We start from the raw sequence: 57,671 nt of genomic DNA, 5'->3' as shown, positions 1-57,671 counted from the left end.
CCCGGCCTCCTTCCCGTCGCCGCTCAGCGTACTCAACCTGTCCCGGCGGTTCGCCGCACAGCACGTGTACGCCCTGCAGGCGCTGTCCCCCGCGCCCGCAGCCGCGCCGGTATTCCCGGCATGGGGCTGGGCCGTCCTGTCCGGCGGGATCATACTCGCGCTGTACCTGGCCATCGCCTACCTGCGGGCAATCCGCACTTTCCGCATGTCCCTGCCCGCGGCGCACGCCGATATCGCCCCTGTATTAAAGGAGTACCCGCTGCGCCGCACGGTCTCCGTGCGCATGAGCGACCGCATCGCCTCCCCGGTGACCTATGGCGTGCTGCGCCCGGTCATCCTGCTGCCCAGTGCGCTCCGGAACGCGGACGCCGGGGCGCTGCGCCTTGTGCTGGCGCACGAAATGACCCATATCCGCCGCTTCGACTGCCTCTGGAAGCTCGTCGCCGCCGCCGCCCTGTGCGCGCACTGGTTTAACCCGGCCGTCTGGCTGCTGCTGCACCTGTTCAGCCGCGACCTCGAGCTTTCCTGCGACCGCGCCGTCGTGCGCCGCGGCGGCCCCGAATCCCGCAAGGCCTACGCCATGACGTTATTGTGCTTTGCCGAATCCAAAAGCGCCGCTTCCCCGCTCTTTAGCCATCTTAGTAAACACCCGCTTGAAGAAAGGATAAAATGTATTATGACATCCCGTAAATATTCGGTCGCCGGCCTGACGCTGGCCAGCGTGATGCTCCTCGGCACCACTTCCGCCTTTGCCGCCCCCGCGCCGGAGACCCCTGCAGAGCCAGTTTCCGCCAGCTATATGTCCATGAAGCTCGCCGACACCGACCAGGCGCCCCCCGCAGACGGCGTAGAAAGCGACAAGGCCATGGCCGCCACCTTCACCTTTACCGGCAAGGAGGGCGAGAACCCCAATATCGAGTACTCGGCCGATTACGATTTCCAAAAGAAAGTGCTGGACGACGGTACGGTACAGTTTCTGCTGAAGGACGGCTCGGTCGTCAACGTGAAGCGCGCCGATGATGCCAAGTAACGGCGGCGGCGCCATCCCGTAGCCCTATCCCTCCCGACACGCTTGTTTCCCTGTTACAGCAGCCCGGCTCCGGCCGGGCTGCTGCTTTTTGCCCTTTTTGCCGCATTTCTGTACATTCACAAAATATTCACAGCCTCCCCCTTGACTTCTTTCACACATGGTGGTAAATTATCTTTAGCACTCAGGGATGATGAGTGCTAAAAGCAATGAAGGGGGTCCTTCAACATGGAGCTTTCCGATCGCAAGAAACAGATCCTGAAAGCCATTATCGGCGACTATATCCGAACCGCCGAGCCGGTTGGCTCCAAAACCATTGCGCAGCGTCCGGGCATCACCTTTTCCCCCGCGACCATCCGCAACGAGATGAGCGAGCTGGAGGAACTGGGGTATCTGGAAAAGCCGCACACGTCTGCCGGCCGCATCCCTTCCCCGCTGGGCTACCGCCTGTACGTCGACGAGCTGATGGCGCCGACCAGCGAGCCGGAACCCGGGGACGACGCGGGGCTGCGCCAGATGATGCAGCTCAAGGTGCGGGAGCTGGATAAACTGATCCAGGAAGCCGGCAAGCTGATCGCAAACCTGACCGAATATACCGCGGTCGCGGCCACGCCGGTCATGCAGCGCACCTCGCTCAAGCAATTTGAAATCATCGCGGTCAACCAGAACATGTTCGTCATCGTTGTGGTTACCGAGTCCGGCGCGGTCAAAAATAAAATGGTACACACCGCCGCCCCCGTTAGCAAAGACGAGGCCGAGCTGCTGACCTATGTGCTCAACCAGACCCTGACCGGCATCCCGCTGTCCAGCATCACCACCGAGCGGTTTGATATCGTGCGCCGCGCCGCCGGGCTGACCGCCCTGCTCGCGCCGGTCGCCGAATATATCGCGGAGCTGATCGAGGAAACAGGGCGCCAGGAGGTCTACCTCGAGGGCGCGGGCAAGCTGCTGCGCTATCCCGAATACCGCGACACGCAAAAGGCGCAGGCGGTGCTGGATTATCTCGGCAGCGACCGCAGCCACCTGATCCCCGTCGGCGGAGAGACCGACGGCGTGCAGATCATGATTGGGCCGGAAAACGGTGAAAACCCGCTGTCCGACGCATCCATGATCTACGCAAGGTACAGCATCGGCGATTTTGGGCAGGGCGTTATCGGCATTGTCGGGCCGACCCGTATGGATTATGCCCGCCTGTCGGCGCGGCTGTCCCGTTTTGCCAAGGGGCTGAACAAATTGATTGCAGAGACCTTTTTAGAGGAACATCCATAATAAACTTGGAAAGGCTGAATACAGAATGTCCAAAAAGAAGACGGAAGACGCAATTCCGGAAACCGAGCAGGCCGCCTGCGAAGCCGAAATGAAAGATATGGAAGCTGCAGAGGCCGCAAGCGGCGAACCGGCTGCCGCCGAGCCCGCTGCGGACAGCGCGCTCGACGCGCTGCAAAAGCAGTATGACGACCTGAACGACCGTTTCATGCGCATGGCCGCGGAATATGATAACTTCCGCAAGCGTTCCCAGCGCGAACGCGAGGGCGTACACGCGGACGCGGTATCCCACGCCGTCAAGGCGCTGCTGCCGACCTTCGACAACCTGGAGCGCGCGCTTGCGGTGGAAACCGAGGATGCGGAATACAAGAAGGGCGTCGAACTCACCCATAAGCAGCTGCTCGACGCGCTGCGCAGCCTGAACGTCACGAAGATCGAGGACGATCCGGGCACGGCTTTCGACCCCAACCTCCATAACGCCGTGATGCACGTCGAGGACGAGGGCTTTGGCGAAAACGAGATCGCCGAGGTGTTCCAGCACGGCTTTATGATCGACGACAGGGTTATCCGGCACAGCATGGTCAAGGTGGCAAACTGAGGCCGCCGGTATTCATTTTAATATTTTGAAAGCAAATATCTGATATAAAGGAGCGTACTATCATGGGCAAGATCATTGGTATTGACTTAGGTACTACAAATAGCTGCGTCGCGGTTATGGAAGGCGGCGAAGCCGTCGTCATCCCGAACGCGGAAGGCGCACGCACCACCCCGTCCGTCCTGGCGTTTTCCAAGACCGGCGAGCGCATGGTCGGCCAGGTCGCAAAGCGCCAGGCCGTCACAAACGCCGACCGTACGGTCATTTCGATCAAGCGCCACATGGGCAGCGATTACCGCGTGACCATCGACGACAAGAAGTTCTCCCCGCAGGAGATCTCCGCGATGATCCTGCAGAAGCTCAAGGCCGACGCGGAGGCCTATCTCGGCTCCGCGGTCACCCAGGCGGTCATCACCGTCCCGGCGTACTTCACCGACTCCCAGCGCCAGGCCACCAAGGACGCGGGCAAGATCGCAGGCCTCGACGTGCTGCGCATCATCAACGAGCCGACCGCGGCGGCGCTGGCATACGGCGTCGACAAGGAGACCGAGCAGAAGGTCATGGTCTATGACCTCGGCGGCGGCACGTTCGACGTTTCCATCCTCGACATCGGCGACGGCGTGCTCGAAGTCCTCGCGACCGCGGGCAACAACCACCTGGGCGGCGACGACTTTGACCAGCGCATCATGGACTGGATCGTCGCGGAGTTCAAGAAAACCGAGGGCATCGACCTGTCCGGCGACAAGATGGCGATGCAGCGCCTGAAGGAAGCCGCGGAGAAGGCCAAGATCGAGCTTTCCGGCATGGCTTCCACCTCGATCAACCAGCCGTACATCACGGCGGACGCGACCGGCCCGAAGCACCTTGAGCTGACGCTGACCCGCGCGAAGTTCAACGAGCTGACCGCCGACCTCGTCGAGGCGACCATGGGGCCGGTACGCCAGGCGCTGTCCGACGCGGGCCTGCAGCCGGGCGACCTGGCCAAGATCCTGCTGGTCGGCGGCTCCACCCGTATCCCGGCGGTACAGGACGCGGTCAAGTCCATCACCGGCAAGGACGCGTTCAAGGGCATCAACCCGGACGAGTGCGTCGCGGTCGGCGCGGCAATCCAGGGCGGCGTCCTGGGCGGCGAGGTCAAGGACGTCCTGCTGCTTGACGTTACCCCGCTGTCCCTCGGCATCGAGACCCTGGGCGGCGTATGCACCCGCCTGATCGAGCGCAACACCACCATCCCGACCAAGAAGAGCCAGGTATTCTCGACCGCGGCCGACAACCAGCCGTCCGTTGAAATCCACGTGCTGCAGGGCGAGCGCGAAATGGCGGCCGGCAACAAGACGCTCGGCAAGTTCACGCTTGACGGCATCGCCCCGGCGCCGCGCGGCGTCCCGCAGATCGAGGTTACCTTTGATATCGACGCAAACGGCATCGTAAACGTCTCCGCAAAGGACCTCGGCACCGGCAAGGAGCAGAAGATCACCATCACCGCGTCCTCCAACCTGTCCCAGGCCGACATCGACAAGGCGATGCACGAGGCCGAGCAGTTCGCTGCCGAGGACAAGAAGCACAAGGAAGAGGTCGAGACCCGCAACAACGCCGAGCAGCTCGTATTCCAGAGCGAAAAGGCGCTGGGCGACCTGGGCGACAAGCTGTCCGCCGAGGAAAAGTCCGCCGTGCAGGCCGAGATCGAAAAGGTGAAAGAAGCCCTCAAGGGAACCGACACGGAAATGATCAAGATGGCGTCGGACAGCCTGTCCAAGAAGTTCGGCGAGCTTGCCAGCAAGATCTACCAGCAGCAGGCGCCGCAGGGCGACCCGAACATGGGCGGCCAGGCAGGCGGCGACCCGTCCGGCCCGCAGGGCGACTTCGTTGACGCAGACTTCACCGAAGTCAAGGACGACGACAAGAAATAATCCAAGACATGATTTGTAGGGCGGGACGAACCCGGCCCGCCGTATAACGGGCTTTCCCGGCTGCGGCGCGCCGGGGACGTCACGCCCTACGGTACTGTCCATTCCTTTTTTGAGGTGTATTCCAATGGCAGACAAGAGAGACTATTACGAGGTGCTGGGCATTTCCAAGGGCGCGTCGGACGACGAAATCAAGAAGGCGTACCGCAAGCTCGCCAAGAAATACCACCCCGATGTGAATAAAGACAACCCGGAGGCGGCGGAGAAATTCAAGGAGGCCTCCGAGGCTTACGAGGTGCTGTCGGACGGCACCAAGCGGCAGAAGTACGACCAGTTCGGCTTTGCGGGCGTCGACCCGAATTACGGCGCCGGCCAGGGCGCGGGCGGCTTCGGCGGCTTCGATATGGGCGGCTTCGGCGACCTGGGCGATATCCTGAATGGCATGTTCGGCGGCGCGTTCGGCGGCGGCAGCCGCCAAAGCCGGCAAAACGCGCCGCGCCGCGGCGAAAGCATCCGCAAGAGCATCATGCTGTCCTTCGAGGAGGCCGCGTTCGGCTGTGACAAGGAAATCACGATCGACCGCGTTGAAAACTGCGAGGAGTGCGGCGGCTCGGGCGCGGCCAAGGGCACGTCCGCGGAGACCTGCCCCACCTGCCACGGCTCCGGCTCGGTCACGCAGACCCAGCGCACGCCGCTCGGCATGTTCCAGACGCAGTCCGCCTGCCCGAACTGCCGCGGCACCGGCAAGGTCATCAAAACGCCGTGTAAGAAATGCGGCGGCAATGGCAAGCTGCGCCGCAGCCGCACGCTGTCCGTCCACATCCCGGCGGGTATCGACGACGGGCAGTCCATCCAGCTCCGCGGCCAGGGTGGCGCGGGCGCGAACGGCGGCCCCGCGGGCGATGTGATCGTGACGGTCGGCATCCGGCCGCACCCGATCTTCACGCGCGAAGGCTCGGACGTCATTTGCGAAATCCCGATTTCCTTCACCCAGGCGGCGCTGGGCGACACCCTGCAGGTGCCAACCATCGACGGCAAGATCGAATACCAGGTGCCCGAGGGCACGCAGACCGGCACGGTATTCCGCATGCGCGGCAAGGGCATCCAGAATGTCAACGGGCGCGGCCGCGGCGACCAGTACGTGCGCGTCAACATCGAGGTGCCGAAGAACCTGACCGACAAGCAGAAGGATTTGCTACGCGAGTTTGAAGCCAATGCAACGGACGAAAACCACAGCGCGCGCAAAGGTTTTTGGGATAAGGTCAAGGACGCATTTAAGGGCGAATAACAAAACGGAGGGTATGCAAAATGCATATCCTCCGTTTTTTATGTTCCCAGGGGCGCGTCCCCGGCCTTGCGCTTAAGGTATTCGGTCTCGTACTCCTCGATCGGGATGGGCCTGCTGAACAGGAAGCCCTGCGCCAGCTCCACTCCGCTCTCGCGCAGCGCGACAAGCTGCTGTTTGCTCTCGATGCCCTTGGCCACGAGCTTAATGCCCATCTTCCGGCAGATCCCGGCAATGGACTCGATGACCGCACGTGTCCGCAGATTGCTGTCGACGTCGTCGATCATGCTCTTGTCCAGCTTGAGCACGTCAAATTCCACCGCCGACAGCAGCGTCATGTTCGAGGTCTCGATCCCAAACCCGTCGATCGACACGACAAAGCCCGCCGCGCGCAGCTGCCCGATGACGCCCCTGAAATCCACATCGTCCTTATTACGGCCGCGTTCGGTGATCTCAATTTCAAGCTGCTGCTTGGAAATCCCGTATTTGCCGCAGATCGCTTCAAGCTTCTTGACAAAGCCGGGCTGCGCGAGCGAGCAACAGGAAAAATTGACGGATACCGGGCAAGCCTGCTTGCCTTCCTCCGCCCACTCCCGCATCTTGGAGCAGACGAACTCGAATACATAAAAATCAAGCTGGCTGACGACGCGCCGCTCCTCGAGCATCGGCAGGAAGTTGCCCGGCAGCACCAGCGTATCCGGCCGCGGCCGGTAGCGGATCAGCGCTTCCGCGCCCTGCGTGCTCTCGTCGGAGGACGAGACCTTGGGCTGTAAGTACACCACAAACTGCTTGTTCAGGATCTCCTGCCGCAGCACCTTGGGGTCTGCCAGGCGCAGCAGTTCGTCGTTGGCGTGGCGGTACCGGTTCGACATGGGGTTCTGCCGGTAGAAGGACTTTTTGTCCTCGTACATTTCCGCATCCGCCTCGGCGATTACCTGCTGGAGGTTCGCGGTGCTCTCCTCCCAGCGCGCGCCGATCGCCGCATTGCACTGCTCGTCCATCTGCAAGCGGTGCCGCAGTTCCCGCGCCCGGGCGTCAAACTCCGCCTTGCCGGTGCCCGTCGAAATAATGACGAATTCATCCCCCCCAATGCGGTAAAAGGCGGCGCCTTCGAAAACCTCGCGCATCATATCCGCGCACCGGACCAAAACCTTGTCGCCGAACGCGTGCCCCTGCAGGTCGTTGATGTCCTTAAGCCCGTTGACGTCCAGGTAGATCACGCCCACCGGCCCATCGGCGCACCGCAGCGCCTCTGTGTCCTGCGTGTAGCGGTTCCGGTTATAAAACTTTGTCAGCGTATCATAATAACTGAGCATGGAAAGTTCCTGCTCGCTCTCCGACCGCTGCCATGCCAGGATAATGAAGTAGCACAAGGTCTGGAACAGCGGTGCGATATGCTCCAGCCGGTCCAGCGGGGGATTGTCGACCCCGAGGAAGCCGACCAGCTTGCCGTCCATCTCCAGCGGCGCGGCCACCAGGCGCGAGACGTTCTGGCGGCGCAGCAGTTCAAATTCCTCCGGCGATTCTTCCTGCAGCCGCGCCACGTCGCCGATCACCATGCACTCATCCTTTTGGAAGTGCGGGAGCCAGCGCTCGACCACGACATGCGGGGTCACCTGCGAGGTATGCATCCCGCTTTCGACGCCATCCGCGCACCACTCGAATTGCCGGTGCAGGTACCCGTCTTCCTCCAGCACCATGATATAGGTGCGGCCGGCGGACAGGAACGCGCCGAGCTGTTTCAGCATATGGGAAACGGCGATGGGGAACTCTGTATTCTGGTAGAGCGTACGGACGCAGTCCACCAGCATCTTTTCCACGTCCAGCGCCCTTTGCAGGGACTGTTTGCGCCGCTCCGCTTCCGACATATCAAACGCCAACTCCATCCGGGCGATCCGCCCGTCCCATTCCACCAGGCGGTCCTTCAGCAGGTAATGCGCACCTGTCAGCGTATTTGTGTGCTCCCAGGTATAGTTTTCGCCCATTTTCAGCTTGCTGTTGTTGCAAAATGCGCAGGGCTCGTCCATGCCCTGCACGACCTTATAACACTTTTGCCCGGAAAAATCGCCGGTCACGCCGAAAGTCCGCTTGCCCGCCTCATTGAGGAAAAGCAGCTCATAGTTCTCCACATCGGAAATATACAGCAGCTCGGAAATATCATTCATGGGTGCGCGGAGCGATTCCGACATGCGGTCGAGATACTCCTTTTTACGCAGGTATTCGTCCTCCTCGGCCTGCAGCTTTTCACGCCGCCGGGACTGCACCGTGCCGTACCACATCAGCAAAACCGCCGCTGCCACAATCAGGAGGATCAGCAGCAACAGCCCCTGCTCGGTTTGCTGTACCTTTTCCGCGGTATACTCCTCCGCCGCGTGCACCGCCCGGTTGGCAAGGTTAAAGTAATCCTCGCTGTCCGCGAACAGGGCGTCCCCGCCGCCGCCGGCGCGCACTTGCCGGATTTCCCGCTTCATCCCTGCCCATGCGGCCTGCATCTCTTCCAGCAGCGCCTGGAATTCCCCGCTGTCCATCCGGGACAAATCGTACTCGTTTTCCCCGCCCTGCAGCCCGGCCAGGATTGCGTCCAGCTTGCCGATCAACGCGTCGTTCGGCTGCCCGTTCAGTTCTTCCTTAGCCAGTTGCTGGGTCGCGCCGCGGACGATGCCCGCATAGTTGATGACCCGCGCGTAACCCTGCATCCTATCGATCGAAAAAACCGATACGACGCCGCAGATCAGCAGCGCCACCATTAAAAAAGCCGGTATTATCCGCTTTTGCATCCAAACACCCCGTCCCAAAAAATACTGAAACCTGCCGGCAGCGTGCGCCGGCAGGGCGGGAAAGCACTGTCGGCATCCCCGCCAAATATGGCCAGGAGCCGCCAATTTTTTAAATATTCCTGCGCTAAAGAAAGAAATAACCTTTACTGCGACAGCAAGCCGCAATACCTTATTCCATAGCATACCAGTTTTCTGTAAGTTTCACAAGGGGATACGTTGTTTCTGTCTACGCTTTTTTGCAGAATTTTTTAGCAGTTTGTAACGGTTTTCCCTTCCCTTCCAGATTCCGGCCCAAACCGGCTGCCGCCATGCCGCGGTAACCGGCCACGCGGCATAGCCGGTCAGCAGCCTTGTGCGTTCCCATTTTCCTTCCACGCTTCCCGTTCCCGCTTTTTCCGTGTACGCAGGTCGCGGAAAAAGCGGCGCAGCAGCTCGGCGCACTCCTCCCCCATCAGGCCGCGCACGACCTCGGGCTTGTGGTTATACCCGACCGAAAACAGGTCGACCAGCGTGCCGCACGAACCGGCTTTGGGGTCGGGCGCGCCGTAATACAGCGTGCGGATGCGCGCGTTGATGATCGCGCCCGTGCACATCGGGCAAGGCTCCAGCGTCACATAGAGGTCGCAGCGATGTAGCCGCCAGCCCCCGAGCTTTTTGCAGGCCTTGCCGATCGCCTCGATCTCGGCGTGGTGCAGCGCGTTCTTTTTGGTTTCGCGCCGGTTGCGCCCGCGGCCGACAATCTGCCCGTCGCACACCACCACGCAGCCGACCGGCACCTCGCCCTCGTCCGCCGCCTTCTGCGCCAGGCGCAGCGCCGCTTTCATGAATTTTTCCTGTTCACCCTGCATCTTATCCCCCTCGTCCCATCCGTTCCCGTTTGTATACCTAGTATACCATATTTAAGGGGATGCAGACAATCATGTTCCCTATCCGCGCGGCATAGGTTTAATGCGGAGGGGTTGTCTATGGAATTACTGATACGGATCCGGTACGCGCTATGGGGGCCGTTCACCGTGCTTTTCATCCTGCTGACCGGTATTTATATGTCGTGGCGCTCCGGCTTCGTGCAGTTTTGGTGCGTCAAAAGCCTGCTCCGCCAGATTCGCGCCGGGCGCAAAACGCAGGATGCGGGCGCGCCCGCAATCACGCCGCTACAGGCGCTCTTCACCTCGCTCGGCGGCACGCTCGGGGTGGGCAACCTGGCGGGCGTCGCGGCGGCCATCACGCTGGGCGGCCCGGGCGCGGTGTTCTATATGCTGCTGGCCGCCTTCTTCGGCATGGCGACCAAATTCGCGGAAATCGTGCTCTCCGTCCGCTTCCGCATCCGGCAGGACGGCGTGCCGCTCGGCGGCCCGATGGTCTACCTGGAGCGCGGCGCCTACCGCCCTGGGCTTGCAAAGCTGTTTTGCGTATGCTGCCTGCTCGCATCCCTCGGCACCGGCGCCATGACGCAGGCGGGCGCGATCACGGCGGCGGTGACGGCCATCGTGCCGCTCTCCCCTGTGCTGGTCGGTGTAATCGTGGCTTTCGCCGCCTGGCCGGTGCTCAATGGCGGCAGCAAGCTGATCGCGCGCACCGCGTCCGTGCTCGTGCCGCTCATGACGCTGTTTTATCTCGCAGGCGGCGCCGCCGTACTGGTGCTTGGCCGCGACCGCATCCTGCCTTCGCTCGCGCTCATCCTGACGGACGCCATGCGGCCGGCCGCGGCCGGCGGCGGCCTGCTGGGCATCCTGACGGCGCGGTGCGTTTCGGACGGTTTTGCCAAGGGCGTGTTCTCCAACGAGGCCGGCATGGGTTCCGCGCCGCTTGCGCACGGCTGCGCGGACAGCAAAAGCCCCTGTGAAGAAGGCGTGCTGGGCGCGGTCGAGGTCTTTGTCGACACCTGCGTCGTCTGCCTACTGACGGCGCTCGTCATCCTGGTATCCGGCGTGCTGGACAGCGGCGCGCAGGGGCTAGCCCTGACGACATTGGCCTTCCGCGGCGCGCTCGGCAGCTTTGCAGGCCTGTTCATCTGCGTTACGGTCTGTTTCCTGGCCTTCTCGACCATCATCGGCTGGAGCTTTTACGGCCTTACGTGCCTACGCTATCTCACCGGGCACGAGCGCGGCGCAAAGCTGTACCTCGCGCTGATCACGGCCTCGGTCGCGCTGAGCGCCTTCCTGCCGCTGGATACGCTGCTGCTTGCCGCGGACGTGGCGGCCGCGCTCATGGCCTTCCCCAACCTCATCGGCCTGTGGACGCTCGCGCCGGTCGTACAGTTTGAAACCCAGAAGTACCTGCACGCCAAACGCTAAAAAAGCAGCAATCCCCCTGCGCCAATACCGCGCAGGGGGATTCTGTTTGCTTGAGCCGGATGAGCCCCTTCCGGCCTTATAGTTTCGCCAGCAGCTTTTTCTTCGCTTCCTCAAATTCCTCACGGGTCAGATAGCCGCGCTCGCAGACGTTTGCCAGGATCTCGATCTGTTCCGCCGCCGTCGGTTCGCGGGAAGGCATGCGCTCTTCAAACGATTTTTCCGGGATCATCTGCTGGAAGGCCGCCAGCGCCCCGTAGCCGAACTGTATTTCCGCCTTTGCCCCGGCCTGCCGCACCGCAAGCGCCACATAGCGGTTATCGTGCTCGATGCGTTCGGTGCGGATCGGTTCGCTGACCACGGCGCTTTCCAGCATGCCTGCGTTCGCGTTCATGCTGAACATGCCGCCCCACATCGCCCCGCTGCGGTCGATCGAAACGCCGCCGCCGGAAACTTTGGTCTCGTAATCGATTTGCCCCTTCTCCTGGAAATATACGATGTCCGCAACGGGTAGCGTACCGTACCAGAACTCGTTTGCCTGGCTGTAGTAATCCACCCGGCGGCGCAGCAGCACCAAGTTTTCCCCCTCGCGCCAGATTTCAAGCGCCGTGCCGTCCGGCAGCAGGCCGCCGCCCTTCTTGCAGCTTGCCTCATATGCCTTTTCCGGCCTGTCAAACCGGTCGAACAGCGGCAGCAGCGCGCAGCCCGGCAGGTTATCCTGCAAAAAGCGTTCGGTCGTCTTGTTGTTCGCCGCGGTAAACCGGGCCTCGCCGAACCGCCCGTTGGCAAATACCAGCGTCACCGGCTGCACGGCATAGCGGCGCAGCAGCCCATCCTGCGCCGTAGGCCCTGTTTCCACGCGCGGCTTGCTGGCCGCCGTCTCCTCCCGGGGAAACCGCTTGATACGGCAGGCACGGTAACGCTCGGCGGAAGCTTCGTTCTCCGCCACCTTCGCTAAGAAGAGGAACTCCCTGTCCGTGCACGCAAAATAGTATTGCCCCTTGGGGAACGCCTTGTTCTCCCCCGCGGCTGCCAGCACCAGGGCGTCCGGCAGCGACTGCCGCAGCGCCCCATAATCCGCCCGCGCGGACTGGAGCGCGGAGGGCATTTCCCGCTCCGGTTCCGCGTCCCTGCCAAATCCGAACAAGCCCATAAAAACCTCCTTTACGCAAAAACGGCTGGAAACCGATTGGTTCCAGCCGTTTGTTGTTATCAAGCAACAGGATGTGAAATTAAGCCATCATCTGGCGGCGGCGCGACAGGTTCATCGTGCCGTCCTGCATGGACTGCAGGTTGTCCAGGCAATTGCCGGTGCCGTAGGCGACGCAGGAGACCGCGTCGTCCGCCACGCGGGTCGGGATGCCGGTCTTGGCCGCGACGAGCTTGTCGAAGCCCCAGACCATGGAGCCGCCGCCCGTCATCACGATGCCGTTCGTCGAAATATCGCCGACCAGCTCCGGGGGCGTGCGCTCCAGCACGGAGTGGATCGCCTCCACAATGCGCGCGGTGACCTCCTCGAAGGCCTCGAGCACCTCGGTCGAGGTGACCGTGAACACGCGCGGCAGGCCGGTCATCAGGCAGCGGCCCTTGATCTCCATGGAGACCTCCTCCGGGCGCGGGTAGACGCAGCCGACTTCCTTCTTGATTTCCTCCGCCGTACGCTCGCCGATCAGGACGTTGTGCTTGCGGCGGATATACTTGACGATCGCCTCGTCGAACTTGTCGCCCGCAAGCTTGATGGAATTGGACTCGACGATGCCGCCGAGCGAAATGACGGCGATATCCGTGGTGCCGCCGCCGATATCGACGATCATGTTGCCGTTCGGCTTGGCAATATCAATGCCCGCGCCGATCGCCGCCGCGACCGGCTCCTCCACCAGGAATACGCGCTTTGCGCCGGCCTGCGTGCCCGCGTCGATCACCGCGCGCTCCTCCACCTCGGTGATGACCGAGGGGACGCACATGACGACGTTGGGCTTGAACAGGCGGAAGCCAAGCACCTTGCGGATGAACTCCTTGATCATGCGCTCGGTCATTTCATAGTCGGAAATCACGCCCTCGCGCAGCGGGCGGATCGCAACGATATTGCCCGGCGTCCTGCCCAGCATTTTCTGCGCATCCGCGCCCACGGACAGGATCTTGCCCGACTGCTTGTCCACGGCAACAACCGCAGGCTCATTCAGGACAATGCCCTTGCCTTTTACATATACAAGCACCGAGGCCGTGCCAAGGTCGATCCCAATATCGCTCGAAAAAAACATTCAGACACCTCAATCAATCTATCTACAAATTTATCCTTCTCAAATGCAAAAAACCGCCACTGCGGCATACTACACATTATTATATCGGATATAAATTATTTTGCAAGTAGCCTGGGCATCTTTTTAAGATTTCCCTGTTTTGCACCTTATTTGCAGCGTTTAACCGGGTGTTTTTGTCATTGCGACAACGAAAACCCGTTCGGCGCCGCCCTCCCGCAGCACATGCGCGCAGGCGGACAGCGTCGCGCCGGTGGTCAGCACGTCGTCGACCAGCAGGATGCGCTTCCCCGCTGTTTGCGCGTTTCTGCGCAAATGGAAGGCATGCTGCACGTTTTTGCTGCGCTGTGCATGGTTTTTGGCGGATTGACGGCCAATAAATGCGGACTTCCGCAGCAGCGGCACGCACGGCAGGCCGAACTGTTTGGCGATGCGGCGCGCGACCAGCGCGCTTTGGTTGTACCCGCGCCCCCAATATCGCGCGGCGCCGACCGGCACATAGGTCACGCAGTCCGGCCGCCAGTCGTCGAGCCATACGCCGACCACCGGGGCGAGCTGTGCAGCGAACCACCGCGCATAGCCCTTGGCGCGGCTGAATTTGTAGCGGTGCATCGCCTCGCGCACGCGCCCGCGGTAGAGCAGCGCGGCGGCTGCGCCGTCCGTCCCGTCCACCAGCACCTGACCCTGCGTGCGGTACTCCGTGCGCACCTGCGCGGCGCAGGACGGGCACAGCACCGCGTCCCCCTTGGCTGCAAGGCGGCAGCGGCACAGCACGCACCGCTGCGGGAACAGGGCGCGTATCAGCTTCACCGGCCTTCCTCCCCCTCGGCTGCAAGGCGGGCGCGCAGCGCGCTGTAGCGCCTGCCCTTGGTGTTGTTCTGTACCATGTAGGCGATCACGTCGCTGCTGCCCACGAGCACGAGCAGCCGCCGCGCGCGGGTGATCGCCGTGTAAAGGATGTTGCGCGTGAGCAGGCGGCGGGACACGCCGGACGACAGCGCGACGATGACCGCGTCAAACTCGCTGCCCTGCGCCTTGTGCACGGTCATCGCGTAAGCCAGTTCCAGTTCGCCGAGCATATCGAAGGTATACGTGGCCATTTTGTCGTCAAAGCGGATGAGCAGGCACTCCTGCGCCGGGAAAATCTGCAGGATCTCCCCAACGTCGCCGTTGAACATGCCGCTGCCGGCTTCCTTGCCGTCCTCGCGCTCCCACAGGATATCATAATTATTGCGCACCTGCATGACGCGGTCGCCCTGGCGGAAGACCGTGTCGCCGAAGCGCTTTTCTGCCTTGCCCTCGGCGGGCGGGTTCAGCGCCTCCTGCAGCATCCGGTTGAGCGCATACGTCCCCGCGCCCTGGCGTTTGGCGGGGGCAAGCACCTGGATTTGCGACGGGTTGAAGCCGTAATAGCGCGGCAGGCGCTCGCGGCACAGCTCGGCGACGGTCTGGATGACCGCGGCTGGGTCTGCCTTCTTCATTATGAAGAAGTCGCCGTCCTTCGCCGAGGCGTGCGGCTCGTGCCCCTCGTTGATCGCATGCGCGTTCATGACGATATCGCTCTGCTGCGCCTGCCGGAAGATTTCGGTCAGGTGCGTGGTCGGCACCTTGCCGGACGCGATCAGGTCGCGCAGGAAGTTGCCCGGGCCGACCGGCGGGAGCTGGTCGGCGTCGCCCACCAGCACCAGGCGCGCGCCGTGCGGCAGCGCTTCCACGAGCGCCTGCATCAGCGCGATATCGACCATGGAGACCTCGTCCAGGATCACAACGTCGCAGTCCAGCGGGTTTGTTGCGCTGCGCTGGAACGCCAGCCGCCCGCCCGCGCCGTAGCCGGCCTCCAGCAGGCGGTGGATCGTGCGCGCCTCCATACCGCACAGCTCGGAAAGGCGCTTGGCCGCGCGCCCGGTCGGGGCGGCAAGCTGGATCGTCAGCCCGAGCGCCTCGAATACGTGCAGCATGCCGCGCACCGTCGTGGTCTTGCCGGTGCCGGGGCCGCCCGTCAGGATGACAAGGCCGTTCTTCGCCGCCGTCGCGATCGCCTCGCGCTGCAGCGGCGCGTATTCCAGCTCGGAACCGGCTTCGAGCGCGGCAAGCAGCTCGTCCACGTCGAAGTCATACGTATAGCTGTGCGCCGCCATACGCCCAAGCGTTTCCGCAAGGTAGCTTTCGGCCTCATGCATCTGCCGCAGGTAGACCGCGTCGCGGCCGCAGATATGCTCGCGCACCAGCTGCCCGGCCTCCTCGAGCCGGATTAGCCCCTGCTCGACGCCCTCCTGGTCAAATCCCTCCTCGTCCGCCAGCAGGCCGCACGTCGCCGCGACGAGCTTTTCGACCGGGATAAACGTGTGCCCGTTGCCGAGGTTGAAGGTCAGCGTGTACAGCAGCCCTGCGTCAACGCGTTCCGGGCTGGTGCGCGGCAGGCCGAGCTGCCCGGCCAGGCCGTCCGCAATTTTGAAATCCACGTTATAGTATTCGTCGCACAGCAGGTACGGATTTTCATGCAGCGCCTCGACGGCGTCCGCCCCCATCCGCTTGTACAGTGACGCCGTCAGGCTGAGCGGCAGGCCGTGTTCGGTCAGGAAATCCATCAGCATCCGGATTTCGCCCTGCTCCTGGAACTGCCGCCCGATGGCCTCGGCCTTCTGGGGGGTGATGCCCCGGATTTCCGTCAGCCGCTCCGGGGTATCCGCCAGCACGTCGAACGCGTCCTCTCCAAAGCGGCCGGCGATCTTCGCGGCCAGCTTTGGCCCAACGCCGCGGATTAGCCCGGACGCGAGGTAATCCGCAATGCCGCGCACCGTCGTCGGCAGCGAACGCTCGAACAGCTCCGCCGCGAACTGGTCGCCGTAGCTCGGGTGCGTTGTCCACTGCCCAGTCAGCACCAGCTCCTCGCCGACGCCCACGTTCGGGATACAGCCCGTCGCCGTGACTTCCTCCTCCGCGTCGGTCAGCACGCGCAGCACGGCGTAGCCGTTCTCCTTATTCTGAAAGACGATCTGTGCGACCGTACCGCAGATGCTGACCTGCTCCCCATAAAATTCCTGCATACGTTCCCCACCGCTATTCTATGTATTCCATATCCCTGCGCTCGGCAATGGATTTTGCATAATTGAACCGTTCCGGGTCGGCGTCGCCGTTCTCCACAAAGATAATGGAAAGCCCGGGCAAATAGAGCCGCCTGACCTGTTCCGCCGTGTTCAGCAGCTGTTCCGTTTTCGGGTCGGAGCCACAGCCGTACAAGAACAGTTCGCTGCGCCCCGCCGCCCGATAATAACCTGTGAAGATTATATCATAGACCGCTTTTAAAATGCAAATAAACCCGACCGCCGCGAGCGCGCCGATCACACATTGCAGCCAAATACTCACCATAATCCCTCCTTGGCACATCCTATGCGCGGATGCGGCAAAGCGTTCCCCTAGCCGCGCCCGCCGCGTGCGTGCGGAAGGGTTACAGGCGCAAAAAAGCCCCGCCTGCATCAGCAGGCGGGGCTTTTTAAATCCGTTATGCGGTTTCCGCGTAAAAATTACTCGTTAACCTTGATAACAACGCCGGAACCTACGGTACGGCCACCCTCACGGATAGCGAAACGCAGGCCTTCCTCGATCGCGATCGGGGTGATCAGCTCAACGTCCATCTCGACGTTATCGCCCGGCATGCACATCTCGGTGCCTTCCGGCAGCGCGATAACACCGGTTACGTCGGTGGTACGGAAATAGAACTGCGGGCGGTAGTTGTTGAAGAACGGGGTGTGACGGCCGCCTTCTTCCTTCTTCAGGACGTAAACCTGGCCGCGGAACTTGGTGTGCGGGTGGATCGTGCCGGGCTTAGCCAGAACCTGGCCGCGCTCGATCTCGGTCTTCTGGATGCCGCGGAGCAGCGCGCCGATGTTGTCGCCAGCCTCAGCGTAGTCCAGCAGCTTGCGGAACATTTCGATACCGGTAACAACGGTCTTGCGGGGTGCGTCCATCAGGCCGACGATTTCAACTTCGTCGGACATCTTGACCTGGCCACGCTCGACACGGCCGGTAGCAACGGTGCCACGACCGGTGATGGAGAATACGTCCTCGACCGGCATCAGGAACGGCAGGTCAGCCTTACGCTCCGGGGTCGGGATATAGTTGTCGACAGCGTCCATCAGCTCGCGGATGCAAGCATACTCCGGCGCGGACGGATCCTTGGAGTCGGACTCCAGAACCTTCAGCGCAGAGCCGCGGATAACCGGGATGTCGTCGCCCGGGAAGTCGTAGGAGGACAGCAGCTCGCGGATTTCCATCTCTACGAGATCCAGCAGCTCCTCGTCGTCAACCTGGTCAACCTTGTTCATGAAAACAACGATATAGGGAACGCCTACCTGACGGGCGAGCAGGATGTGCTCACGGGTCTGGGGCATCGGGCCGTCAGCGGAAGAAACGACGAGGATCGCGCCGTCCATCTGCGCAGCGCCGGTGATCATGTTCTTAACATAGTCGGCGTGGCCCGGGCAGTCAACGTGCGCATAGTGACGCGCGTCCGTCTGATACTCAACGTGCGCGGTGTTGATCGTAATGCCGCGCTCCTTCTCCTCCGGAGCCTTGTCAATCGCGTCGTAAGCCTGGTATTCAGCAGCGCCGCCCATAGCCAGGACCTTGGTGATCGCCGCGGTCAGCGTAGTCTTGCCATGGTCAACGTGGCCGATGGTGCCAATGTTAATATGCGGCTTATTTCTTTCGAACTTTTCCTTTGCCATTGTAGTGAATCCTCCTTGTGTGTGTAATCAACAGTCACTGATAAGCTTATTCTACTGGATTTACCTAGAAAATGCAACAGTTTAGTTATCGTTTTTCGCGCGGGAATCGATAATTTTTTCCTGGATGCTCTTCGGCACTTCGGTGTAGTGGCTCGGCTGCATGGTGTACTGGCCGCGGCCCTGGGAGCGCGAACGCAGCGTGGTCGCATAGCCGAACATCTCAGACAGCGGGACCGCTGCGCTGATGGCCTGGACGCCGCCGCGCGGCTCCATGCCCTGGATCTGGCCGCGGCGGGAGTTCAGGTCGCCGATGACGTCGCCCATATACTCCTCCGGGACCATAACGTCAACCTGCATGATGGGCTCCATCAGTACCGGGTCGGCCTTCTTCATCGCTTCCTTGAACGCCATGGAACCGGCGATCTTAAATGCCATTTCAGAAGAGTCGACTTCATGGTAGGAACCATCATACAACGTGACCTTTACGTCAACGACCGGGTAGCCCGCGAGGATACCGGACTGCATTGCGCCCTGGATACCCTGGTTGACAGGCTCGATATATTCCTTCGGGATCGCGCCGCCAACGATCTTGTTGATGAACTCGTAGCCCTTGCCGGACTCGTTCGGCTCAACAATGATCTTACAATGGCCATACTGGCCCTTACCGCCGGACTGGCGTGCATACTTCTGGTCGACGTCCGCGGAGCGGCGGATGGTCTCCTTGTAAGCAACCTGCGGGGAACCGACGTTTGCCTCGACCTTGAACTCGCGGAGCAGGCGGTCGACGATGATCTCGAGATGGAGCTCGCCCATGCCGGCGATGATCGTCTGGCCGGTCTCTTCGTCGGTGTAGGTCTTGAAGGTCGGGTCCTCTTCCGCCAGCTTGGACAGGGCGATGCCCATCTTCTCCTGGCCGGCCTTGGTCTTGGGCTCGATCGCGACGCGGATAACCGGGTCGGGGAACTCCATGGACTCAAGGATGATCGGGTGCTTCTCATCACACAGGGTATCGCCCGTGGTGGTGTTCTTGAAGCCGATGCCCGCGGCGATATCGCCGGAGTAAACCACGTCGATATCCTGACGGTGGTTTGCGTGCATCTGCAGGATGCGGCCCAGGCGCTCACGGTTGTCCTTGGTCGCGTTCAGCACCGAGGAACCGGCCGTGATCGTGCCGGAATACACGCGGAAGAAGGTCAGGCGGCCGACAAACGGGTCGGTCGCGATCTTAAACGCGAGCGCGGAGAACGGCGCGTCGTCGGAAGACGGGCGGGAATCCTCCTCGCCGGTCTTGGGGTTGACGCCCTTGATGTCCGCGATATCGGTCGGCGCGGGCATGTACTCGACAACCGCGTCAAGCAGCATCTGTACGCCCTTGTTGCGGTATGCGGTACCGCACAGCACCGGGATGATCTCTACGTTGCAGACGCCCTTGCGCAGCGCCTTCTTGAGCTCGGCCGCAGTGATCTCCTCGCCCTCGAGGTACTTCATCATGAGGTCCTCGTCCAGCTCGGCGATCGCCTCGACCATCGCGTCGTGGTACTCCTGCGCCTGGTCGGCCATGTCGGCCGGGATGTCCTCGTCGCGGACGTCCTTGCCCAGGTCGTCGTAGTAAACCTCCGCGCGCATCGTCATCAGGTCAACGATACCCTTGAAGGTGTCCTCCGCGCCGATCGGCAGCTGGATCGGAACCGCGTTACACTTGAGGCGATCCTTCATCATGCCGACAACGTTGAAGAAATCCGCGCCCATGATGTCCATCTTGTTGACGAACGCCATACGCGGGACCTTATACTTGTCCGCCTGGTGCCAAACGGTTTCGGACTGGGGCTCAACGCCGCCCTTTGCACAGAATACGGTCACCGAACCGTCCAGGACGCGCAGCGAACGTTCAACCTCAACGGTAAAGTCGACGTGGCCCGGGGTGTCGATGATGTTGATGCGGTGCTCCGGGAACTGGTGCTGGGAGCCGTCCCAGTGGCAGGTGGTAGCAGCGGAGGTAATCGTGATACCGCGCTCCTGCTCCTGTTCCATCCAGTCCATGGTGGCGGTACCGTCGTGGGTATCGCCGATCTTATGGTTTACACCGGTATAATACAGGATGCGCTCGGTCGTCGTGGTCTTACCCGCGTCGATATGCGCCATAATACCGATATTTCTGGTTTTTTCAAGAGAATACTCTCTAGGCATACTTGGTCTCCTTTCGTAAGCTTGAAGCTACACAGAGCGTTATCAGAAGCGATAGTGCGCGAATGCCTTGTTTGCTTCCGCCATCTTGTGTGTATCCTCGCGCTTCTTGACGGAGCCGCCCAGATTATTGCAGGCGTCCATGATTTCGCCAGCCAGGCGCTCGCGCATGGTCTTCTCGCTTCTGAGGCGAGAATACTTGGTGATCCAGCGCAGACCCAGGGTCTGACGGCGTTCCGGGCGGACCTCCATCGGGACCTGGTAGGTCGCACCGCCAACACGGCGTGCCTTAACCTCCAGCGACGGCATGATGTTCTCCATAGCTTCGGTGAACACCTCTAACGGATCACGGCCCATCTTTTCACGGACAATGTCAAAAGCACCATAAACGACCTTCTGGGATACGCCCTTCTTGCCGTCGAGCATGATCGAGTTGACCAGCTTGGTGACGAGCTTGGAGTTATACAGCGGATCGGGCAGAACGTCTCTCTTCGGGATATTACCTCTTCTTGGCACTTTACTTCCCTCCTTCATATAAAGTATGATTTCATTGGTACTCGAAAGCTCATAAAAGCCTACGTGTGGCGCCTGTCCGAGGTTTCCTAAGATGGTAGCCATCTATATCAAAACGCTCAGGACAAAGCGGGTGAACGGCTTCGCACCGTTCATGCTGCTTTGCTGAAACTGTCTTCGTTCAACTTAAAAAGCAGTAACAGCCGGCGGCTTACTTGCCGGCCTTCGGGCGCTTCGCGCCATACTTGGAACGGGCCTGCTTACGGTTGGCAACGCCCTGGGTGTCGAGGGTACCACGGATGATGTGGTAACGGACGCCAGGCAGGTCCTTTACACGACCGCCGCGAACCATAACGACAGAGTGCTCCTGCAGGTTGTGGCCGACACCCGGGATGTAGGCAGATACCTCCATGCCATTGGTCAGGCGGACACGGGCGACCTTACGAAGCGCAGAGTTCGGCTTCTTCGGCGTCATAGTCTTAACCGTGGTGCACACGCCTCTCTTCTGGGGTGCGGACTGATCGGTTGCCTGCTTCTTCTGGGAGTTGTAACCCACCTGAAGTGCCGGTGCAGTGGACTTGGTAACGACAGCCTCACGGCCCTTGCGTACGAGCTGGTTAAAGGTTGGCATTATATTTCCTCCTTCTTTATAAAATATTCTATATTAAGGGGCGTTCCCCCTTAATTAGCGTTCCCTACGGTATCCTGGACCTGTACGACCACAGCGGCGCCGACATCAATGCCCGCAGCGCGCCCTAGCTCCTGCATCGTCGGGACCTCGGTCACTTGGACCCCCAGTTCCTGGCAAAGCTCAAGGATCGGCCGCGTCACCCGCTCTTCCGCGTCGCCCGCGACAAAAACCGCCGCCGCGCCGCCTTCCCGGATGACCTTTTTCGACTGCTTTACACCGACGACTTTGGCCGCCGCGCGCAATTCTGAAAGCATAGATTGACCTCCTATACCGCATACCTGTTTATTATACGCCCGGATTTTGTCCCCGTCAAGCTTTTCGCAAAACATTTTACGCGTTTTTGCCGGTTATGCGTTTTTTCGTCACTCTGATGAATAATAGGGGAACGGCACGCGGCCATTCCCCTATTGTATCCAAAATAATACCGGTTATACTGCTTTAATCCAGCGAAACGGTCTCCTCATAGTGGCCGCCGGTGTACTCCTGCAGGCCGGAGCCGGCAGGGATCAGCTTGCCGATGATGACGTTCTCCTTCAGGCCGAGCAGCGGGTCGACCTTGCCCTTGATCGCGGCTTCCGTCAGCACGCGGGTCGTCTCCTGGAAGGAGGCGGCGGACAGGAAGGACTCGGTCGCAAGGGACGCCTTCGTGATGCCCATGAGGGTCGGCGTGCAGGTCGCCAGGCGGAGGCCTTCTTCGCCCGCGTCGGCGCGCTCCTGCACCTTGTTGTTCAGGTCCTCAAATTCCAGCGCATCGATCACGGCGCCCGGCAGAACCTCCGCGTCGCCGGCGTCCTCGACCTTCACCTTGCGCATCATCTGGCGGACGATAACCTCAATGTGCTTGTCGTTGATATCAACGCCCTGCTGGCGGTAAACCTTCTGGACTTCCTTGATCTCGTAGTCGTGTACCGCGCGCGGATCCAGGATGCGCAGGATGTCGTGCGGGTTGAGCGCGCCCTCGTTGAGCTGCTCGCCCTGGCGGACTTCCTGGCCGTCCTCGACGCGGATGCCGGAGGAGGACGCGAGCTGGTAGCTCTTCATCTCGCCGGTCTCGCGGTTCGTGACGTTGACCGTCTTGACTGTGGTGCGCTTGGACTCCTCGATCGTCACGACGCCCGGGATTTCGGCCAGGGTCGCAACCTTCTTGGGCTTGCGCGCCTCAAACAGCTCCTCGACGCGGGGGAGGCCCTGCGTGATGTCGGAACCCGCGACGCCGCCGGTATGGAAGGTACGCATGGTGAGCTGGGTGCCCGGCTCGCCGATGGACTGCGCCGCGATGATGCCGACGGCCTCGCCCATGCCGCACGGCGTGCCGGCGGCCAGGTTGGCGCCGTAGCAATGCGAGCACACGCCTTTGCGTGAGCGGCATTCCAGGACGGAACGCACCTGCAGGCGGGTAAAGCCCGCGGCGATGATCTTGTCTGCATCCGCGTCGGTCATCATCTGATCCTTGGAAACGATCAGTTCGCCGGTCTCCGGATGGACGACGTCGTCGACCGGGTAGCGGCCGAGCAGGCGCTCCGCAAACGGCTCGATAATCTGGTTGCCTTCCCGGATGTCTTCGACCCAGATGCCCTTGGACGCGCCGCAGTTCTCCTCGCGGATGATCACGTCCTGCGAAACGTCGACGAGGCGGCGAGTCAGGTAACCGGAGTCCGCCGTACGCAGCGCGGTATCGGCCAGACCCTTACGGGCGCCACGCGCGGAGATGAAGTACTCCAGTACGGACAGGCCTTCACGGAAGTTGGACTTGATCGGGATTTCGATCGTCTTGCCGGAGGTGGACGCCATCAGGCCGCGCATGCCGGCCAGCTGGCGGATCTGGTTGATCGAACCACGCGCGCCGGAGTCCGCCATCATGTGGATCGGGTTGAAGCGCTGGTTCTTCATGTTCTCCTGCAGCTTGGAAGTAACCTTCTTGGTCGTGGATTCCCACTCTGCAACCGTCAGGCGGTAGCGCTCCTCGTCGGTGATAAAGCCGCGCTTGTACTTCTTGTCGATCATGGTGACCTGCTTCTCGGACTCATGGATCAGGGTGGCCTTCTCGTCCGGCACCAGCATGTCGGCGACCGCAACGGTCAGCGCGCCCTTGGTGGAGTATTTGTAGCCCATGGCCTTGATGGAGTCCAGCACCTCGGCGGTCTTGTTGAAGCCGTGTACGCGGATGCACTTGTCAATGATCTTGCCAAGCTCCTTCTTGCCGCAGGTAAACATAATTTCAAGATCCAAGTTGGTCTCGTCCGAACGGTCGACAAAGCCCAGGTCCTGCGGGATGCGCTCGTTGAAGATCAGGCGGCCGGGGGTCGCGTCGACGATGCGGGTGACCAGCCTGCCGTTTACCTCGCGGGACATGCGCACCTTGATGGGTGCATGGATGCCGACGATGCCCTGGTCGTAGGCCATGAGCGCCTCGTCCGGGGAGGCGAAGATTTTGCCGGCGCCCGGCTCGGTATCGCGGTCGATCGTCAGGTAATAGGAACCGAGCACCATATCCTGCGAGGGGATGGTGACCGGCTTGCCGTCCTGCGGCTTGAGCAGGTTGTTCGCGGACAGCATCAGCAGGCGCGCCTCGGCCTGCGCCTCGGCGGACAGCGGCACGTGCACCGCCATCTGGTCGCCGTCGAAGTCCGCGTTGAACGCGGTGCAGACGAGCGGGTGCAGGCGGATCGCGCGGCCTTCGACCAGGATCGGCTCAAACGCCTGGATGCCCAGGCGGTGCAGCGTCGGCGCGCGGTTGAGCATGACCGGGTGCCCCTTGATGATGTCTTCCAGCACGTCCCAGACCTCGGTCTTGGCGCGCTCGACCATCTTCTTGGCGGACTTGATATTGGAAGCCAGGCCGTCCTCGACCAGGCGCTTCATGACAAAGGGCTTAAACAGCTCGAGCGCCATTTCCTTCGGCAGGCCGCACTGCCAGATCTTGAGATCCGGGCCGACGACGATAACCGAACGGCCGGAGTAGTCGACGCGCTTGCCGAGCAGGTTCTGGCGGAAACGCCCCTGCTTGCCCTTCAGCATGTCGGAAAGGCTCTTGAGGGCGCGGTTGTTCGGGCCGGTGACCGGGCGGCCGCGGCGGCCGTTGTCGATCAGGGCGTCGACCGCTTCCTGCAGCATGCGCTTCTCGTTGCGCACGATGATATCGGGCGCGCCGAGCTCCAGCAGGCGCTTCAAGCGGTTGTTGCGGTTGATGACGCGGCGGTACAGGTCGTTCAGGTCGCTCGTTGCAAAGCGGCCGCCGTCCAGCTGTACCATCGGGCGGATTTCCGGCGGGATGACCGGGACGACGTCCATGATCATCCACTCGGGCTTATTGCCCGACAGGCGGAAGGACTCGACGACCTCGAGGCGCTTGATGATGCGCATGCGCTTCTGGCCGGACGCGTCCTTGAGCTCCGCGCGCAGGTCGACGGAGAGCTTCTCCAGGTCTAGCTCGTGCAGCAGTTCCTTGATCGCTTCCGCGCCCATCGAGGCCTTGAAATCGTCCTCGTACTTTTCGCGCATGTCGCGGTATTCCTTTTCGGACAGGATCTGTTTCTTGATCAGCGGCGTGTCGCCGGCGTCGGTGACAATATAGCTGGCAAAATACAGTACCTTCTCCAGAAGGCGCGGGGACATATCCAGGATCAGGCCCATACGGGACGGGATGCCCTTAAAGTACCAGATGTGCGATACCGGCGCGGCCAGCTCGATGTGGCCCATGCGCTCGCGGCGCACCTTGGCGCGCGTGACCTCCACGCCGCACTTATCGCAGACCTTGCCCTTGTAGCGGACCTTCTTGTACTTGCCGCAGTGGCATTCCCAGTCCTTGGTCGGCCCGAAGATGCGCTCGCAGAAAAGGCCGTCCTTTTCGGGCTTCAGTGTCCTATAGTTGATGGTTTCGGGCTTCTTGACCTCACCGTAAGACCACTCTCGGATCAGTTCGGGCGAAGCCAGGCCAATTTTAATCGCGTTGAACGTATTATAACTCATGGATTCAAGTTGCTCCTTTCCCGAACCTTACATATCGTCGAAATCGCCGTCGCCGAGGCCGTCCGCGCCGTCTTCCAGCACAGCTTCCCCTTCGCCGTCGTCGCCCTCGTCGCTGTCCAGCGCGAACAGGTCGGTATCGCCCTCCTCGGCGTCGTTGATGCCGAAGCCTGCGGCGGCGAGCTCGTCATCGGCCGCGACAGCCGGCACCTCAGCCAGCGGGCGGCCGAAATCGCCCTCGTCCTCTTCGTCGTCTGCAAGGATGATTTCCTCCATGTTCTCGTCGAGCACCTTGATGTCGAGGCACAGGGACTGCAGCTCCTTGACCAGTACCTTGAAGGATTCCGGCACGCCCGGCTGCGGCACGTTGTGCCCCTTGACAATCGCCTCGTAGGTCTTGACACGGCCGGTGATATCGTCCGACTTGACGGTCAGGATCTCCTGCAGGGTGTAGGCCGCGCCGTACGCCTCGAGCGCCCAGACTTCCATTTCGCCGAAGCGCTGGCCGCCGAACTGCGCCTTGCCGCCGAGCGGCTGCTGGGTGACCAGCGAGTACGGGCCGGTCGAACGGGCGTGGATCTTGTCGTCGACCAGGTGATGCAGCTTGAGGTAGTACATATAGCCGACGGTAACCGGGTTGTCGAACTTTTCACCGGTACGGCCGTCGTACAGGACGCTCTTGCCGTCCGGGCTGACACCCGCGGAGACCAGGGTCTCCTTGATATCGTCCAGTGTCGCGCCGTCAAATACCGGGGTCTCGATCTTCCAGCCAAGCTTCCTGGCCGCAAAGCCCAGGTGTACCTCGAGTACCTGGCCGATGTTCATACGGGACGGTACGCCCAGGGGGTTCAGCACGATGTCAAGCGGCGTGCCGTCTTCCAGGAAGGGCATATCCTCCTGCGGCAGGATGCGGGAGATAACGCCCTTGTTGCCGTGGCGGCCCGCCATCTTGTCGCCGACCGAAATCTTGCGCTTCTGCGCGATATAGACGCGCACGACCATATTGACGCCCGGGGACAGCTCGTCGCCGTTCTCACGGGTAAACACCTTGACGTCGACCACGATGCCGCTTTCGCCGTGCGGCGCGCGCAGCGAGGTGTCGCGCACCTCGCGCGCCTTCTCGCCGAAGATCGCGCGCAGCAGGCGCTCTTCCGCGGTCAGCTCGGTCTCGCCCTTCGGGGTGACCTTGCCGACCAGGATGTCGCCGGCGTGCACCTCGGCGCCCACGCGGATGATGCCGCGCTCGTCGAGGTCGCGCAGCGCGTCCTCGCCGACGTTCGGGATGTCGCGGGTGATCTCTTCCGGCCCCAGCTTGGTGTCGCGGGACTCGGACTCGTACTCCTCAATGTGGATGGAGGTGTAGACGTCGTCGCGCACCAAGCGCTCATTCAGCAGGACGGCGTCCTCGTAGTTGTAGCCTTCCCAGGTCATAAAGCCGATCAGCGCGTTCTTGCCGAGCGCGATCTCGCCCTTGTCGGTCGAGGGGCCGTCCGCAAGGACGTCGCCCTTCTTGACGCGCTCGCCCAGGTCGACGATCGGGCGCATGTTGATACAGGTAGACTGGTTCGAGCGCAGGAACTTGGTGAGCTGGTAGCTCTTTTCGCCCGCGCCGTCGTACTGCACGCGGACCTCGCGCGCGGAAACATAGCTGACCACGCCGTCGCCCTCGGCCAGCGGGATCGTGCCGGAGTCGACCGCGGCCTTGTACTCCATACCGGTCGCCACGATCGGCGCCTCGGTCTTGAGCAGCGGCACGGCCTGGCGCTGCATGTTCGCGCCCATCAGCGCGCGGTTTGCGTCGTCATGCTCGAGGAACGGGATAAACGCGGTTGCAACGGAAACCATCATGCGGGGCGAAACGTCCATCAGGTCGACGTCCTTGCGGTCGACCTCGATGATCTCGTCGCGCATGCGGCAGGTGATACGCGGGTTGGCCAGGCAGCCGTTCTCATCCAGCGGCTCGTACGCCTGGCAGACGATATATTCGTCCTCGACGTCGGCGGTCATATACTGCACCTCGCCGGTCACGCGGCCGGTCGCCTTGTCGATGACGCGGTACGGCGCTTCGATAAAGCCGAAGTCGTTGATGCGCGCATAGGTGGCGAGGTAGGAAATCAGGCCGATGTTCGGGCCTTCAGGGGTCTCGATCGGGCACAGGCGGCCGTAGTGGCTGTAGTGTACGTCTCGCACCTCGAAGGACGCGCGGTCACGCGACAGGCCGCCGGGGCCCAGCGCGGACATACGGCGCTTATGCGTCAGCTCCGCCAGCGGGTTGTTCTGATCCATGAACTGGCTGAGCGGCGAAGAACCGAAGAACTCCTTGATCGCCGCCGTGACCGGGCGGATGTTGATCAGGGACTGCGGGGTGACGATGTCCAGGTCCTGGATGGTCATGCGCTCGCGGATGACGCGCTCCATACGGGAGAAGCCGATGCGGAACTGGTTCTGCAGCAGCTCGCCCACGCAGCGCAGGCGGCGGTTGCCCAGGTGGTCGATATCGTCGGTGGTGCCGATGCCGTTGCCGATGTTCAGCAGGTAGCAGATGGACGCCAGCATGTCGTCGACGATGATGTGCTTCGGGATCAGGTCGGTGATGCGCTCCTTGACCTGCTCCTTCAGCTCCTCGCCCTGGAACTGTTCAACCAGTTCCTTGAGGACGACGAAACGCACCTTTTCGTTGATGCCGAGTTCCTCTGCGGTAAAGCCGGTGTACTCCTGGAAGTCGTTGATGTCGACCATGCCGTTGCCGAACACCTTGACCGCACGGCCTTCGTTCGACTCGATGGTGACGCCGTGCACGCCGCGGCGGTCGATCTCGCGCGCCTTCTCACGGGTGAGGACCTCGCCCTCTTCGGCCAGGATTTCGCCCGTCATCGGGTCGGTGACGGTCTCCAGCAGCTTGTGGCCGGTGATGCGGCGGGCGATCGCCAGCTTCTTGTTGTACTTGTAGCGGCCGACGGCGGAAATGTCGTAGCGGCGCACGTCAAAGAACAGCGAATTGATCAGGTTGGACGCCGACTCGACGGAGGGCGGCTCGCCCGGGCGCAGCTTCTTGTAGATTTCGATCAGCGCTTCCTCGACCGTCTTGGAAGGGTCCTTTTCCAGGGTCGCGATGATGCGGTCGTCCTCGCCAAAGGCCTCCTTGATCTCCGCGTCCGACGTGACGCCGATCGCGCGGATGAAAGAAGTGATCGGGATTTTGCGGTTCTTATCGATGCGGACGTAGAAAACGTCGTTCGCGTCGGTCTCATACTCCAGCCATGCGCCGCGGTACGGGATGACGGTGGCGGACAGGATCGCCTTGTCCGTCTTGTCAAGCTCGCGGCCGAAGTATACGCCCGGGGAACGGACGATCTGGGATACGATCGCGCGCTCCGCGCCGTTGATGATAAAGGTGCCCGAATCCGTCATGCGCGGGAAATCGCCCATGAAGATTTCCTGCTCCTTGATTTCGCCGGTCTCCTTGTTGCGCAGGCGCATGCGCACCTTGAGCGGGGAAGCATACGTCGCGTCGCGCGCCTTGCATTCCTCCACGCTGTACTTGGGCTCCTCGTCCAGGGTGTAGTCCAGGAAGGACAGCTCGAGGTTGCCGGTGTAGTCGGTGATCGAGGCGACGTCGTTGAAGACCTCGCGCAGGCCGTCGGTCAGGAACCAGCGGTAAGACTTCTTCTGCACCTCGATCAGGTTCGGCATCTCCAGGACCTCGTCGATGCGGGCAAAGCTCTTTCTAGTGGTCTTGCCGTGCTGTACGTCTTTCACCATCATGTTGTACCCATCACTCCGTTTCTTTCCGCTCAGTGTATTCATGTGATACGCCCGGAGGCGTGGTTAATTTTGCGAATTGCCTCTTGCGCCCGGGAATCAGGCGTGCTATCATAATGATAGGTATTTATGCACATCCCTTAATTTGTGAAGCGTTTTATTATACCATTATTTTGTGGTGTGGGTCAAGGATATTATTGTATAAAAAAGCAGACGTTATAACGTCTGCTTTTATTTTTTCGTCTAAAAAACCCGCAAAACCGACCCTGCCCGCGGAAAAACGACGCGGCGGGAAACTGGCCGGCGCAAGGGTTGCGGGGGTAAACCCGCCGTCCGGCCTGCCCGCGCACACCGGTGGCGCCGCCCAGGATACGGCGTAGCCGGCGGCGGCTTCCCCGCCCGGACGGATGCGGGGCGATAAATTTTTTTGCAAAAAAAACGGGGGGCAAGCGCCCCCGGTGCCCCGGACGCCCTTGCCCCCTGTGTACATACGCCTGTTTTACAGCACCTTTGCCAGGAAATCCTTCAGGCGCGGGTTTTGCGGGTTTGCGAAAAATTCCTTCGGCCCGTTCTGCTCCATAATGTAGCCGCCGTCCATAAACAGCACGCGGGTGGCAACCTCGCGCGCAAAGCCCATTTCATGCGTCACAACCACCATGGTCATGCCGTCCTCGGCCAGTTCCTTCATGATCTCGAGCACCTCGCCGACCATTTCCGGGTCGAGCGCCGAGGTCGGCTCGTCAAACAGCATGACATCCGGGTTCATAGCAAGCGCACGCGCGATCGCAATGCGCTGCTGCTGGCCGCCGGAAAGCTGCCCCGGGTAGGCGTCCGCCTTATCCGGCAGGCCGACGCGCTCCAGGAGCTGCAGCGCGCGCTTTTCCGCCTCGTCCGCCTTCATGATGCCGAGCTTGACAGGCGCCAGCGTGATGTTGTCCTTGACCGAAAGGTGCGGGAACAGGTTGAACTGCTGGAACACCATGCCCATCTTGCGGCGGATCAGGTTGATATCGCACTCCTTGGAGGTGATGTTCATGCCCTCGAAGACAATATCGCCGCCAGTTGGCTCCTCCAGCAGGTTGAGGCAGCGCAGGAAGGTCGACTTGCCCGAGCCGGAAGGCCCGATAATGACGACCTTTTCTCCCTTTTCGATATTTTCGTCAATCCCCTTGAGCACCTCATGGTCGCCAAAGCTTTTTTGCAGGTTTTTAACGCTTATCACTTGCGCGCAGCCTCCTTTCCAACAGTCCGAGCAGCTTGGTGAGGATCAGCACGATTACCAGGTAGATGATGGCAAGGCTGATATACGGTACATACGGCTGATAGGTTTTGGTTACAATGACCTGCGCCGCTTTCGTCAAATCCTGGCCAGCGATGACCGTTACGATAGAAGTCTCCTTGATCAGCGTAATCAGCTCGTTGCCGAGGGCGGGCAGGATATTCTTCACCGCCTGCGGGATGATGATGTACCACATCGTCTTGGCGTAGTTCAGGCCGAGCGACCGCCCCGCCTCCATCTGCCCGGCGCTGATGGACATAATGCCGGAGCGCACGATTTCCGCCACATACGCGCCGGAATTGATGCCAAACGCCAGGATTGCCGTGACCACGATCTGCGTATCCCCGCGCGGCTTTAGGATAACAAAGCCCATGATCAGGAGCTGCACCATCATTGGCGTGCCGCGGATGACGGTTAAATACAGCTTGCAGATGGCGTTTACGATGCGCAGGACAATATTCGGCGTGCCGCGTTTGGAGTCGTGCGCGGAGCGGATCACCGCGATGATTACGCCGATCACGACGCCGAGCAGCAGCGCGCCCAGCGTGATGAGGATGGTCACCTTCAAACCATTGGTAAAAAACTTCCACCGATCCTGATAAATAAACGTCTGATAGAGCTGGAAAAACAGGTTTTGCAGCCACTCCGGCATTGTAGCAAGCCAGCCCGGTCCCGCGGCCAGCCAATCCGCGAAATTGATTCCGCCCACAGCGTATCCCCCTTTAATCCGTATGTATGTGTCTGTATAGGAAGAAGGGGGCGGCCTGCGCCGTCCCCTTATCGCCCCTGTTTAGTCGTGGATATACTTGGTGATGATCCCTTCGATCGTGCCGTCTTCCTTGAGCTCCTTGAGCGCGCCGTTGACCTTGTCGAGCAGTTCGGTGTTGCCCTTCTTGATCGCCGCCGCGTAATCCTCAACGGTGTAAGCGGTGTCCAGGATCTGCAGGCCCTTGTTGGCCTCCACAAAGCTCTTGGCCGGCTCGTTGTCGATAACGACGCAGTCTACCTGGCCGTTGACGAGCGCCGCAACCGCCAGCGCGCCGTTGTCATAACGCTGTACCGCGTCCTCGCCGTAGTCGCCCGCGCAGTACTGGTCGCCCGTGGTGCCGGTCTGTACGCCGATCTTCATACCGGTCAGGTCGACGGACTTGACGGTGTTGCCCTCGTCGTCCTTCTCCTCATTCACCTTGACCTCCGCGCCTTCCGGCACGATGACGACCTGTACGCCGGTCGCATAGGAGTCGGTAAAATCGACGCTCTGCGCGCGCTCGGGGTCGACGGTCATGCCCGCGAGCACGATGTCGCCCGTGTCGGACTGCAGGCCCGCGATCAGGGACTCAAACGCCATGTCGGTAATCTCGAGCTTCATGCCCAGCTTGTCGGCGACCGCCTGCGCGATCTCCGCGTCGATGCCGGCCACGTTGCCGCTGTCGTCCACGAACTCATACGGCGGGAACGCCGCGTTCGTCAGCATGCGCAGGGTGCCGCCGTCCGCCGTGTTATCGGCCGCCGGGGTGTCCTGCTGGGCCGTATCCGCCGGGGTATTCGCGCTGTCGTCCGCCGGCTTGTCGCCGCCACAACCAGCCAGCGCCGCAGTCATAAGCATCGCGCCGGCGAGCAGGAAAGCTAACTTCTTTTTCATTGAATTTTGTCCTCCAAATCTTCTGGCAATTAGATAGCAAGTATTATTATACACTCAAGTGCGTAAAATGCAAGGTTTTTCTGCGTAAAAAAGCGCCGCCCTTACCCGGGGCGGCGCTTCTGTCATTTTCCGTCAGGGGCCGCCCGTAGCGAGCACGCCTTCCGGCAGCCCCGCGAGCGGGGACCAGTCGGCGACCGGGTTGCCGGCCGCCTTAATCTCGGCCAGGTTTTCCAGCCCCGCGAGCGGGGACACGTCGGACACCTGGTTGTTTTCAAAGTTGATGCGGGTCAGGCGCGCCAGCCCCTTGACCGGCGACAGGTCGGTAATATCATTCGTCTGCACATACAGCTCCTCCAGCTTGGGCAGCCGCGCGACGACGCTGATATCGGAAATGTTGTTTTTGCTCATGCCGAGCTGGCGCAGGTTCGTCAAGCTTTCCAGCGGCGACAGGTCGGAGATATCGTTCCCGCCGATATTGAGGAAGGTCAGCCCGGTCAGCCCCTCCAGCGGCGTGATATCCTGGATGCGGTTGTCCCCCAGCACCAAAAAGGTCAGGTGCGGCGTATACTTGAGCGGTTCCAGGTCCTCAACGCGGTTGCCGTATACATTGAGCGAGGTCAGGTTCGGCAGGTATTTGAGGTCCTCGAGCGAGCGGACGCCGGAAAAGCCGGTGATGTACTCGGTCGCGTCCAGCTCGGTCAGCGTCTCGGTCTCATAATAGTAGATGTCGCCCTCCGGCTTGCCGAGCGCGGCGCGCACGGCGGCTTCAAAGTTGGAGTCGCGCCAGCGGATTTTGGTCAGGGATTCAAAGTGCTGCGCCACGGTGTCAAACACCGCGTCGCGCACCGCCTGCCCGGTCATCAGCGTGCCGAACGCCGCGCCGGAGACCATGAGCAGCACCATCGCGACCTTCGCGGTGGCCGTGAAAATGCGGCGCGCCCTGTGGCGGCGCGCATCGCGGCGCGCGGCGGCATGGACGCGGCGGTCAAACCGGTCGGAAAACGCATACAGCCGCTGCAACTCCTCGCGCGGCGGGACGGCGCCCATTTCCTTTTCCCAGTTTTCCCGTACCGCGTTTTTCAGGAACGCTTCAAACAGCTCGTCGTCCAGGCGGTTGTCATACATCCCGGTTCACCTCCTCCCGGAGCAGCTTGGCAAGCATCTTCTTGCCGCGGTACAGGCGCACCTGTACGTTTTTGAGCGTGGTATCGAGCAGTTCTGCGATTTCCCGGTCGCTATAGCCGCCGATGTATTTCAGTTCAAACGTCGATTGATAGGTCGCCCCGAGCCGCGAGATCAGCCCGGTCAGCGTATCGTAATCCTCATGCTCGATCATGTACCGCGCCGGGCTAAACGAGGGGTCGGCCTCGCAGTCCAGGATTTCTTCCTCGATCGGCAGGGCGGCGCGGCGCTGCTCGTGCCGGTACAGGTCGATCGCCTTGTTCCGCGCAATCACGACCACAAGCGCCTTGGTGCGCTCGGGCGAAAGCCCCTGGAAGCGCCCCATACAGTCGATGATCTTCAAAAAGGCGTTATGCACGGCGTCCTCCGCGAGCGCCTGGTTTTTCAGCACGCGCATGGCGACGTGCAGCATAAGGTAACGGTGTTCCTCATAAAGCGTGGAAAAGCACCGGCGCTCCTCCTCTGTTTCCAGCGCGGCTAAATAGATCAGCACGCGTCCCCCTCCCTTGCCTGTTTTCTTCCATCATATCCCCCGGCCGGGCGGCCTGTCAAGCAAGTACGGCGAGTTCCAGATTTTTGCCGCGCAAAACCGTGAGAAGCTGCGGCAGGAACCCGCCCTCCGCATAGGCATAGGTGCGTACGCCGTCGCCATCCACCGCAAACGCCAGGCTGTCCCGGTCGAGCGACGGATGGAAAAACAGGCTGACCAGCCTCCCGCGCGGCGCCGCCTTGACCGCCTGCAGCATTTCGCCCTTGCGCTCCGCGAACTTCACGTAATCCTGCGGCGTGGGCAGGTAGGTCACCTCGCGCGCGCCCGCGCGTTCCTGCTCGATGCCGCCAAACGTCCGGGTGTTTTTATCCTGCTGGCAGATCACCTCGAAATACTCCGCCGCGATGCGCTCCTGCGCGGGTGTGGACGCATAGTGCGGGAACTCGAACGCGCGCACCGCGTAACCCAAGGTATCCGCGATCTCCAAGATGCGTCCCATCCGCCGCCGCACCTCCTTTTCGGAGAACGGCGTTTCGTCGCCGAACTCCGTGCCTTCCGCGCTGATCTCATCCCCCTGCTGGTGCGTCAGCCCATGGGCGACCAGTTCGCCGCCGTGCCCGGCCATAAAGTCAAGCGTATATAGGAACTGCGCATTATAGAAGCTGTAATTGCGGGTCAGGTCGTTGACGATACCCTCCTGCGGGTTGGCGTAGACCGGGATCCAGGCGATATAGTATTGCTGCCCGTGCCGGTACAGGTAGTCCGCCTGCGCGCGCAGCTTCTCCAGCCCCTCGTCGTCAAAGCGGCCGCTGATGCCGTAATCCGCGACGATGTCCTCCAGCCGCAGGTACGCCGCCTGCGCCGCGCCCTGTGCGGCAGGCGCGGTTTCCGGCGGCGCGTGGTAAAGCGTGACCGCCCGCGCATCCGTATCAAACACCGGCCACAGCCCCAGCGTCTCACATACATCATAAAGCGAACCATAGATCCGCCCGTTGATGCCGCAGGCAGGGCGGCTTTCCCGCCACGCCGCCACGCCTTCCCGCCCGGCCGCCCGGGCAAACGCGTCCCGCGCCACATACAGCCGCCCGCCCACGAAGTACGGCGCCTCGGCCATGGCCAGCCGGCCGTCCTGGTAAACAAACGCCGCGTCCGCGCGCACCGCCCCCGCCGGGACCTGCCCGCCTTCCACGACCTCGACGACCGCGTCCTGCTCGGGCGCCGCCGTCGTCGTCACATTATAAAGCGCGGACGCGAGTGCGGCCGCGCAAACGGCCAGTGCGCAGGCCCCGACGATCCTGCGCTGTATTTTTGTCCGTTTCATGGTCCTCCCTCCTGTCTGTACCCTATAAACGCCGGGGGCGCGCCGGGATACTACAAAGGCGGAGAGGAAATATTTTCACCCATGGCACAGGGAAGGGGCGCGCCCGTCCTGGGCGCGCCCCTTCGCGGCAACCGTTATCCCATTGCCTTGTTGATCGCCTGCTCGTCCACGCGCATGGCGAGGATCGTCTTCTCTACCAGCTCGTCCAGCGTCCAGCCCAGCATGTCCGCCCCCTGCCGGATGACTTCGCGCGAGCATCCCGCGGCGAACTTCTTGTCCTTGAACTTCTTTTTGACCGACTTGGCCTCCATGTCCTGCACGCTTTTGGAGGGGCGCATGAGCGCCGCCGCGCCGATGAGGCCCGTCAGCTCGTCCGTGGCGAAGAGCACCTTCTCCATCTCGTGCTCCGGCCGCACGTCGGCCGTGATGCCGTACCCGTGGCTGACGACCGCATGGATCAGCCGCGCGTCCAGCCCGCGCGCCTGCATCAGTTCCGCCGCCTTGATGCAGTGCTGTTCCGGGAACTGTTCAAAATCCAGGTCGTGCAGCAGGCCGGCAATGCCCCAGAAATCCGTTTCCCCGCCGTAACCGAGCGCCTGCGCGAAATACCGCATCACGCCTTCGACCGTCAGCGCGTGGCGCAGATGGAACGGCTCCTTATTATATTCCGTCAGCAGTCCCCACGCCTGCCCCCTTGTAAAATCCATACGTTATAGCCTCCTTTTTTCTGCCCCCATCATAACGCCGCGATTTCCGTTTGTCAACCGGGCGGGAAACGGGTATAATATCAAAAACGGGTGGACGGCTGCCAAACAACCCGTTGCCCACACCGTCGGAGGGCGCCTGGGGTATCAGCCCCGTCGGCAGGCACGCCTTTGCCGGGAAACGGTATTTTGCGGCAGCCGCAGAAGGAGGATTCCCATGCATAAGCCATATACCCTTGAAGTCTGCGCCGATTCGGTCGAATCCGCGCTTGCCGCCGAAGCGGGCGGCGCGACCCGCCTGGAGCTTTGCAGCGGCCTGGTGATCGGCGGGCTTTCCCCAAGCCTCGCCCTGTTCCGCGAGGTGCGCCGCCGCTGCCGCCTTCCTGTGCGCGTCCTGCTGCGGCCGCGTTACGGGGACTTTTTATACAGCGAACCGGAATTTGCCGTGCTGCTCGAGGAGGTCTCGCTGTTCCGCGAGGCCGGGGCGGACGGCGTGGTCGTGGGCTGCCTGACGGCGGACGGCGCGCTCGACATGCCCCGCATGCAGGCGCTGGTACAGCGGGCGGACGGGCTCCCCGTCACGCTGCACCGCGCGTTCGACATGGCCGCCGACCCGTTGCGCGCGCTGGAGGACGCACGCGCCCTCGGCGTGTCCACCATCCTGACGTCCGGGCAGCAAAATGCCTGCTCCAGCGGGCGCGCCCTGCTCCAGGAATTGCTGGGACGCGCCGGGGACGCCCCGGAAATCCTGATCGGCGGGGGCGTAAACGCCGCGGTCATCCGCGATTTCACCGCGGCGATGGGCGCGCGGCATTTCCACATGTCCGGCAAAGCCGTGCTGCAGAGTGGGATGCGCTGGCGCAACCCCGCGGTGTCCATGGGCGCGGCCTCACTCGACGAATACGCGGTATGGCGTACGGACGCCGAAGCCGTACGCGCGGCGGCGGACGTGCTGCAAACGGCATACCGCGCCTGACTTTTGTGCAAGTTCACAGAAATTTCACAATTTTATCTGTGACGGTTGGCTATTGATTTCGGGCAGGCCGCCCATTATACTGGAACCATAAGTTAACAACAACTTGGGTTGTTACTGGTAATGCAGGCAAGACCAAATTTCGAACGCGCAGGGAACTGCGGCGTATGAAATTTGGTCTTTTTTGTTTTTTTCATGGCATTCCGGGGAAAACTACCCCATGAATTTTGTAAAGGTGTGATATTACGATGTTTGGTAAATTGAAAGAAAAGCTCGGCCTCGGCGGCGACGACGGCCTAGCGGTCGGCGCGCCGGTAGAAGGCCAAGCCGTACCGCTTTCCGAAGTCAGCGACCCGACCTTCGGCCAGGAGATCCTGGGCAAGGGCGCGGCCATCCGCCCGAGCAAGGGCAGGGTCGTCAGCCCGGTCGACGGCACGGTCGAGACCATGTTCGACACCGGCCACGCGGTTTCGCTCCGCGCGGCGGCGGGCACGGAAATCCTCATCCACGTCGGGCTGGACACCGTCAAGCTGGGCGGCGAGCACTTCACAATCCATGCGAAAAACGGGGACCAGGTCAAAAAAGGCGACCTGCTAATGGAGTTCGACATCGCGGGAATCACCGGCGCGGGCTATGACATCATTACCCCGGTTGTCATATGCAACACCTCCGACTACGCCGATGTCTCCGCGGTGACGGGCTCCCCGGTTGCCGAGCTTGACCCGCTCATCCGTTTAAAAAAATAACTGCAGAGAAAGGATAGACAGCCAATGAAACGCATAGAATACACGATCACCGACCCCCTCGGCATCCACGCGCGCCCGGCCGGCCTGCTGGTCAAGGCGGCGCAGGGCTTTGAAAGCAAGATCACGATCGCGACCGACGCCAAGTCGGCCGATGCGCGCCGCATCATGGCGCTCATGGGGCTTTGTGTCAAGGGCGGCCAGGCCATCACCGTGACCTGCGAGGGCCCGGACGAGGACGCCGCAGCCGAAGGTATGGAAAGCTTCCTCAAAGCCAACCTATAAACAGCATCCCCATTTTCCGAAGGAATCTCGTTGGGTGGAACGGGTTTCAAACGTACCCCGGCTTTGCGTATCGCTGGGGAACATGACACACCGCGCCGCGGACTGCGGCGCACAGAGTAAAAAGGGAGGGTAATCGCACAATGTTAAAGTATTTGCAAAAGCTAGGCAAATCCCTGATGCTGCCGGTCGCTTGTCTGCCGGTTGCCGGTATCCTGATGGGCATCGGCTACATCCTGGCGCCGGCCGCCATGGCCGGTGAGGTCGCAGGCTTCGTCGCCGGCGGCCCCGCATATGTAATCGGTACGTTCTTGATCAAGGCGGGCGGCGCGCTCATTGACAATATGGCGTGGCTATTCGCCATCGGCGTCGCAGTCGGCATGGCCGACGACCACGAAGGCACCTCCGGCCTGGCCGGCCTGGTCTCGTGGCTGATGATCACAAAGCTGCTCAGTTCCGGCACGATCGCCGCGCTGACCGGTGTTGCCGCGGACGCAGTCAACCCCGCGTTCGGCAAGATCGAAAACCAGTTTATCGGCATCATCGCAGGCCTGATCGGCGCTACGTGCTACAACAAGTTTAAAAACACCAAACTTCCGGACTTCCTGGCATTCTTCAGCGGCAAACGCGCGGTCGCAATCGTCACCGCGGTATTCTCCATTGTCGCCGCGGCAATCCTGTTCTTCATCTGGCCGGTCGTTTACAGCGCACTCGTTTCCGTCGGCGAAGCCATCGTCAGCCTGGGCGCGCTCGGCTCCGGTATCTACGCTTTCCTGAACCGGCTGCTCATCCCATTCGGCCTGCACCACGCGCTGAACTCGGTCTTCTGGTTCGACGTCGCGGGCATCGCCGACCTGACCAACTTCTGGGGCAACACGGGCGTCCTGGGCCAGACCGGTATGTACATGGCGGGCTTCTTCCCGTTCATGATGTTCGGCCTGCCGGCTGCCTGCCTCGCTATGTACCACACCTCCAAGCCCAATAAGAAGAAGATCGTCATGGGCCTGCTCGCGTCCGCCGCGTTCTGCTCGTTCTTCACCGGCGTAACCGAGCCGATCGAGTTCTCGTTCATGTTCCTGGCTCCCGCACTGTACGTCGTACACGCCGTGCTGGCCGGCCTCTCCGCCGGTATCACCGTTGCACTCGGCATGCGCGCAGGCTTCTCGTTCTCGGGCGGCGTCATTGACCTGCTGCTGTCTTCCCGCCTGCCGCTGGCGCAGAAGGTGTGGCTGATCATCCCGATCGGCATCGTCGTCGCCATCGTGTACTATGTGGTCTTCCGCTTCGTCATCACGAAGTTCAACCTCAAGACCCCTGGCCGTGAAGACGACGACGTGGACGAGGAGAGCGTAAAGCTCGCGAACAACGACTTTACCGCCATCGCCAAGCAGATCCTTGCCGGCCTCGGCGGCAAGGAGAACGTCACCTCGGTTGACAACTGCATCACCCGCCTGCGCCTCGAAATCAAGGACTACACCGCCGTTGATGAAAAGGCAATCAAGGCTGCCGGCATTGCAGGCGTAATCCGCCCGAGCAAGAGCTCGGTCCAGGTTATCGTCGGCACGCAGGTACAATTTGTTGCAGACGAGTTCAAGAAGCTGTTATAATAGGAACCGAAGGGGATTCGTTCCACCACACATCCAGGGGGCGGGCAGGATTAACTGCCCGCCCCCTCCTTCCAGAACGCAGCATGGATAAAAGCGGCGCAAGTGGCCAAAACTAAGGCCGTATCCCCCATGCACTACATCTTAAGTATAGGAAAAGGAGGATGCATTCCATTGAAAATCATCCGTACAAAAGACTACGAGGACATGAGCCGCAAGGCCGCCGGCGTGATCGCGGCGCAGGTCGTTTTGAAGCCGGACTCCATCCTGGGGCTGGCGACCGGTTCCACCCCGATCGGCGCTTATAAGCAGCTGATCGCGTGGGGGCGCGCGGGCGACCTGGACTTCTCTGAAATCCGCACCTTCAACCTCGACGAATACCGCGGCCTGACCCGTGACAACGACCAGAGCTACTTCTACTTCATGCGCCACAACTTCATGGACGGCGCGGGGATCCCGGTCGAGCGCACCGACATCCCGGACGGCTCCGAGCCGGACGCGGAGCGTGAATGCGCGCGTTATGACGCGGCAATCCGCGCGGCCGGCGGGATCGACCTGCAACTGCTCGGCATGGGGCATAACGGCCATATCGGTTTTAACGAGCCGGCCGATGAATTCCCCAAGGGCACCCACTGCGTCGACCTGACGGCGAGCACCATCGAAGCCAACAAGCGCTTTTTTGCAAGCGAGGCCGACGTGCCGCGCCAGGCTTATACCATGGGCATCCAGACCATCATGTCCGCACGCAAGGTCCTGGTCGCCGTCAGCGGCGAAGACAAGGCCGATATCGTCTACAAGGCGTTCTTCGGCCCGGTCACGCCCCTCGTCCCGGCCTCCATCCTGCAGATGCATCCCGACGTCATTGTTGTTGCGGACGAAGCCGCGCTTTCGCGGTGCAAACTCTGAGAAACAGGTGATGTTTTAAATGATTATCCGAAACGCCAAGGTGTTCCGTGAGGACGGTACCTTCGTCCGGCGCGACGTCTATATCGCGGGCGACCGCTTCGTCGATTCCCCGGAGGGGGAGGTTATCGACGGCAGCGGCTGCTACGCGATCCCCGGCCTTGTAGACGTGCATTTCCACGGCTGTGTGGGATATGATTTCTGCGACGGCACCCCGGAGGCCATTTCCGCAATGGCCTCCTATGAGGCGAAAAGCGGCGTGACCGCGATTTGCCCGGCGACCATGACCTATCCCGAGGACAAGCTGGCAACCATCTGCGAAACGGCGAAGTCCTACGAGGCCGGCGCGGGCGAGGCCGCGCTCGTCGGCATCAACATGGAGGGCCCGTTCATCTCGATGGCCAAAAAGGGCGCGCAAAACGGCGCGTTCCTGCACCAGCCGGACACGGCAATGTTCCGCCGCCTGCAGGCGGCTTCGGGCGGGCTGGTTAAGCTGCTCGATATCGCGCCGGAAGAGCCGGGCGCGTTTGAAACCATTTCCGACCTCAAGGACGAAGTCACGATTTCCATTGCGCACACGGCCGCGGATTATGAGACGGCCTGTGAAGCCTTCCACCGGGGCGCGCGGCATGTGACCCATCTATATAATGCCATGCCTCCATTCTCCCACCGCGCCCCCGGTGTGATTGGCGCCGCGTTCGACGCGCCGCACTGCCACGTCGAGCTGATCACGGATGGCGTGCATATCCACCCGAGCGTGGTGCGCGCGACGTTCCAGCTTTTCGGGGACGACCGCGTCGTCCTCATCAGCGACAGCATGATGGCGACCGGCCTGCCGGACGGCGAGTATTCCCTCGGCGGCCAGGCGGTCACGGTGACCGGCAACCGCGCGACCCTGCACGACGGCACCATCGCCGGCTCCGCCACCAACCTGCTCGACTGCCTGCGCACCGCGGTGCACAAAATGGGCGTCCCGCTCGGTAGCGCGGTCAAGGCGGCAACGGTAAACCCGGCCAAATCCATTGGGATTTACGGCGCATACGGCAGTATCGACGCGGGCAAGTTTGCCAACCTCGTGCTGCTGGGCAGCGACCTGCACCTGGAAAAGGTCATCCTGCGCGGTGAAATCCTGAATTGACCCTTTTTACCCTTTTACCTGATACACCCTGCCAAACCATGAGGGGAAAGGCCCGGCCGCCAATGCGCGGCCGGGCCTTTCCCAATTCTTACGCTCGCCTTTTCCCAATCCCTGTGCTATACTGGGTAATAAGAAAGCGGCGCGCCGGGCGTACCCAGGCCGCCCGGCGGCATACTCGAAAAGGAGGGGAACCCCTATGTTGTCTTCGCATATCCAGCTATATTTTATCGGATTCCTGCTGTCGTCCTTTGGCGGCTATATCCCGACGGTGGGCGGCCTGTGCAGCCTCGCCGGCTTGATTGTCTGCCTTGTCGCGCTCAAGCGCCTGAGCGGCGAGAACCAGCACCTGAACGACGCGTTCCGGTTTGAGGTCTACGCGGTCTTTGCCGCAGTACTGGTGCTGCTCGCCATGGTCATCCCGTTCCTCGCGCTTATCCTGCCGATCGTATCGGTGGTGCTGTCCCTGCTCGCCATGTACCACTTGTTTTACGGCTTTGAGGAAGTGGCCGCCACGCACCGCCTGGCTTATCCGCAGGGGCGGATGCAGCAGTGCTTTACGGTCTCCATCCTGAGCGGCGTGGTTGGCGTGGTCGTCTCCATGCTCTCCTACGCAATGCCGGGCTTCTCGCTCGTGTGGATCGTGACGCTGGTCGGCGTGGCGTGCTCGATTATCATCACCGTGTGCCTCTACCAGTTCCTGCAGGCCGCGAAGCAGGCAAGCCTATAACCCCAGGCGATCACAAAAGCGCCCCCGTCCATCGGACGGGGGCGCTTCTTTATTTGCCGGCCATCAGGCCATAATCCCTGCAAGGATGCCTTCGCGGATGCCGGAAACCTCGGTCTCCCGCACCTTCTTGCGCAGCGGCAGGATGCGCGAGGGCGAAACCGAAAGCTCATCCACGCCGATCGACAGGAACGTTTCGGTCAGGTCGAGGTCCGCGCCCAGCTCGCCGCAAATGCCCATCCAGATGCCGTGCTTGTGGGCGTTGTCCGCCGTCATCTTGAGCAGGCGCAACAGCGCCGGGTGGTGCGGGTCAAAGAAACGGCCAAGCGTATCATTCTGCCGGTCGACCGCCAGCGTATACTGCGTCAGGTCGTTCGTGCCGACGCTGAAGAAATCGACCTCCTGCGCCAGGCGGTCGCTGATCATGGCGGCGGCGGGCGTCTCGATCATGATGCCGAGTTCCACGTCCTCCGCGAACGCCACGCCTTCCGCGCGCAGTTCCGCGCGTACCTCTTCAGCCAGCTTTTTGGATTCCTGCACTTCCCACACGGAGGTGACCATCGGCAGCATGATTGCGACCTTGCCGAAGGCGGAAGCGCGGTACAGCGCGCGCAGCTGGGTCTTAAAAATTTCCGGGCGCGTCAGGCAGATGCGCAGCGCGCGCAGGCCCATCGCCGGGTTTTCCTCGTGCGGCAGGTTGAAGTAGGCCGCCTGCTTGTCCGCGCCGATATCCAGCGTGCGGATGATAACGCGCTTGCCCCCCATCTTCTCCGCGACCGTGCGGTAGGCCTGGAACAGCGTCTCCTCATCCGGGTAATCGCTGGATTCCAGGTACAGGAACTCGCTGCGGAACAGGCCGATGCCGCCCGCATCGTTTGCCAGCACCGCGTCGAGGTCGGCCGGGCTGCCGATATTGGCATACAGCATGACCTCCTGGCCGTCCTTCGTTACGTTCGGCTGCCCCTTGAGCTGGTCGAGCAGCGCCTTCTGACCGCGCTCCTCGTCCTGTTTTTTATGCAGCCGCGCGGAGGTTTCCGCGTCCGGCTCGATAAACGCCTGGCCTGCGGAGCCGTCGATCACGGCCTGCTTGCCGTCGTACGCCTCTTGCAGCGCGTCGCCCGCGCCGATCACCGCGGGGATGCCCATGGTGCGCGCCAGGATGGCCGTATGGGAATTGGCGGAGCCGCCCTGCGTGATGAAGCCCAGGATCTTGGACTTGTCCAGCTGCACGGTCTCGCTCGGCGCCAGGTCGTCCGCCGCGACGATCACGGGGATATCGGAATGGATGCCGCCGCCCTCGCTGCCGGTCAGGATCCCCAGCACGCGGGCGGACACGTCGCGCACGTCGGCCGCGCGCGCCTGCATGTAAGCGTCGTCCATCTGGGCAAACATATCCGCAAAGGTGTCCGCGGCCTGCTGTACGGCATACTCCGCGTTGACGCTTTCATCCGTAATCATCCCGGTGATGGATTCGCAGTAATCGAGGTCCTCCAGCATGAGCTGGTGCGTCTGGAAAAGCATCGCGCCCTCCTCGCCGACTTCCTGCAGCGCCTTTTCATAAAGCGCGCCAAGCTGGGCGACCGCCTTGCCCTTCGCCGCCTCAAAGCGCTGTACCTCGGCCTGCGCGTCCGCTACCGTATGGCGCGAAGTGTCCGCCTGGCCGCGGCGATAAAAGCAAATGGGTCCAAAGGCCACGCCGCCGCATACGCCTTTCCCGTTGATCTCTACCATCTATTGCACTCCCTTTCGGTTAGTTTTCCTGGTAAGCCGCGCGATATGCACGGTCAGGTATAGCATTTCCTCACTGCCAAGCTCATATTTATACTTTTCCTGCACGAAGCCCTTGATTTTTTCCGTGCACTCGTACGCATCCCGGTGCTTATAGCGGATGACCTCGAGCAGTTCGGTATCGTCGTCCTCATAGTGCGTGCCGCTGCGCAGGCGCTGCGCGAAAAACTTGAGGTGCGTGATAAAACGGTAATAATCCAGCGAATCCTCATCAAACTCCATCTGGAAGTTGTTTTTTACGATGTTGCAGACCTCCTGCATGATATAGGTGATATCATACACGTTGGACATTTGCTCGCCAAGCTGCGCGTTGACAAAGTGCATGGCGATAAACGCGGCCTCGTCCTCGAGGAACTCGACCCCGGTCTCCTCCAGGACGATCTGGTTTGCCTTGCGGCCGACCTCGTACTCGTCCCGGTAAAAGCGGCGGATATCCCACATCAGCGGGTTTTTGAGCAGGATGCCCTCCTTATAGCGGTAAATGGCCGTGGAGATATGGTCGGGCAGCGTGACGTAAATGCTGTCGTTCAGGCGCTTGCCCAGTTTGATCTTGGCGTAATTGATAATGCGTTCGCTCATCAGCATGTGCGCCATCGGGATGTTGGCCAGCAGCTGCTGGAACTTATCCGCCACGCCCTCATCCGTGATGATGAAGGTCTTTTCAATTTTTTCCGGGTCGATCCCGTCCCCCGGCTTCCCTTTGAACGCCAGGCCGCGCCCCATCACAATGACTTCACGCCCCTGTTCGTTCCGGGTCACCGCAACATTATTGTTTAGAACCTTCTCGATCTTCATCCTGCTACCCCTAAAATAAAATAAGGCAAAACGAAAGCATAAGCCAATCCTTCGTTTTGCCTGCATTACCAGTCACAATCCCTTTATTCTCTAATTAGTATAAACAATTCGCACAGCCGTATCCATTGTCAGAGTGCATAAATTTAACAGCCGTTTTTTGTGCTGCAAAACTTTATGAAAGCGGAAAAGCAAGCGGTATCCGGCAGGGGCCACGGCGAAGCGCCAGCCGCGCTAGGAGGCGGGAAAGCGCATGGTACACGCAAGCGTTAAACGCCTTCCCCGCCGCACCATGCGCAAGGCCGCCGTGCTTACAGCTTGCCGTCGATCTCCAGGAGCGCATTCATGTAGACGCGGATGCCGTCCAGCAGGTCGGAGATGCGGATCGCCTCGTTCGACTGGTGGCCGCCGCCCAAGCGCTCGCCCGCGATTGGCTGGCTGCTGTTCGGCCCGTAGGCCAGCGCATCGGGGATCATGTGCGCGTAGGTGACGCCGCCCATCGTGTACGGCTGCAGCTCCTTGCCCAGCGTGCGGTTGCATACGTCCACCAGCGTGCGCACGATGGGCTGCTCCGGGTCGATATAGCGCGGGTCGCAGTTGTCCAGCACCTCGCAGGCAAAGCCCGCCGCGGCCACCGTTTCGCGCACGCGTTCCCGGATGGCCGCCCCATCCACCGCCGTGCCATAGCGCACATTGAGGTACTGGTTCAATACGCCATCCTCCAGGCGCGCCATGCCGCCGATATGGGTCGTACCGCCGAAAACCGCGTCGGAAAAGTCCACGCCCAGCTCGCGGCCGTGGCAATCCGCCAGCACGCCGCCCAGGAACCGCAGCGCCTCGAGCGCCCCGCNAGGCCGCGCGCGAGGCGGCCGATCGCGTTGACGCTGCCCTCCGGGAAGCCGCCGTGCCCGGCCACGCCGGTCGTGGATACCTTGACATACGGCCCGACCGGGATGACGGAAAAGGCGTCCTCCCCTGAAAACAGGCGGCGGACATCCTCATAGCCAACGTGTTCCAGCAGCGCAAACGCCGAGTCCGGCACCATGTTGCGCACGGAACCGCCCCGGAAATCCACGAGATTGCCGCCCGCGACCGGGTGCGTGATCCGCACCTCAAGGCTGCCCTTCTCCCCGATACAGACCGGGAAGGCGGAGTCCGCAATGAGCGTCAACGCGGGCGTGGGCGCGTGCTGCAAAAAGTACTGCACGTCCATCATGTCCGCCCCGGTCGCCTTGCGCCCGCAGCCGAAAACGATCTGCACCGTATGCTTAAACCGGAAACCGAAATCGCGGATACACTTGAGCAGGTAGATCAGCAGCGCCGCCGCGCCCTTGTTGTCGAGCGAGCCGCGGCCGCACAGGCAGCCGTCGATGATGCAGGGCGAAAAGGGGTCGAAGCTCCAGCAGTCGTTCTCCGGCGCGGTATCCAGGTGCACCATAAAGCATATAGCCTCGTCCGTTTCGCCGGGCAGCCAGGCCGTCCCGCAGTAATACTCGTAATTGTGGGTCTCGAAGCCCATCGACGCGCAGATGCCGAGCGCCTCGTCCAGCACGCGCGCGCAGCCCTCGCCAAATGGGTGCGCCGCGCCTGCCTCGTACTCGCTGATGCTCCTGATGCGCATCATCTGCATGGCATGCGCCAGCATATTGTCCTTGTTGAAGGCGATCCATGCCTCCATCTGCTGCCTGAAGTCCATGACGCCAGCCCCTTTCCCTGCAACCTTAGGTATCTCCATTATACCGGACGGAAGGGGATTGTCAATGCGTTTGCCGGAGGATAACAAGATGTGTGTAGCCGGGGCGGAAACGCGGCAAGATCGCTGCCCGCCCGCCTATTCCCGTGCAAAATTGCGCAAAACCGCCTGCCAGGTATGTTATCTTGCTGACTTGCCCCCGCCGCATTGACAGGCGCGCCCGCGCGGACGTATACTGATCCCAGAATAACTCCCCTGGAAGGCGGGACGGTGTCCCCCGGCCAGGCTCCATCTTCTATGAAAACCCATCCAAAAAGCCATCCCCAATGCAAAAGCCGCTGACGTTTTCCCGTCGGCGGCCTTTCGCAATTTTGAGCCGGAAAAGGAGGTACCCGCCATGCCAAAAGTACCCGCGCCGCGCCGTTTTGGCCTGTTCCTGCCCGCCGTATTCTGCACGCTGCTCTGGGGCAGCGCCTTTCCTGCGGTAAAGGCCGGGTACACGCTGTTTGCCATCGGCGCGGACGACACCTTCACCAAGGTACTGTTTGCCGGGGTGCGGTTTGCGCTGGCCGGAGCCGCCGTGCTGCTCTTTTCCAGGCTGTCCGGCCGCAAGCGGGTACTGCCGCGCCGCGACCTGCTGCCGGATGTCTTTTTGCTGTCTCTGACGCAGACCGCCGTGCAGTACGCGCTGTTTTATATCAGCCTTGCGCGGATTTCCGGTTCCAAGGGCGCGATGATCAACGCCACGGCGGTCTTTTTTTCGGTGATCTTCGCGCATTTCATGTTCAAGGCCGACCGCATGACCGCCGGCAAAGCCATCGGCTGCGCGCTCAGCTTCGCGGGCGTCATCCTGGTGAACCTCGCGGGCGGGCTGGACGGCTACGGCGGCTTCTCCTTCGGCGGGGAGGGGCTGATGTTCATTTCCGCCATGTGTACGGGCGTTTCCTCCCCCATCACCAAACGCATCACCGAACGCGGCGGCGACCCGATGCTGGCGACGGGCTGGCAGCTTACGATCGGCGGCTCGATGCTGCTCCTGCTCGGCTTGGGCGGCGGCGGGCGGTTTGCCGCAATCTCTCCCGCGGGTGTGGCGCTGCTCGCATACCTCATCTTCCTGTCGGCCGCGGCGTTTACCGTGTGGAGCGTCCTCCTCAAATACTACCCCACAAGCCGTGTGGCAGTGTACAATTTCCTTGTGCCCGTATTCGGCACGCTGCTTTCCGGGCTGTTCCTGCACGAAAGCGTGCTGAGCGTGCGCAACCTGTTCGCGCTCGTGCTGGTGAGCGGCGGCATTGCCCTGGTCAACCACAAACGCAGCGCAGCCGCCTGAAGGCGCCAAGCGCCCGCCCCCTTTCCCGGGGGCGGGCGCTTTTTTTACGGCTTTCCGTGCTGCGCGCGCCACGCCGCGATTTGCCGCATGCGCTCCCGCACCCGCGCTTCCTTTCCCTGGTCCGTGGGGCGGTAATACTCCCGCCCGGCGAGCGAATCCGGCAGGCACTGCATATCGGTCATCTTATCCTGCGTATCGTGCGCATACTGGTAGCCCTCGCCGTAGTGCAGCTCCTTCATCAGCCGGGTGGGCGCGTTGCGGATCACCAGCGGCACCGGCTCGGCGAGGTGCTCCAGCGCGTCCCGCTTGGCCGATTCGTAGGCCATATAGAGCGCGTTTGACTTGGGCGCGAGCGACAGGTAGGTCACCGCGTGCGTCAGGTGCACCGTGCATTCCGGCATGCCGATAAAGTGGCACGCCTGGTACGCCGCGACCGCGACCTCCAGCGCGCGGCTGTCCGCCATGCCGACGTCCTCGCTGGCAAAGCGCACCACGCGGCGCGCCACATAGAGCGGGTCCTCGCCCGCCTCCAGCATCCGCGCGAGCCAATAGACCGCCGCCTGCACGTCGCTGTTGCGCATGGATTTGTGCAGCGCGGAGATCAGGTTGTAATGCTCCTCGCCGTTTTTATCGTACAGCAGCGACTTTTTGCTGATGCACTGCTCGAGCGTCCCGCGGCGCACGACGGTCTTTTCCCCCTCGCGGTCGCCGTTGAGCACGACCATTTCGAGCGTGGACAGCGCGACCCGCGCGTCGCCGTTTGCAAACTCCGCGAGCATGTGCAGCATATCGTCGGAAATCTCGATCTCCTGCCCGCCGAAGCCGCGCGGGTCATCCAGCGCCTGGCGCAGCAGCGCCGTCAGGTCTTCCGGCGCGAGCGCCTGCAGGACGAATACCTTGCAGCGGGACAACAGCGCGGAATTGATTTCAAACGACGGGTTCTCGGTTGTCGCGCCGATCAGGATGATGCTGCCCTTTTCCACAAACGGCAGGAACGCGTCCTGCTGCGCCTTGTTGAAACGGTGGATCTCGTCCACAAACAGGATGGTCTTTTCCCCGAGCAGCCGGCTGGTCTCAGCCTTCTGCATCACTTCCTTGATCTCCTTGATCCCGCTCGTCACCGCGCTGAAATCAATAAAATGCGCCTGTGTGCGCCGCGCAATAATGCGCGCCAGCGTCGTCTTGCCGACCCCGGGCGGCCCCCAAAAGATCATGGACGAGATCTGGTCGCGGTCGATGAGCTGGCGCAGCACCTTGCCTTCGCCCAGCAGATGGCGCTGGCCGACATATTCCTCCAGCGTGCGCGGCCGCAGCCGGCTGGCCAGCGGGCTGCCCGCCTCAGGATTTTCAAAAAGGGATTGCTGCTGCATTTCCCCACCGCCTTCCTTTCCTGCCCTGTACGGGCGTTTCCTTCTGTTTATAGTATAAAACATTTGTTCTGCATATGCAAATAAAACCTGCGCAGGATTTCCTGCGCAGGTTTTTTATTTGCTTGTCGCCGCACCTGAACCGCCGCCGGGCACAAACTTCATCCCTTTGGCGCGGCATGTGGAGGCCGCCCCGGCGGCTGCATTATCCTATGCGGCAGCCGTCCCCGGGGTGCGGTAAAAAAAGCGCCGCTGCAACGTATGCAGCGGCGCCTTCGCCCCCTGGTTAAATCAGCATCTTGCCGCCCGCCATGGTGAGCGCGACGCCGGTAATATAGTTCGCCTCATCCGTCGCGAGGAAGCGGATAAAGCCGCCGATTTCCGCCGGGTCGGCCATGCGCTTCATCGGCACGGAGCCGACCAGGTAATCCTGGTACTCCTGTGCGGTCATGCCCTCGAGCGGGCCTCGGGTCTCAAAGACTTCGCGCAGCATTTCCGTGTCGACATAGCCCGGGCACACCGCGGTCACCGAAATGCCGTACTGTGCAAATTCCAGCCCCATCACCTGCGTCAGCGTGTTGAGCGCGCCCTTGCTGACCGAATACGCGCCGTTGCCGAACTCGCCCATGCGGGAGGAGATTGAGGAGACCGAAATGATCTTGCCGTGCGGCACCTTGTGCGCGATCATGTTCTTTGCCACGCAGCGGCTGAGCAGGAATACCGCGCGCAGGTTGATGCCGAGGATCGCGTCCCAGTCCTCCGCGGACAGGTCGAGCAGCATGGAGGACACCGAGCGCCCCGCGCAGTTCGCCAGCACATGGATCGCGCCCGCCTGGCGGCCGACTTCCGCCACAACGCGTTCAATTTCCTTTTCGTCCGACATGTCGCCCGCCACCGCGATGACCTCGGCGCCGGTTTCGCTGTGCAGCTTTTCCGCAGCCTTGGCCAGCCGCGCGCCGTTGCGGCCGACAATAAACACCCGCGCGCCGCTCTCCGCGAATTTCTGCGCCGTGGCATACCCGATGCCGCTGCCCCCGCCCGTCACCAGGCAGTTTTTCCCTACAAAACGTCCATCCTTCATTTGCTGTACCCTCCTGCTGCCTTTAAAGATAGAATGCCGGCTTTTCCTGCCGTGGGATCGTTACGGTCGTCTGCGTATCGCGCGACTGCGAGGCGGCCTGCGCCGTAACCTGGCCAAGGTATCCGTCCCATGCGGTCGGCCCGTCCACGCGCCCTTCGCGCGACGCATCAAGCCATGCCTGTATTTCTACATTATACGCTTCTTCAAAACGGTCTGTCCAGTCCTCGTACAGCGGGTGCGCGCAGGACGCCGCGTGCCGCTCCACGACAAGCGACGGGTCTGGCAGGCTGACGATGCCGTCCTCGCAGCACACCTCGCATTTGATATCGTACGCATAGCGGCAGCAGATAAACGCCTCCACATCGATCTGGATGCCGGATTCCGTCTTAAGGCGCATAATCTGCGGGGAATGCAGGTGTTCGTTGGAATAGCGGGTCTTTTTGGCAAACACGACCTGCACCTCGGCGTAGTCCTCGCCAAGCAGCCAGCGCAGGATGTCGATCTCGTGGATCAGCGAGTTTTCCACCGCCATCGGCGTATCGTAGTAATCCGGCACGCTAGGTACGCGGTGCGCGCAGTGCACCATGAGCGGCAGGCCGTATTTGCCGGAGTGCACCGCCTTCTTAAGCTGGTTATACGCCGCGTCGTACCGGCGCATAAAGCCGACCTGGAGCAGCTTGCGCCCCCCCGCCATCTCGGCCTCCATGATGCGGCGGCACGCCTCCGGCTTGGGCGCAAGCGGCTTCTCACAGAACACATACTTGCCTGCGTGGATTGCGGCGAGCACATATTTTTCATGGTATTCGTCCACCGTGGTGACGATCACGGCGTCCACGCCGTCCGAGGCGGCGAGCGCCTCGCCGTCTTCAAAAAATTCGCAGCCGTAACGCCCGGCCACCTCCCGCCCGAACGCCGTATTGACGTCGCTGCACGCCACGACGCGCCCGCCGCGCAGGCGCCCGTTGATGCGTTCGATATGGGTGCGCCCGATTGCGCCGGTGCCGATCAGGCCGATCCTAAGTTCATCCATGTTGCATACTCCTTTTCCAGTTTAATACATGCCCTGAGCGCAGTTCCGGCGGACAATGCACTGCATTTGTCCGCCGGAAAAAGAATGAAGAGAGAGATGTTTACGGCAGGTATTCGCCTACGTTGGCTTGGTCGATGCCGATCGCGGGGATGTACCGCACGCAGTCGGTAAAGCCTTCCGGCTCGCGGCCGTTCAGGATATCGTCGACCACGCCCGCAGTCGCTTCACACAGCCCTTCCGCGTTCTGGCTCGCGGTAAAGGCCATTGTGCCGTCCTTGATGGCGAGCAGGCCGCCTTCGGTCGCGTCCACGCCCAGGATCGGGACTTCGATCTTGCTTGCACCCTGGCTGACAAGGGCTTCGATGCAGCCGAGCGCCATGTCGTCGTTATTGCACACGATTGCGTCATAGGATTTGCCGGTGCCGAGGAACTGGGTAAACTTATCCATGGACTTTTCACGCACCCAGTCGGCGGTGTCTTCAAATACATAGTTGACCTTGATGCCCGCTTCGTCCATGCCCTTCTTAAAGGCGTCGGTGCGGCGCACGGTCGGGTCGTTGCCGAGGGTGCCGAGGAACAGGACGACGTCAATCTCGCTCATCCCCTTGCCCTTGCAGTAGTCGGCCAGGTATTTTGCCTGCAGGTCGCCGCAGTCCGCCTGGTCGCAGCCGATGTAGACCGATTTGCCCGGTAGCGCGTCATAGTCCGCGCCGCGCTGGTAGAATACGATTTCCGTATCGCCCGCCGCGTCGATCAGTTCTGCAGTCGAGTCGATCTGGTTTACCATGACCAGGATGAGGTCGTAGCCGTCTGCCGCACAGGCGGAAACCTGTGAAAGCTGCGCGGATACGTCGCCGTTTGCGTCAAATACCGTAACTTCGTAGCCCTTGCCTTCAAGCGCCTTCTTGGTCAGCGTCTCGCAGGTGGTGATGAACTGGTCACGGAGCGGCAAGCACACCGCGACGCGCTTGGCCGTGCTGGCCGGTTCCGCAGGCTTTGCAGTGTCGCTCTGTGCGGGCTTGTCGGCGCCGCCGCCCGTGTCCTGCGCAGCTGGTTCGCTCCCGCAGCCGGCCAACGCGGCAAACAACATCGTACAGACAAGGCCTAACGACAATAACCGTTTTCTCATGATTTTTGCTCCTTCCGCTTTCCCACTTTTCTCGTAAATTTCAGCACTTTTCAGGTGTATTATACCCGTTAAATGCTGTATTCACCATCTTTTCTTCCTTTGCTGAGTCTATTATAGCGAACCCCGCCTGATCCTGGCAATGCGAAATCTTATTGTTTTATTGCGAAATCTTACCCTTGCCTGCCAAATCGCCCGCAACAAAAAAGCCGCGGACATAAGTCCGCGGCCATGCCGTGTCAGAAACGCATTTGCCGGAACTGCGTCGGCGTGAGCTGCGTCGATTTCTTAAATGCGCGTATAAAATTGGATAGGCTGTTGAAACCGCACGTTACCGCAACCGATTCAGCCGATGCGCGGGTTTCCAGCAAAAGCTGCTTGGCCTGCTTGATGCGCGTGTTCAAAAGGTAATCGTAGGGGGAAAAGTTCGTCGCCTGCTTAAACAGCCGGGAAAAATAAGACGGGCTTAAGCCGACGGCGGCCGCGATCCGCTCGAGCGAGAGCTCCTCCCCGTAATGCCCGTCGATAAAACGGATGGCCTCCAGCACGACCGGGTCGTCCGCCTGCAGGCCGTCCTGCGGCGCGGCGAGCCCGCTCAGGATATTGTGCACGCACGCCGAGATGTGGTGCTCGTTGACCGCCGGCCGGCCGACCTCCTCCAGCACCTGGCGGAAATAGGTCGAAATCTCCGGCACCGCCGCGTTATGCTGCGTCAAGCTGCCGTTTTCCCGCAGCAGCTCGTAATATTTCCGGCAGCTGCACCCGTTGACGTGCATCCACAGCCAATCCACCGAGGGGTCGGCGCGGAACTCATGCGGTTCCGTGCAGTCCAGCATGATAACAGCGTTTGTTTCCGCGATGAAGTTGCGGGTCGGGGTCTCAAACCGCATCGTGCCGCTACGGATCCAGAACAGCATGAACATGTCAAAAAAATCACGGTTGATCCCATAATGCGCGTTACATTGGTAGTCCCCCGCCATTTCCACATAATAGAGCGCGGAACGCGCAAAGTCCGAAGGCATATGGATATAGATTTCCGAAGACGGCAGTACGCCGTCCTGTCTTACTTTCACTGTTTTCCCTCCCGCCGGCCTGGCGCTTAAAGTTTTTCCGCCTGCAGCCAGTCAAAGCTTTCAAACGCTTCCGGCGGGAGCGGCTTCGAAAATATAAAGCCCTGCACATATTTGCAGCCCATGCCGCGCAGCGTACGCACCTGTTCCGTGCTTTCGATGCCCTCCGCAACGGTGTTCATACCGAGTTTGCGCGCAAGTTCCAGCACGCAGGAAATCACCGCCCACCCCCGCGCGGGGTCGTCCGCGGGGGCAAAGAACTGCCTGTCCAGCTTGAGCACGCTGATAGGCAGGTTCTTGAGGACGTTCAGCGAGGACTGCCCGGTTCCAAAATCATCCATTGCACAGCCCACGCCGTTTCGGTGCAGGGACAGGATGATGTCGCGGAACTGCTCGTAGTTTTCGACCGCGATGTTCTCGGTAAATTCCAGTTCGACCTCCCCCGGCCGGATGCCGTACCGGTCTTTGACGCGGCAGTAGGCTTCTATAAAATCGGGCTGCAGCATGGAGATGCGGGACACGTTGACCGCCAGGCACAGCGGGCGGCTGCGCCTGCCGCGGACGTCCCGCAGGTACCGGCACGCCTGTTCAAACACGTAGCGGTCAAGCTCCACGATCATGCCGTTCCGCTCAAACAGCCCGATAAACTCGCCCGGCATAATAAGCGCCCCTTCGCGCTTTTGCCAACGCACCAGCGCTTCCGCATAATCCGGCGCCTGGTACCCTTCCACAGTCAGCGCGACCTGCGGTTGCAGGTGCAGGATAAATTCCCCGCGGCGCAAGGCCTCCTGCATCTCGCCCTGCATCTGCATGTCCCGCAGTACGCGGGCGCGCATGCCGTCGGAATAGACCGCATACCTGCTCCCGGACTTATTTTTCACACTTTTCTGCGCCATATTCGCCCGGTTCATCATTTCGTCCAGGCTCAGGCGGTCGGCCGGCTGGCGCATGAGGTATACGCCCGACGCCAACTCCAGGCGGAACCGCCGGTCCGCCGCTTCCTGGAATGTGGCCAAGCGCTCCACCAGGCCGAAAAACATGCTTTCCACCTGCCCCATCCCGCGGTAGCGGCGCAGCGCGGTGAAGTTGTCGGCGGAAATGCGCGCAAACGCTTCGCCCTCGTCCAAATCGTCCGCAATGAGGTTTGCCCAGTACCGTAAGATGCGGTTCCCGACGTCATAGCCGAACACATCGTTAATGTACTTGAAGTTTTTAAGGTCGCAATACCACAACGCGTAAGGCGTATCCGGGTTGGCCGCCAGGATTTCCGCGGCACGGCGCCGGTACCATTCAAAATTCTGATAGCCCGTGACCTCGTCGTAATACATGAGCCTGCGGTTGCGCTGCTCAACCTCGTCGCGACCAATCTGCCCGCTGATATACTTGGCCAGGGGGTTCAAAATGCTGAGCTCCTTCCAGTGCGCCGTAATATTATACAGGCACACCAGCCCCGCCAGCCTTTCCCCGACAAAAATCGGCGTGAAGCAGGCGTTCCGCACGCCCTGCCGGCGCAGGCACGCATACAGCAGCGGGTTGTCCGCCCGCAAGCCCTCCGTATCCCACAATACGGACTGCCGGTTATCGGAGAATATCGCCGCCCATTGCTCCAGCGCCCTGGGTGACGGGTCTTTAAGAAGCGGCTGGACGGGAGCCGCCGACGGATCGCCCTGCCAATGCAGCACGGCCCCCTGCGCGTCCTGGTGGGTAAAATAGTGCAGGTACGCCCAGCCCGCATGATAAAACGTGCCGATCATACGCAGGATGCCCTGCAATGCCGTGGCCGTACCCGTACCCGCCGCCAGCGCTTCCACGCAGTTCATCAGCACGCCCTGGCTCTCCAGGCTGCCCAGCAGGACGGCCTTCGCGCGCTCCTCCCCGGTGATATCCATGACGATTTCGAGGCGCACCCGTTTGCCGTGCCAATCCAGCAGCTTATCCTTCAAAATATAGTTCCTGCCGGTAATTTTATTATAGTGTTCCCAGACGTAATACTGTTCCGCATTCAGCAGACGGTTCGTGCAAAAAGGGCAGGGCGAATCGCGCTGCTGCAAAACTTCATAGCAGGTCTTGCCCTGATAATTCTGCCACCCTGCCGGGATCGGCCGCCCCTCCGCGATGCTGATATAGTATAGCTCATACGTGTTGGGATCGCTGATATAGAGGAAGTCCTGCTCGGTTTCGAACGTAAACTCCTCCGTAAAATCCACAGCATATTTGGAAAACATATCTGTGATTCCCTTTTCCGCCTCCGTTTGCCCCGGCAGCCTGTCCATGCAACTCGCCTCTTTCCAACATCGAAATCATACCCCCTATTATACAGCATATTGGAATAAATTCCACCCCATTCCGTGCATATCGCACAATTTATGACAAAAAAGGGCGGGCGGCGGCGGGAAAAACCCCAGCCGCCGCCCGTTTTAGCGGAACAGCGCATACTCGCAGTTGGCTGTAAAGGCCGCAACCGCCAGTTCAAATATAATGACAAACGCCAGCAGGATGCCGCGCACGCCACCGGACACGGCTCCCGCGACGCTGACAAGCGCATACGGCAGCAGGAAAATCAGGCGGTACCGCGCCCCGTTTTCGGCAAGGTCGTCGCGCCCCGCCTTTCGGGCAATGCGGATCAGCAGCCCGATCATGTGGTACAGTACATACACGCAANTTAAACCAGTGCAGGCAGCGGAAGGCCGTAAAAACGTAGCCGGCCGCGATGTCGTTCCAATGCACATGCGCCAGCTCATGCAGCAACACCTTTTCGTCAATCCCCCTGGCCAGGGGCGCGGGGACGACGAGCACCGGCCGCAGCGCGCCGCAGACATACGGCGTGCCGCCGGACGGCGCGATGCGCACGCGCACCCGCTCTTCCCAGCCGTACCGGGATTGCAGCTCCCTTACCTGCCGGCAAAGCGGCTCGGGCGCGGCCGCATACCGGCGCACTGCCAGCCGAAGCCGCAGCGCGCAAAACACAAAATAGGCCATCAGTGCGCAGGCGGCCGCGAGATACGCCCAAAACAGGATACGGTCTAGCCGCGTCAGCCAATCCGGCAGCGCCTGCGGCGCAAGGTGCAGCGTTTGATACACGCCGGGCGCGGCCTGCACCACCGGCTGCGCGTCCAGCGGCGCGTCCGAAAAATGGTTCGCTACCGCGGCCTCGGCAATCCCTGCCACCGCCGGCACATCGAAGGCGCCCATCAGGCTGATTTCGTTGCGGAGCACCTGCGTGCCCGCGGGCAGCACCATCCGCGCCAGCAGCAGCACCCATAAAAACGCATGCCACCGCGCGGTCAAATGCTCCCGGAACAGCCATTTGGCAAACAGGAGCAGCAGCGCCACGGCGGATGCGAGCAGGCTCACCTGGAGTACGTTCCAAAAGCTCATTCCTGCGCATCCCCTTCCCCGCGCCGCCCCGCGCTGTCGAGCAACGCGCGCAGCTCGGCAACCTCGTCCTCGGAAAGCCGCTCGTCACGCAGGAAGGTGCGCACAAGCTGGCCGGCCGACCCGCGGAACACCCGCTGCACAAAGCCCTCCGTTTCTGCCCGGACGCAGTCCTCGCGCGCGGCCGACGGGTAATAGCGGTGCGGCGCGCCGCCCGCCCCCGCGTGCACATACCCCTTGCCTTCGAGCCGGGTCAGGAAGGTATGCACCGTGTTCCGGTTCCAGCCGGTATCGGCGAGCGCCTCCGCGACCTCGGCGGTGGTGCTGCCGGGTCTCTGCCACAGCGCGTCCATCACCCCCCACTCGGATTCCGTGATCTTTTTATCCCGCGCCATCTTGCCGCCTCCTCACTACATTTGTAGTCTTTACCTGTATACTACATCTGTAGTTAGCGTTTGTCAACCGCGAAAATCCATTTTGCAGGCAAAAAGGTTTGCCACAAAACGCGAATTGTGCTATTATTTTATCAGCTTTGTGTAAAAGGATAGAGAAATGGGGAGTAGGATGATGGATTTTCTGCTGAAAATAAACGAAATGGTCAACAGCTTTGTCTGGGGGCCGGTCATGATCGTGCTGCTGATCGGCACCGGCCTGTTTTTCACCGTGCGCAGCCGCGGGCTGCAGTTCCGCCGCTTCGGCTATGTGATGAAAACCAAGATCGGCACCCTGTTTACGGGCGGCGCGGGCAAGGGCATCGCGGACGGCGCGGTCTCGCCCTTCCAGGC

The 57,671-nt window shown here is 61.5% G+C and carries 48 protein-coding genes (2 of these 48 cut by a window edge); 15 read left to right on the top strand and 33 right to left on the bottom strand.

Annotation, left to right across the window (positions count from 1 at the left end; genetic code table 11):
- The 5 genes from CZ203_RS13465 to dnaJ form a co-directional block, all read left to right on the top strand.
- On the top strand, window positions 1-1,030 hold the 3' portion of the coding sequence (locus CZ203_RS13465) for a M56 family metallopeptidase (protein ID WP_143436227.1). Its footprint begins 137 nt before the window's first position; 1,030 of the gene's 1,167 nt are visible here — the last part of the coding sequence; the start codon falls outside the window, past its left edge; its stop codon occupies window positions 1,028-1,030.
- A 225-nt stretch (window positions 1,031-1,255) separates the two neighbouring features.
- Window positions 1,256-2,296 carry a heat-inducible transcriptional repressor HrcA gene (hrcA, locus tag CZ203_RS13460; RefSeq protein ID WP_087066614.1) on the top strand — a complete coding sequence of 347 codons (1,041 nt, stop codon included), beginning with the start codon at window positions 1,256-1,258 and terminating at the stop codon, window positions 2,294-2,296.
- Between the two features lie 25 nt (window positions 2,297-2,321).
- Window positions 2,322-2,891: a nucleotide exchange factor GrpE gene (gene grpE / locus CZ203_RS13455; protein ID WP_087066613.1), complete on the top strand. Its 570-nt coding sequence runs from the start codon at window positions 2,322-2,324 to the stop codon at window positions 2,889-2,891.
- Window positions 2,892-2,953: 62 nt separating this feature from the next.
- Entirely contained in the window at window positions 2,954-4,798 is a 1,845-nt protein-coding gene (gene dnaK, locus CZ203_RS13450; RefSeq protein WP_087066612.1) for a molecular chaperone DnaK, read from the top strand.
- 124 nt (window positions 4,799-4,922) lie between these two features.
- Window positions 4,923-6,083 (top strand): molecular chaperone DnaJ, encoded by a 1,161-nt coding sequence (gene dnaJ / locus CZ203_RS13445; RefSeq protein WP_087066611.1) that lies wholly within the window; start codon window positions 4,923-4,925, stop codon window positions 6,081-6,083.
- 38 nt (window positions 6,084-6,121) lie between these two features.
- Here the strand turns inward: dnaJ and CZ203_RS13440 are convergent, their stop codons facing one another.
- On the bottom strand, window positions 6,122-8,857 hold the full coding sequence (locus CZ203_RS13440) for an EAL domain-containing protein (RefSeq protein ID WP_087066610.1): 2,736 nt from the start codon (window positions 8,855-8,857) through the stop codon (window positions 6,122-6,124).
- A 341-nt stretch (window positions 8,858-9,198) separates the two neighbouring features.
- Entirely contained in the window at window positions 9,199-9,705 is a 507-nt protein-coding gene (tadA, locus tag CZ203_RS13435) for a tRNA adenosine(34) deaminase TadA (RefSeq protein ID WP_087066609.1), read from the bottom strand.
- Window positions 9,706-9,822: 117 nt separating this feature from the next.
- On the opposite strand from tadA, the gene CZ203_RS13430 reads away from it, so the two are divergent.
- Window positions 9,823-11,151 carry an alanine/glycine:cation symporter family protein gene (locus CZ203_RS13430; protein WP_087066608.1) on the top strand — a complete coding sequence of 443 codons (1,329 nt, stop codon included), beginning with the start codon at window positions 9,823-9,825 and terminating at the stop codon, window positions 11,149-11,151.
- Between the two features lie 76 nt (window positions 11,152-11,227).
- Here the strand turns inward: CZ203_RS13430 and CZ203_RS13425 are convergent, their stop codons facing one another.
- The 19 genes from CZ203_RS13425 to CZ203_RS13330 form a co-directional block, all read right to left on the bottom strand.
- Window positions 11,228-12,301, bottom strand: coding sequence for an SHOCT domain-containing protein (locus CZ203_RS13425; protein ID WP_087066607.1), 1,074 nt, complete (start codon window positions 12,299-12,301; stop codon window positions 11,228-11,230).
- Between the two features lie 79 nt (window positions 12,302-12,380).
- Window positions 12,381-13,409 carry a rod shape-determining protein gene (gene mreB / locus CZ203_RS13420; RefSeq protein WP_087066606.1) on the bottom strand — a complete coding sequence of 343 codons (1,029 nt, stop codon included), beginning with the start codon at window positions 13,407-13,409 and terminating at the stop codon, window positions 12,381-12,383.
- A gap of 159 nt (window positions 13,410-13,568) precedes the next feature.
- Window positions 13,569-14,216, bottom strand: a complete 648-nt coding sequence (locus CZ203_RS13415; protein WP_087066605.1) for a ComF family protein — start codon at window positions 14,214-14,216, stop codon at window positions 13,569-13,571.
- Window positions 14,213-16,453 (bottom strand): SF1B family DNA helicase RecD2, encoded by a 2,241-nt coding sequence (gene recD2 / locus CZ203_RS13410; protein WP_087066604.1) that lies wholly within the window; start codon window positions 16,451-16,453, stop codon window positions 14,213-14,215. Before recD2 ends, CZ203_RS13415 begins: the two co-directional genes overlap by 4 nt.
- A gap of 13 nt (window positions 16,454-16,466) precedes the next feature.
- Complete coding sequence (locus CZ203_RS13405) at window positions 16,467-16,775, bottom strand: hypothetical protein (protein WP_087066603.1); 309 nt, start codon at window positions 16,773-16,775, stop codon at window positions 16,467-16,469.
- Window positions 16,776-16,930: 155 nt separating this feature from the next.
- Window positions 16,931-18,133, bottom strand: a complete 1,203-nt coding sequence (tuf, locus tag CZ203_RS13400; protein ID WP_087066602.1) for an elongation factor Tu — start codon at window positions 18,131-18,133, stop codon at window positions 16,931-16,933.
- An 81-nt stretch (window positions 18,134-18,214) separates the two neighbouring features.
- Entirely contained in the window at window positions 18,215-20,320 is a 2,106-nt protein-coding gene (fusA, locus tag CZ203_RS13395; RefSeq protein WP_087066601.1) for an elongation factor G, read from the bottom strand.
- Window positions 20,321-20,362: 42 nt separating this feature from the next.
- On the bottom strand, window positions 20,363-20,833 hold the full coding sequence (rpsG, locus tag CZ203_RS13390) for a 30S ribosomal protein S7 (protein WP_200809489.1): 471 nt from the start codon (window positions 20,831-20,833) through the stop codon (window positions 20,363-20,365).
- 208 nt (window positions 20,834-21,041) lie between these two features.
- Entirely contained in the window at window positions 21,042-21,461 is a 420-nt protein-coding gene (gene rpsL, locus CZ203_RS13385) for a 30S ribosomal protein S12 (RefSeq protein WP_087066600.1), read from the bottom strand.
- 50 nt (window positions 21,462-21,511) lie between these two features.
- Window positions 21,512-21,775 (bottom strand): L7Ae/L30e/S12e/Gadd45 family ribosomal protein, encoded by a 264-nt coding sequence (locus CZ203_RS13380; protein WP_087066599.1) that lies wholly within the window; start codon window positions 21,773-21,775, stop codon window positions 21,512-21,514.
- A 184-nt stretch (window positions 21,776-21,959) separates the two neighbouring features.
- Window positions 21,960-25,490 carry a DNA-directed RNA polymerase subunit beta' gene (gene rpoC, locus CZ203_RS13375; RefSeq protein WP_087066598.1) on the bottom strand — a complete coding sequence of 1,177 codons (3,531 nt, stop codon included), beginning with the start codon at window positions 25,488-25,490 and terminating at the stop codon, window positions 21,960-21,962.
- Window positions 25,491-25,517: 27 nt separating this feature from the next.
- Window positions 25,518-29,249, bottom strand: coding sequence for a DNA-directed RNA polymerase subunit beta (rpoB, locus tag CZ203_RS13370; protein ID WP_087066835.1), 3,732 nt, complete (start codon window positions 29,247-29,249; stop codon window positions 25,518-25,520).
- A 499-nt stretch (window positions 29,250-29,748) separates the two neighbouring features.
- Window positions 29,749-30,471: an amino acid ABC transporter ATP-binding protein gene (locus tag CZ203_RS13360; protein ID WP_087066596.1), complete on the bottom strand. Its 723-nt coding sequence runs from the start codon at window positions 30,469-30,471 to the stop codon at window positions 29,749-29,751.
- Window positions 30,458-31,237, bottom strand: coding sequence for an amino acid ABC transporter permease (locus CZ203_RS13355; protein WP_407927740.1), 780 nt, complete (start codon window positions 31,235-31,237; stop codon window positions 30,458-30,460). Before CZ203_RS13355 ends, CZ203_RS13360 begins: the two co-directional genes overlap by 14 nt.
- Window positions 31,238-31,318: 81 nt before the next feature.
- Window positions 31,319-32,170 (bottom strand): transporter substrate-binding domain-containing protein, encoded by an 852-nt coding sequence (locus tag CZ203_RS13350; RefSeq protein WP_087066595.1) that lies wholly within the window; start codon window positions 32,168-32,170, stop codon window positions 31,319-31,321.
- Window positions 32,171-32,302: 132 nt separating this feature from the next.
- Window positions 32,303-33,295: a leucine-rich repeat domain-containing protein gene (locus tag CZ203_RS13345; protein WP_087066594.1), complete on the bottom strand. Its 993-nt coding sequence runs from the start codon at window positions 33,293-33,295 to the stop codon at window positions 32,303-32,305.
- Window positions 33,288-33,845, bottom strand: coding sequence for an RNA polymerase sigma factor (locus CZ203_RS13340; protein ID WP_087066593.1), 558 nt, complete (start codon window positions 33,843-33,845; stop codon window positions 33,288-33,290). The genes CZ203_RS13345 and CZ203_RS13340 overlap by 8 nt, the downstream gene beginning before the upstream one ends.
- A 55-nt stretch (window positions 33,846-33,900) precedes the next feature.
- Complete coding sequence (locus CZ203_RS13335; RefSeq protein WP_087066592.1) at window positions 33,901-35,163, bottom strand: DUF2334 domain-containing protein; 1,263 nt, start codon at window positions 35,161-35,163, stop codon at window positions 33,901-33,903.
- A 134-nt stretch (window positions 35,164-35,297) separates the two neighbouring features.
- Window positions 35,298-35,870, bottom strand: a complete 573-nt coding sequence (locus CZ203_RS13330; RefSeq protein WP_087066591.1) for a hydrolase — start codon at window positions 35,868-35,870, stop codon at window positions 35,298-35,300.
- 214 nt (window positions 35,871-36,084) lie between these two features.
- Here CZ203_RS13330 and CZ203_RS13325 point away from each other — a divergent pair, with 214 nt between their 5' ends.
- The 7 genes from CZ203_RS13325 to CZ203_RS13295 all read left to right on the top strand — a co-directional run bounded on the left by CZ203_RS13325 (window position 36,085) and on the right by CZ203_RS13295 (window position 42,237).
- The gene (locus CZ203_RS13325) at window positions 36,085-36,843 is read left to right on the top strand and encodes a copper homeostasis protein CutC (RefSeq protein WP_087066590.1); all 759 of its coding nucleotides are present in this window, start codon (window positions 36,085-36,087) and stop codon (window positions 36,841-36,843) included.
- 245 nt (window positions 36,844-37,088) lie between these two features.
- Window positions 37,089-37,586, top strand: coding sequence for a PTS sugar transporter subunit IIA (locus CZ203_RS13320; protein ID WP_087066589.1), 498 nt, complete (start codon window positions 37,089-37,091; stop codon window positions 37,584-37,586).
- Between the two features lie 24 nt (window positions 37,587-37,610).
- The gene (locus tag CZ203_RS13315; RefSeq protein ID WP_087066588.1) at window positions 37,611-37,868 is read left to right on the top strand and encodes an HPr family phosphocarrier protein; all 258 of its coding nucleotides are present in this window, start codon (window positions 37,611-37,613) and stop codon (window positions 37,866-37,868) included.
- Between the two features lie 140 nt (window positions 37,869-38,008).
- Window positions 38,009-39,472: an N-acetylglucosamine-specific PTS transporter subunit IIBC gene (gene nagE / locus CZ203_RS13310; RefSeq protein WP_087066587.1), complete on the top strand. Its 1,464-nt coding sequence runs from the start codon at window positions 38,009-38,011 to the stop codon at window positions 39,470-39,472.
- Between the two features lie 171 nt (window positions 39,473-39,643).
- Window positions 39,644-40,375, top strand: a complete 732-nt coding sequence (gene nagB, locus CZ203_RS13305; protein WP_087066586.1) for a glucosamine-6-phosphate deaminase — start codon at window positions 39,644-39,646, stop codon at window positions 40,373-40,375.
- 19 nt (window positions 40,376-40,394) lie between these two features.
- Complete coding sequence (nagA, locus tag CZ203_RS13300) at window positions 40,395-41,510, top strand: N-acetylglucosamine-6-phosphate deacetylase (RefSeq protein WP_087066585.1); 1,116 nt, start codon at window positions 40,395-40,397, stop codon at window positions 41,508-41,510.
- Between the two features lie 196 nt (window positions 41,511-41,706).
- Window positions 41,707-42,237 (top strand): hypothetical protein, encoded by a 531-nt coding sequence (locus CZ203_RS13295; protein WP_087066584.1) that lies wholly within the window; start codon window positions 41,707-41,709, stop codon window positions 42,235-42,237.
- Between the two features lie 63 nt (window positions 42,238-42,300).
- Here the strand turns inward: CZ203_RS13295 and ptsP are convergent, their stop codons facing one another.
- The 4 genes from ptsP to CZ203_RS13275 form a co-directional block, all read right to left on the bottom strand.
- Window positions 42,301-43,965: a phosphoenolpyruvate--protein phosphotransferase gene (gene ptsP, locus CZ203_RS13290; RefSeq protein ID WP_087066583.1), complete on the bottom strand. Its 1,665-nt coding sequence runs from the start codon at window positions 43,963-43,965 to the stop codon at window positions 42,301-42,303.
- Window positions 43,966-44,817 (bottom strand): BglG family transcription antiterminator LicT, encoded by an 852-nt coding sequence (gene licT / locus CZ203_RS13285; protein WP_087066582.1) that lies wholly within the window; start codon window positions 44,815-44,817, stop codon window positions 43,966-43,968.
- Window positions 44,818-45,125: 308 nt separating this feature from the next.
- Window positions 45,126-45,524 (bottom strand): zinc-binding metallopeptidase family protein, encoded by a 399-nt coding sequence (locus tag CZ203_RS13280; protein ID WP_087066581.1) that lies wholly within the window; start codon window positions 45,522-45,524, stop codon window positions 45,126-45,128.
- Window positions 45,521-46,252, bottom strand: coding sequence for a M20/M25/M40 family metallo-hydrolase (locus CZ203_RS13275; protein WP_456236206.1), 732 nt, complete (start codon window positions 46,250-46,252; stop codon window positions 45,521-45,523). The genes CZ203_RS13280 and CZ203_RS13275 overlap by 4 nt, the downstream gene beginning before the upstream one ends.
- Before the next feature lie 652 nt (window positions 46,253-46,904).
- Here CZ203_RS13275 and CZ203_RS13270 point away from each other — a divergent pair.
- A complete protein-coding gene (locus CZ203_RS13270) occupies window positions 46,905-47,837 on the top strand; it encodes a DMT family transporter (RefSeq protein WP_087066579.1) in 933 nt (310 codons plus the stop codon).
- A 44-nt stretch (window positions 47,838-47,881) separates the two neighbouring features.
- On the opposite strand, the gene CZ203_RS13265 is transcribed toward CZ203_RS13270, so the two are convergent.
- The 8 genes from CZ203_RS13265 to CZ203_RS13230 form a co-directional block, all read right to left on the bottom strand.
- Window positions 47,882-49,207, bottom strand: a complete 1,326-nt coding sequence (locus CZ203_RS13265) for a replication-associated recombination protein A (RefSeq protein ID WP_087066578.1) — start codon at window positions 49,205-49,207, stop codon at window positions 47,882-47,884.
- Between the two features lie 283 nt (window positions 49,208-49,490).
- A complete protein-coding gene (locus tag CZ203_RS13260; protein ID WP_087066577.1) occupies window positions 49,491-50,285 on the bottom strand; it encodes an SDR family NAD(P)-dependent oxidoreductase in 795 nt (264 codons plus the stop codon).
- Between the two features lie 22 nt (window positions 50,286-50,307).
- Window positions 50,308-51,315, bottom strand: a complete 1,008-nt coding sequence (locus tag CZ203_RS13255) for a Gfo/Idh/MocA family oxidoreductase (RefSeq protein WP_087066576.1) — start codon at window positions 51,313-51,315, stop codon at window positions 50,308-50,310.
- Between the two features lie 100 nt (window positions 51,316-51,415).
- Window positions 51,416-52,444, bottom strand: coding sequence for a substrate-binding domain-containing protein (locus tag CZ203_RS13250; protein WP_087066575.1), 1,029 nt, complete (start codon window positions 52,442-52,444; stop codon window positions 51,416-51,418).
- Between the two features lie 236 nt (window positions 52,445-52,680).
- Window positions 52,681-53,514: an AraC family transcriptional regulator gene (locus CZ203_RS13245; RefSeq protein WP_087066574.1), complete on the bottom strand. Its 834-nt coding sequence runs from the start codon at window positions 53,512-53,514 to the stop codon at window positions 52,681-52,683.
- A 26-nt stretch (window positions 53,515-53,540) separates the two neighbouring features.
- Window positions 53,541-55,736 (bottom strand): sensor domain-containing phosphodiesterase, encoded by a 2,196-nt coding sequence (locus CZ203_RS13240; RefSeq protein WP_159456534.1) that lies wholly within the window; start codon window positions 55,734-55,736, stop codon window positions 53,541-53,543.
- Between the two features lie 244 nt (window positions 55,737-55,980).
- Window positions 55,981-56,889: a M56 family metallopeptidase gene (locus CZ203_RS13235; protein ID WP_087066572.1), complete on the bottom strand. Its 909-nt coding sequence runs from the start codon at window positions 56,887-56,889 to the stop codon at window positions 55,981-55,983.
- A complete protein-coding gene (locus CZ203_RS13230) occupies window positions 56,886-57,281 on the bottom strand; it encodes a BlaI/MecI/CopY family transcriptional regulator (RefSeq protein ID WP_087066571.1) in 396 nt (131 codons plus the stop codon). The genes CZ203_RS13235 and CZ203_RS13230 overlap by 4 nt, the downstream gene beginning before the upstream one ends.
- Before the next feature lie 169 nt (window positions 57,282-57,450).
- On the opposite strand from CZ203_RS13230, the gene CZ203_RS13225 reads away from it, so the two are divergent.
- Window positions 57,451-57,671: the 5' portion of an alanine/glycine:cation symporter family protein gene (locus tag CZ203_RS13225; protein WP_200809488.1), read on the top strand. Its footprint extends 1,135 nt past the window's final position; only the first 221 of its 1,356 coding nucleotides appear in the window; the start codon lies at window positions 57,451-57,453; its stop codon lies beyond the right edge, outside the window.

The organism is Intestinibacillus massiliensis (assembly GCF_900155735.1).
GTDB lineage: Bacteria > Bacillota > Clostridia > Oscillospirales > Butyricicoccaceae > Intestinibacillus > Intestinibacillus massiliensis.
The sequence above is the reverse complement of the archived record's forward strand: the minus strand, read 5'-3'. Positions and strand labels throughout refer to the sequence as shown.

Coding starts and splice junctions, on each gene's coding strand:
- CZ203_RS13250 (WP_087066575.1), bottom strand. CDS start 52,444: ATGAGAAAACGGTTATTGTCGTTAGGCCTTGTCTGTACGATGTTGTTT.
- licT (WP_087066582.1), bottom strand. CDS start 44,817: ATGAAGATCGAGAAGGTTCTAAACAATAATGTTGCGGTGACCCGGAAC.
- hrcA (WP_087066614.1), top strand. CDS start 1,256: ATGGAGCTTTCCGATCGCAAGAAACAGATCCTGAAAGCCATTATCGGC.
- rpoB (WP_087066835.1), bottom strand. CDS start 29,249: ATGGTGAAAGACGTACAGCACGGCAAGACCACTAGAAAGAGCTTTGCC.
- CZ203_RS13230 (WP_087066571.1), bottom strand. CDS start 57,281: ATGGCGCGGGATAAAAAGATCACGGAATCCGAGTGGGGGGTGATGGAC.
- CZ203_RS13350 (WP_087066595.1), bottom strand. CDS start 32,170: ATGAAAAAGAAGTTAGCTTTCCTGCTCGCCGGCGCGATGCTTATGACT.
- CZ203_RS13430 (WP_087066608.1), top strand. CDS start 9,823: ATGGAATTACTGATACGGATCCGGTACGCGCTATGGGGGCCGTTCACC.
- grpE (WP_087066613.1), top strand. CDS start 2,322: ATGTCCAAAAAGAAGACGGAAGACGCAATTCCGGAAACCGAGCAGGCC.
- ptsP (WP_087066583.1), bottom strand. CDS start 43,965: ATGGTAGAGATCAACGGGAAAGGCGTATGCGGCGGCGTGGCCTTTGGA.
- CZ203_RS13240 (WP_159456534.1), bottom strand. CDS start 55,736: ATGTTTTCCAAATATGCTGTGGATTTTACGGAGGAGTTTACGTTCGAA.
- CZ203_RS13265 (WP_087066578.1), bottom strand. CDS start 49,207: ATGCAGCAGCAATCCCTTTTTGAAAATCCTGAGGCGGGCAGCCCGCTG.
- CZ203_RS13325 (WP_087066590.1), top strand. CDS start 36,085: ATGCATAAGCCATATACCCTTGAAGTCTGCGCCGATTCGGTCGAATCC.
- CZ203_RS13440 (WP_087066610.1), bottom strand. CDS start 8,857: ATGCAAAAGCGGATAATACCGGCTTTTTTAATGGTGGCGCTGCTGATC.
- CZ203_RS13330 (WP_087066591.1), bottom strand. CDS start 35,870: ATGGATTTTACAAGGGGGCAGGCGTGGGGACTGCTGACGGAATATAAT.
- nagE (WP_087066587.1), top strand. CDS start 38,009: ATGTTAAAGTATTTGCAAAAGCTAGGCAAATCCCTGATGCTGCCGGTC.
- tadA (WP_087066609.1), bottom strand. CDS start 9,705: ATGCAGGGTGAACAGGAAAAATTCATGAAAGCGGCGCTGCGCCTGGCG.
- CZ203_RS13315 (WP_087066588.1), top strand. CDS start 37,611: ATGAAACGCATAGAATACACGATCACCGACCCCCTCGGCATCCACGCG.
- nagA (WP_087066585.1), top strand. CDS start 40,395: ATGATTATCCGAAACGCCAAGGTGTTCCGTGAGGACGGTACCTTCGTC.
- recD2 (WP_087066604.1), bottom strand. CDS start 16,453: ATGCAGGAATTTTATGGGGAGCAGGTCAGCATCTGCGGTACGGTCGCA.
- rpsL (WP_087066600.1), bottom strand. CDS start 21,461: ATGCCAACCTTTAACCAGCTCGTACGCAAGGGCCGTGAGGCTGTCGTT.
- CZ203_RS13255 (WP_087066576.1), bottom strand. CDS start 51,315: ATGGATGAACTTAGGATCGGCCTGATCGGCACCGGCGCAATCGGGCGC.
- dnaJ (WP_087066611.1), top strand. CDS start 4,923: ATGGCAGACAAGAGAGACTATTACGAGGTGCTGGGCATTTCCAAGGGC.
- tuf (WP_087066602.1), bottom strand. CDS start 18,133: ATGGCAAAGGAAAAGTTCGAAAGAAATAAGCCGCATATTAACATTGGC.
- CZ203_RS13405 (WP_087066603.1), bottom strand. CDS start 16,775: ATGGTGAGTATTTGGCTGCAATGTGTGATCGGCGCGCTCGCGGCGGTC.
- rpoC (WP_087066598.1), bottom strand. CDS start 25,490: ATGAGTTATAATACGTTCAACGCGATTAAAATTGGCCTGGCTTCGCCC.
- CZ203_RS13295 (WP_087066584.1), top strand. CDS start 41,707: ATGTTGTCTTCGCATATCCAGCTATATTTTATCGGATTCCTGCTGTCG.
- CZ203_RS13270 (WP_087066579.1), top strand. CDS start 46,905: ATGCCAAAAGTACCCGCGCCGCGCCGTTTTGGCCTGTTCCTGCCCGCC.
- mreB (WP_087066606.1), bottom strand. CDS start 13,409: ATGTTTTTTTCGAGCGATATTGGGATCGACCTTGGCACGGCCTCGGTG.
- CZ203_RS13380 (WP_087066599.1), bottom strand. CDS start 21,775: ATGCTTTCAGAATTGCGCGCGGCGGCCAAAGTCGTCGGTGTAAAGCAG.
- CZ203_RS13320 (WP_087066589.1), top strand. CDS start 37,089: ATGTTTGGTAAATTGAAAGAAAAGCTCGGCCTCGGCGGCGACGACGGC.
- CZ203_RS13425 (WP_087066607.1), bottom strand. CDS start 12,301: ATGGGCTTGTTCGGATTTGGCAGGGACGCGGAACCGGAGCGGGAAATG.
- CZ203_RS13335 (WP_087066592.1), bottom strand. CDS start 35,163: ATGAAACGGACAAAAATACAGCGCAGGATCGTCGGGGCCTGCGCACTG.
- dnaK (WP_087066612.1), top strand. CDS start 2,954: ATGGGCAAGATCATTGGTATTGACTTAGGTACTACAAATAGCTGCGTC.
- CZ203_RS13260 (WP_087066577.1), bottom strand. CDS start 50,285: ATGAAGGATGGACGTTTTGTAGGGAAAAACTGCCTGGTGACGGGCGGG.
- fusA (WP_087066601.1), bottom strand. CDS start 20,320: ATGCCTAGAGAGTATTCTCTTGAAAAAACCAGAAATATCGGTATTATG.
- CZ203_RS13345 (WP_087066594.1), bottom strand. CDS start 33,295: ATGTATGACAACCGCCTGGACGACGAGCTGTTTGAAGCGTTCCTGAAA.